This window comes from Streptomyces sp. NPDC004610, assembly GCF_040609715.1.
Classification (GTDB): Bacteria; Actinomycetota; Actinomycetes; order Streptomycetales; family Streptomycetaceae; genus Streptomyces.
Genome location: NZ_JBEXLA010000012.1, coordinates 121921 through 177443 on the forward strand (window position 1 = coordinate 121921; position 55523 = coordinate 177443).

A 55523-nucleotide genomic window follows, 5' to 3' on the forward strand; every position below is an offset into this window, starting at 1 on the left:
CACCTATCGGTCGTACCGGACTCATCGGTCGTACCGGACTCATCGGTCTGGCGGGAGACGGCGGTCTGGCGGGAGACGGCGGTCGGGCGGGAGATGGTCCCGGGCCCGAGCCCTTGTCCTGGAGTGCGCTCCAGCGCCTACCCTCCGCCCCATGACGACGAGCATGCGCTACCGCCCCCTGGGCCGTACCGGGATCGAGGTCAGTGCCTACTGCCTGGGGACCATGATGTTCGGGGCCGTGGGGAACCGGGACCATGAGGACTGTGTGCGGATCATCCACTCCGCGCTCGATCAGGGGATTAACTTCGTGGACACCGCGGACATGTACTCCGCGGGCGAGTCCGAGACGATCGTGGGGAAGGCGCTGCGCGGGGCGCGTCGGGACGATGTCGTGCTGGCCACCAAGGTGCACTTTCCGATGGGGGAGGGCCGCAACCGGGGCGGCAACTCGCGGCGATGGATCACGAAGGCCGTCGAGGAGAGCCTGACCCGGCTCGGCACCGACTGGATCGATCTGTATCAGGTGCACCGGCCCGACGAGAGCACCGACATCGAGGAGACGCTCGGGGTTCTCGGCGATCTCCAGCGGGCCGGCAAGATCCGCGCGTTCGGCTGCTCCAGCTTTCCGCCGGAACTGGTAGCCGAGGCACACCATGTCGCCGAGCGCCGGGCGCTGCCCCGGTTCCGGACCGAGCAGCCGCCGTACTCGCTGCTGGCGCGGGGCGTGGAACGGTCCGCGCTGCCGACCTGCGAGCGGTACGGGATGGGCGTGCTGACCTGGAGCCCCCTCGCCTTCGGGTTCCTGACCGGGAAGTACCGCAAGGGTGGCGTGATCGATCTCACCACCGGTCGGCCGGCGCTCAATCCCGGGCGGTTCGACCCCCGGCTCCCCGAGAACGTCCGCAAGCTGGAGGTGGTGGAGGAACTGGTGGAGGTCGCGGCGGGGCTCGGGCGGACGCTGCCGGAACTCGCCGTCGCCTTTCCGCTCGCCCATCCCGCCGTCACCTCCGTCATCATCGGCCCGCGCACCGGCGAACAGCTGGACGCCCTGCTCAAGGGCGCCGACCTCGTGCTGGACGACGCCACCCTCGACCGGCTGGACGCGATCGTCCCGCCCGGCACGGATCTGTATCAGGTCGACGGGGTCTGGCGGCCCGCGTCCCTGACCGACCCCCGGCTGCGGCGCCGACCCGTGGCGGAGCGTCCGGCGACCGATACCGGCCGCGGCTGATATCCCTCCGTTTCCGGGGGAGTTGAAAGGATGCCGACAGGTGTGGGCGTAACGGGCGGCGGGCAGGGAGACCCCGGACCGAGAGGGGAACCATGCCGTCACCCGAGCCGCCTTCATCCCGAATACGGCGACCGCCGTCGCAGCAGCAGTCGACGCATCGGTCGTCGTCTCCGCCGGTGCATTCGTCGTCGCGGTCGTCGTCACAGTCGTCGGCACGGTTGCCGTCGCGGTCGCCCGAACCCCAGGCGGTGGCGGGGCCGCCGACCTCCTCAGCCGTCTTCCTGGTGCTCACCCTCGAACCCGGCGGAGCCCCCGTCGCCCGGGAGGTGCTGGGCGCGGTCGAGGGGCTGACCCGGTCGTTCGGATTCGGCCACCCCGAGGGACGGCTCACCTGCGTCGCCGGGATCGGCGCCACCGCCTGGGACGCCCTCTACGGCAGCCCGCGCCCCGCCGACCTGCACCCCTTCCGGGAACTCGCGGGCCCCCGCCACCGCGCCCCCGCCACCCCCGGCGACCTGCTCTTCCATCTCCGCGCCGACCGCCCCGACCTCTGCTTCGCCCTCGCCGCCGAACTGGTCCGGCGCCTCGGCGACGCCGCCCGCGTCCAGGACGAGGTGCAGACCTTCGCGTACTACGACTCCCGCAATCTGCTGGGCTTCGTGGACGGCACCGAGAACCCGGTCGGCGACCTCGCCGCCGACACCGCCCTCGTCGGGGACGAGGACCCCGCCTTCGCGGGTGGCTCGTACGTCGTCGTACAGAAGTACCTCCACGATGTGGAGGCGTGGGGCAAGCTCACCGTGGAGGAGCAGGAACGGGTCATCGGGCGCACCAAGCAGACCAATCTGGAGCTGGACGACGCCCCCGGCTCCCATGTCGACGTCAACACCCTCACCGCGCCCGACGGCACCGAATTGCGCGTGCTGCGCGGCGCGATGCCCTTCGGGCGGCCCGGACACGGTGAGTTCGGCACGTACTTCGTGGTCTACGCCCGCGATCCCGAGGTGCCCGCGACCATGCTCCGCCGGATGTTCCTCGGCACGGACGGGGTCGCCGCGCCCGATCCGATCCTGGACTTCTCCCGGGCCGTGACCGGCACCGCCTTCTTCGCGCCGTCCGCCCGGTTCCTGAAGGAGGCGGCGGAGGAGGAGGGGGACTGAGGGTCTCTCCCCTTCCCCTGCTTCTCCTCCCTTCCCTTCCCCTTCCCTCGCTGCGTTCACTTGCTTGCTCAGCCGCCCAGGCAGATGACCAGTAGGCAGAGTTTGTCGTCGTTCGTTCGGTCGTCGGGGGGCTGTGGTTGCTGGGTGGGGGGTGGGGTGGTGGGTGTGGTGGGGGGTGGCGTGGTCTCCGGGGGTGCCGGGGCGGGGGTGGTGGCCGGGGGTGGGGGCGTCTTCGTGGTGGTCGACGGGGGTGGCGTGTTCTGCGTCTGCGGGCGCGGGTCGCTGCCCTCGGGGGGCGCGGTGCGTTGTGCCGGGGTGGTGGGGGTGCTGGGGGTGGTGGGGGTGTCGGGTTGAGTGGGTTCGGTGGTGCGGGGGGTGGTGGGGGGCTCGGTCAGTTCGACGTCGGTGCCGCCCATGCCCGTGGGGGTCTCGGGGGCGGTCGCCGCCTGGGCTCGGTCGCCGGAGCCGCCGCGGTCCATCGTGGACAGCGTCAGCCCGCCGCCCACCAGGGCTACAGCCGTGGCCAGCACCGCGCGCCGCTGGCTCTTCTTCAGCCGCGCCAACTGCCGCCGCCGCGCCGCCCGGCCGTGCGCCAGGGGCGGGGTGAGGGGGGTGGGCGATGTCGGTTCCTCGGGCGGTGGCGGGGTGTACGGGGCCGCCGCCCTCGTCGGCAACGGTGCCGGGGCGATGTCGGGCGCGTAGGCGCCGCAACCGGGGCACACCAGGGCGCCGTTGAGATGCCGGCGGCACGAAGAGCAGTAGTCCATCGCCGTCTTCCTGGGTTGACGCGCCGGCGGCCGGGGCCGCGGCCGGATCACGTTCGCACGTGGGATCGAGCGGCCAGCAACGCTAACGACGCTTCAGAGGCCCTGTGTGCAGCCTGTGTGACGCTCCTGCGCAGATTCGCCGTATGCGGCTGCGATGTGTGCGGTGGGCGAGCGGGCGGGGACGCTGAGTGGGGTGGGGGTGCGGGTACTGGTGGGTAGGGAGTACGGGGGGTGAGGGTGGGGGTGGGGTGGGGGTGGGGGGGTGGTTGCGGCGCCGGGGTCACCAGGTCGGGCGGGCGCTCACTCCGCCGTCCACGACCAGGTCCGTGCCGCTGATCCAGCTCGCCGCGTCCGAGCAGAGGAAGACACAGGCGTTTCCTATGTCCTCCGGGCGCCCCAGCCGGACCAGGGGCGCGGCCTCGGTCCAGCGGCGCACCCCCTCGGGCCAGTCGGCGGCCAGGCCGGGGCGGTCCACGAGACCGGGGGAGACGGTGTTCACCCGGATGCCGTCGGGTCCGTACTCCAGCGCTGCCGAGCGGGCGAACATCACCAGGGCGGCCTTGGCGGCGTTGTAGTGCGCGTGCCCGGCGGCGGGGCGGTGCGCCTCGACGGAGGCGATATGGACTATCGCGCCTCCCCCGCCCCGCTCCCGCATCACCCGCGCGGCGGCCTGCGTGCACAGGAACGCGCTGGTCACATGGGCGTCGTACATGCCCCGCCAGTCGGTGCGGGTGAGGTTGTCCAGGGGGGTGACGGGCTGGATCCCGGCGTTGTTGACCAGCGCGTCCAGCCGCCCGCCGCGCCAGGCGGCGCTCTCCTCGATCAGCCTCCGGCAGTCCTCCTCGCGGGTGAGGTCGGCGCCGATGGCCAGGGCTTGGGGGCCACGTCCGGGTTCGGGGCCGGTATCCGCTTCGGTGCCGGTGCCGGTGCCGGTGCCGGTGCCGGTTGCGGTTGCGTGTCCGTCCATCGCCGTGATCTCCGCGAGTTCGGCCACGAGCGCGGCGGCCCGCTCCCGGCCCCGGTGGTAGTGCACGATCACGTCGGCCCCGGCCCGCGCGAACTGCCGGGCGATTCCGCCGCCGACTCCGCCGCTGGCCCCGGTGACCAGCACGACCCGGCCGCGCAGATCGGGCAGCGGGGAGGGCGGGGGCAGTGCGGGCGGTGTGGGTGGTGCGGGCAGTGCGGGATCGCGGGGGGTGTCGGTCATGGCCGGGTCTCCGGGGGAGGGAGCGGGGGCGGGGTGCGGTCGGGGGCGGGCTTCCGGTCCGGCTGGGGGCGCGTCGAGGACCGTCCCCGGCGGCGAGGGGCTCAGCCGCCCGTCATCCGCCCGTGCCGTCGACGCCCGTCATCCGGCCAGGGGCGTCAGCGCGGTGCAGGGAGCGGATCAGGTCGGCATGGTGGGCGTGGCGGGACGCGAGGCGTTCCACCTCGTCCGGGTCGGGGCCGTCGTAGTCCTCCGGGAGGAAGCCCGGGGCCATCGTCGTGCCGAAGAGCGACCAGCGTCCGCCGGGTGCGACGCGGGCGCCCATCCAGGCTCCGGCGGGCACCACGGTCTGCACCTCGCCGCCGGGGCCACCGAGCCGGGTCAGCCGGTCCGTGCCGTCCGGGAACAGCGTCAGGAGGGTGAGGGGGTCGCCCTCGTAGAAGTGCCAGACCTCGTCGGTGGGGAGGCGGTGGAGCGCCGAGAAGTCCCCGGTGCCCCCCGCGTCCTCGGCGCCCGTCAGCAGGACGATGATCGCCGTGCCCGCCGGGCGGCCGTCGGGGCCGGGCGGGCCGGCCCAGGTCTGCCGGAACAGGCCGCCCTCGACCGGCAGGGGCCGCAGCCCGTGACGGGCGGCGACCTCCTCGGCCGGGACATCGGCGGTGGACACCGGACGCGTCAGAGCCCGAACTCCTGCGGGGCCAGGCCCAGCACCCCGCACGCCTCGCGCAGCACCTGCTCCTCCGCCGGGGCCACATAGCCGTCGGCGCCCGCGACCACGATGCCGGTCTGGATGACGGCCCGCGCCTCCGTGGGCTTCTTCCCGGCCTGGGCGATCACCTGGAGGACCTGGGTCTTGCCCTGCGGGAAGTCGAAAGCGAGCTGGTCGACATGCTTGTTGAACCGCTGGCGCAACTGCTCCGGCGGGAAGTTGGACAGCACGTCATTGCTGAGGATCAGCTGCTCCACATGCTGGCGCTCGGCCGGGTCGACATGGCCGTCGGCCGCCGCGACCAGGGCGCACATCGCCATGCTGGCATCCCGGTAGGCGCCGCTCTTCAGCTCCGCCTTCAGCGAGGTGAGCTGCGACTTGAGCGCGCTGACCAGCTGGGCCTTGGAGCCGCCGCTGCCCCCGGACGAGCCGCCGTGCCCGCTGCCGTGCCCGGACTGGCTCTGACCCCCGAACCCACCGAGGCCACCGCTCTGCCCCGGCTGTCCATGCCCACCCTGCCCGCCATGCCCGCCCTGCCCACCGGAGCCGCGCCCCTGTGCCTGCTGTTGCAGGCCCTTGGCCTGATCCTTGATCCGGTCCCACATCGCCATGCCAGCCACCTCGGCCTCTGCCGTCTACCGTCATCACACTTCTGTCGTCGTTCTGGCAACGTCTGCCCGCCCAGGGGAGTTCCCTCACCTCCCGTCCCCCGGCGAACCCCGATCAGCCGCCTGCATCCGGGCTACGCGGACCGTTCCCGTCCGCTTCCGCCGCATCGTCCGGATCGTTCGGATCGTCCGCCGGTGCGCCCGGCTGGGAGAAGGCCGACGGTCAGTCCGCGCGTTCCAGCCGCGCCAGCCGTTCGGTGAGACGGTCGGCGTCCGCCGGGTCCAGGCGCCGGAACAGGGCCTGCGCCGCCCGGTAGTGGGCCGCCGCCCCCGCGGTGTCGCCCCGGGAGTCCGCTGCCTGGCCGAGCCATTCCAGGCAGCGGGCCTCCCAGTGCTCGGAGCGGGTGTCACCGGACCGGAACCGCTCCAGGGCCTCGTCCAGGGCCCGCAGCCCCGCCTCCCGCTCCCCCGTCCGGTCCCGGACATGGCCCAGCAGGGCCAGCACCCGGGTCGCCTCGTAGGACTCGGAGAGGGTGAGGAGTTCCTCGTGGGCGGTGGTCAGCTGCCGGGCCGCCTCGGGCAGATCACCGGCCGCCACCGCCGTCTCGCCCAGGCGGCGGCGGGTGAGGGCGGCGCCCCGGCGGTAGCCGATCGACTCGCGCAGCCGCAGCGCCTCCTCGAAGTGGGCGCGGGCCCGCTCCGGGTCGCCGGTCAGCAGCCGGATGTGCCCCAGTCCGCTGATCGCCTGCGCCTGCTGGCGTACGTCGCCGTCCTCGGCCGCCCGCTCCAGCGCTTGCCCGTACCACTCGGCGGCCTCCGGGTAGCGGCCCGCGTTGCGCAGGCCGATGGCGCCCGAGGTCAGCATTCGGCTCTCCCCGGCCCGTGAGCCGTCGCGGCGGGCCGCGTCCAGGCCCAGCCGGTGCGCCTCGACCCACAGTTCGGAGGGGCGCAGCCGCAGGAACAGCGGCCAGGCCAGGTCCACCAGCCGCCAGCAGGATCTGTCCCGGCCGGTGGCGGCGCAGTACCGGATGGCGCCCATGATGCCGTTGCGGTGGGTGTCCAGCCAGGTCAGCGCGGCTTGGGCGTCGGGGAGCGGGGTCGGCTCCACCGGGATCGGCTCCGCCGGGGTCGGCTCCGCCGGGCTCCCCGGGGTCGTGGGAGGCTCGTGTCCGGCGGCGAGGCGGTGGCTCGGGGTGAGGATCCGCTCGGCCTCGGCGGCGGTGGCCAGACACCAGTCGACGAACCGCCCGAGCGTCCGCTCCCGCCCCTCCGCGCTCTCGAACTCCTCCCCGGCGCGGCGGGCGTGCGGGCGCACGATGTCGTGCAGCCGGTACGTCGCCGGACCGGTCTCCTCCAGCAGATGCGCCTCCACCAGCCCCTGCACGGCGTCATCGGTACGGTCCGCGGGGTCGCCGCCGTCCGGGTCCTCGTCGTCGCCCAGGACCGCCGTCATCAGATCCGGGTCCAGCCGGTCGGCGGGCAGCAGGCCCAGCCGCCGGTACAGCGCGGCCCCGGTCGGCGGCAGCAGCCCGTACGACAGATCCAGCGCCGTCGCGAACACCGCTTCCCCGTCGACCCGCAGCGCCCCCGAGGTCCCGGGGCCGAGGGACAGGCTCCGGGCCAGCGCGGACAGCGGCCGGTGCGGGCGTACGGCGAGCTGGGCGGAGGCCAGGGAGACGGCCAGCGGCAGCCGTCCGCAGAGCCGCACCACCTCCTGCGCGGCGGCCGGCTCATGGGTCACACGTCGGCCGCCGCCGTCGGCGAGGAGCTGGACCGCGGACTCGGTGGGCAGCCCGTCGAGGCGGTGCACGCGGGCGCCGTCCGCGCGCAGCCCGGTCAGGGCGTTGCGGCTGGTCACCACGGTCAGCCCGGTGGGCGAGCCGAGCAGCAGCGGGCGTACCTGGGCGGCGGTGAAGGCGTTGTCCAGCAGCACGGCGAGGCGCAGCCCCGAGGTGACGGACCGCCACAGGGCGCCGCGCTGCGCGGTCCCCGCCGGGACCGACGCCACCCCGAGCGCGATCAGGAACGCCTCCAGGACGGTGCCGGGCGGTACCGGGCCCTCGGTGGTGTGGCCGCCGAGGTCGGCGTAGAGATGGCCGTCGGGGAAGCTCCCGGTGTGCTCGTGCAGCCAGCGGGAGACCAGGGCGGTCTTGCCGACGCCCGCGAGGCCGGTGACGACGAGGAGCGGGGAGGCGTGCGGGTGGGGGCCGCTGCGGGCCTCGTCCAGGACCTGCCGGTCGGCCTCCCGGTCGAGGAACCGGGCGGTGACGGCGGGGAGCTGACGGGGGATGGGGGAGGGGGGTGCGGGGGTGGGGGCGGGTGCGGGTGCGGGTGGGGGTGGGGGTGCGGCGTGGAAGTGCAGGCCGCCGTGGATGTCCCGGGCCTGGACGGTGGGTCCGTGGAAGACGGGCTCGCCGCCGATGGTGTTGCCGACGGAATCGGGGCCAGGGGGTGGGGGTGGGGGTGTTGGGTGCAACCGGTCCGTGAGGGCGGAGGTGCCCGCATCCCCGTCCGAGCCTCCACCCGTACCCACCCCGACCCCCGTACCCGACCCCGTACCCGCACCCGACCCCGTACCCGCACCCGAGTCCCCACCCCCATCCCCATCCCCACCCGCGTCCCTACCCTGACCCCTCCGCCGGTCCTCCACGCGCGTAGCCCCCTTCTGTGCGCACGGCGGCCGACCGTCCCGGTGACCCGAGTCACCGCCCGCCGCCGGGTCGATGGCCGTTCCAAGAACTTCTCCCCGGACCCTCCCCCCTCCCGGCGGACGGTGAACGGAAGGCCGCTCGCAGGGGTGGGTTTTGGACGTAGTCCCGTCCTGAACCAGTCGGATATGGCGGCGATGGCAGGTTCATGGCACGCTCGAATGCCCGGCCAGCAGAGGGCCGGTCCTACCGGCGGGAGGCGCTGGTGGAGTTGGTGGAGTTCGAGATCCGTCTCTCCGGATCGGTCGAGGTACGGGCCGCCGGGCGCCGCAGTGGTCCGGGACCGACGAAAACCTGTCTGTGTCTCGCGGCACTCGCATGGGACGCCGGACGGATCGTCAGCGTAGACACCCTGATCCACCGCGTCTGGGACGACCATCCGCCGACCAAGGCGCGCGAGGCCCTGCACGTGCATGTGTCCCGGATCCGGCGCGTGCTCCGGATCGCCGGAGGGGCCGCGCCCGCGATCGAGAGCCGCACCAACTCCTATGTGCTGCGCGCCGAACAGGACCGGGTGGACCTGCGCCGCTACACCGCCTGGGTCAACCAGAGCCGGGCGCTGCGCGAGAGCGACACCGTGACCGCGCTCGATCTGCTGGACCGGGCGGACGACCTGTGGCAGGGCGAACCGCTCGCCGGGATCGCCGGGACCTGGCCGGAACCATCAACCTGTATGAACAACGGCCCGACAGTGCCCGCCAAGCAGCCCTCAAGGGCCTCGCCGAAGCCCCCGCAGACCATCCACTGACCGTGCGGCTGCATGCCCAGGCCGCTCGTGCTGCGGCGGCCGACGGCGACGTGGAGGGCTTCACCGCCGCCTTCCACGCCGCTGAGGACGCCCATCGGCTCCTACCGCCCCGCTCGCCCCGCCGGTTCGGCATGGACGTGCTGCCGCTGGCCGACTACGCGCTCACCTCGTATCCGGCGACCTCGTTCATCTGGCTCGGCCAGGCCGAACAGGCCCGCCGACATGCCGAACACGCGCTCATGACCTATGAGTCGGCGCCCGAGGCGTCCCGCTCACCGAGCCGGGAGGCAATCGCCCGTATCGACCTCGCCATCGCCCATGCCCAGCTCGGCGCCCCCGACGACGCCGTCGCCCTCGGCCATCAGGCCCTCGACTCCGCCCGCGTCGTCGGTTCCGTCCTGGGCCGGGCCGGTGACCTCACCACGTTCCTGACCCGCCACTATCCCCGCCGGACCGCCGTCGAGGGCCTGCGCGAACGGCTCACAGCCGCCGCTCGCCCGTCCCTGACCGCCACCTCGACCGGAGCGTGAAGGAGAACGACCCGTGACCACCGAGCCGCCCGCCCAGCACGCACTCACCATCCGCAAGCCCTACTTCGACCTGATCGCCGCCGGTTCCAAGACCATCGAAATCCGCGTCGGCTATCCCAAGATCCGCAGATTGGCCGTCGGCGACAGCTTGCGATTCACCTCCGGCGACGACACTCTGACCACCCGTATCACCGCCCTGAACGAGTACACGTCCTTCGAGGCGATGCTCGACGCAGAGGACAACGCCGCCGTCCCCCAGACCGGGGCCTGACGTTCTTCGCTCTTTCTTGGAACCCCTTCTTCGGCCACCGTGGTGACCGACGACGGCCGGGTCCTGCCGCAGTGCCGGATGGACACCGGCGGGTGGACTCCGCCCGGCGGTGAACGACCGGCGGCACGGAAGGGACCGGCCACTGAAGACCGTCCGACCCTCCCGCCCCGCCCCGCGTGCCGGACACCCCCTCACCCGCTCGGCCCCCACCCACTCGTGCCGCCCCCCGCCCCGGGCGACCGTGGCACTACCGGGCCGGACCTCCGTACCGGTGGCAGCACCGGCACCCGGAGGCACGCGCATGGCGGACGGCAACGGCGACGACGACCGGCCCGGTCCCGGTCCCGGTCCCGGTCCTGGTTCTGGTTCTGGCCTCGGCCCCGATTCCGGCCCCGATTCCGCGTCCGACTCCGCCCCGGGCCCTGGCCCCACCCCCGGCGCCACACCCACCCCAACCTCCGGCCCCACCCCCGCCCCCGCCCCGCAGGACATGGCCGACCTCCGTTCCCGTATCGCCGCCCTGGAGCGCACTCGGGGTGTGGAGGCGCCGTCCCGGCATCGGGCGCGGAGCGCGTTGGGTGCTGTGCTCATCGTGCTCGGGTGTCTGCTCGTGCCCCTCGCCATCGTCGCCACCTGGGCCGCCGACGAGGTCGGGGACACCGGGCGGTACGTCGACACGGTGGCGCCGCTGGCCGGGGAACCGGCCGTGCAGGACGCCGTGGCCAACCGGGTCACCGATGCCCTGATGGCCCATATCGACCTCGCCACCCTGCTCTCCGGCGTCCCCCGTACCGACCGGCCCCGGCTCGAACAGGCCCTGGGGAGGCTCGGGGACTCCCTGGAGGGCGCTCTGCGCAGCTTCGTGCACGACAAGGCGCGGGAGGTGGCCGCCTCCGATGCCTTCCAGACGCTGTGGACGGACGCCAACCGCCGCGCCCACGCCGCCCTCGACAAGGCCCTCACCGGCAAGGGCGGCGGCGCGGTCGAGCTGAACGGCAACACCGTCACCCTCGATCTCGGCCCCGTCGTCGCCCAGGTGAAACAGCGGCTCGTGGACGCCGGACTGAGCGTCGCCGGGCGCATCCCCACCGTCCACACCGACATCACCCTCGTCACCTCGGACGAGGTCGGCAAGGTGAGGACCTATGTACGGCTGCTGCAACTCGCCGGCAACTGGCTGGCGGTCGTGGCCGTGCTCCTGATCGCCGCCGGGGTGCTGGCCGCGGTACGGCGGCGCCGGGCGCTCGTCGCGGGCAGCCTCGGCGCGGCCTTCGCCGCGCTCGTGCTCGGCATCGGGCTCGACGCCTTCCGGGCCGTCTATCTCGACGCCCTCCCGGCCGGGGTCTCCCAGCCCGCCGCGGGCGCCGTCTACGACACCCTCACCCGCTTCCTGCACACCGGGGTGCGGGTGGTCGTGGTGCTCGGGGTCGTCATCGCCCTCGCCGCCTGGCTCTCCGGTCCCGGCCGCCGGGCCGGGCGGGTGCGGCGGCTGTGGCGCGACGGCATCGGCGCGCTGCGGGGCGTCGCGGACCGCGCCGGGCTGCGGACCGGGCCGGTGGGCCCGTTCGTCCGGCGCCGTCGCGTCTGGATCGTCTGGGCGCTGGTCGTGGTGGCGGTGGTGGTGTATCTGGTGTGGTCGTATCCGACCGGGTGGGTGGTCGTGGGGATCGCGCTCTGCTTCGTCCTGGCGCTCGCGGTGGTGGAGTTCCTCGCGGGGGAGGAACCGGAGGGGGCGGTGGAGTCCGCCGCCGGGTCCGCCTCCGGCGGCGGTCAGTAGCGCAGCGCCCGGCCCACCTCCGCCTTCACCGTCCCGGAGAGATCGTGCGTGCTGCGGGCCGTCGCCGTGGCCGACTTCCCGGCCGCCACATCGGCGACGGTCACCACGACCACGTCGAGCAGATTGCCGCCCGGGTCCTTGAAGTCCACCTCCACGGCGAACGACTTGGCCGCGTCGGTGGTGTTCCGGGCCGTCACCTCGACCGTCGTACGGCCGTCGCCCGCCGTGGCCGGGGCGGCCAGGGAGACCTCGCTCCCGGCGTCGACGCCGCCCTTGACCTCGTCCAGCTTGTTCCGGGCCTCGGCGCTCGCCGACGCCAGGGTGTCCGCACCCTGCGAGGCCAGGGACTCCGCCGCCGAGGCGGCGCTGCTCGCCGCGCCGGTCGCCCGGGAGCCGACGGACGAGGCCGCCGACGCCGCCTTGCTCGCCACCTCGGACGGGGAGGAGCCGTTGGAGCAGCCCGCCGCACCGCCCGCCGCGACCGCCGCCGTCAGCAGGGCGAGGGCCGCCCGCCGTACCCGATGACCTGCGTGTGTCCACTGCTGTGCCGCCACTGCGCCTACTCCCTGCTCGTCCCCGGCCGGTGCTGTCCCCACAGTGATGCGCCGCCGGACGGCCTCCGCACGCGCGGGCCGCGCCCCGTCACCCGAACGGCCGCCCGCGGCTGGCCGGACCACCCGTTCGGCCGCACCGTCGAAGGGTCGGAGACGGACCGGCCCAAAGCCCGAAGCCCGCCGCCCGGCGCCCACGAACGGAGCCCCACCATGACCGCACAGCCCCACCCCGGAGCACCCTCACCCACCGGCTCCCACGCGCCGAACAGCCCCTGGGCCGCCGGTGGTGTCACCTTCGCCGGGGTGCTGATGCTGCTCAACGGCCTGCTGGTGATCTTCCAGGGCATCTCCGCGATCGCCGCCGACGACATCTACACCCGGGTCGGCGACTACGTCTACAAGATCAACCTCACCGGCTGGGGCTGGATCCTGCTGGTCCTCGGGGTGATCTCGGTGATCGCGGGCTGGGGCATCCTCTCCGGCGCCGCCTGGGCCCGGGTGGTCGGTATCGCGCTGGCCTCGCTGAGTCTGGTCGCCCAGTTCCTGTTCCTGCCGTACCAGCCGCTGTGGTCGGTGTTCATGATGGCCATCGACGTCTTCGTGATCTGGGCCCTGGCGATGTACGACCCGCAGGCGCCGACGGCCCGCGCCGAGCAGCGCTGACACTCTCCGGCCGGAGGCCCCCGGCCGAGCAGCACTGACACTCCCCGGCCGGAGGCCCCCCCGGCCGAGCAAGTACTGACACCCCCGGCCGGACGCCCCGCCCCACCGGACGGTGAACCCGCACCCCCACCTGGCGCATTCGTTCGAGTCACGCCGCTCGATGGGGTGAAGTGCCGTCAATCCTGCGACGCGTGATCACCCCTCTGAAACGCGCCGCACTGCTGCTGACCACCACCCTGCTCGTCCTCACCGCCGCGTCCCCCGCCGGGGCCGAGCCGTACCGCCCTGCCGCGTCCGCCGCCGCGTACTCCGCCGGGGCGCAGCCGCGCACCCTGTCCCTCGCGGCGGCCGTCGCCGTGCTGCCGCCTGCCGCCGAGTCCCGCGCCGGGTACGAGCGCACCAGCTTCAAACACTGGAACGCGGGCCGGATCCCGTCCGACGGCTGCAACACCCGTGCCGAGGTGCTGCTCGCCGAGGCGGTCGAGGCGCCGGAGGTGGCGCCCGGCTGCAAGCTCTCCGGCGGGCGCTGGTGGTCGTACTACGACGCCCGGTGGATCACCTCCGCGTCCGCCCTGGACATCGACCACATGGTGCCGCTCGCCGAGGCATGGGACTCGGGCGCCTCCCAGTGGACCGCCGAACGCCGTGAGGCGTACGCGAACGACCAGGGCGCCGACACCTCCCTGGTCGCCGTCTCCGCCGCGTCCAACCGCAGCAAGTCCGACCAGGACCCGGCCGACTGGCTGCCCACCGCCGTCGAGTCCACCTGCCGCTACACCGCGGAATGGGTGGCCACGAAACTCCGCTGGGGCCTCACCGTCGACACCACCGAGGACGACGCCCTCGCCCGGATCGCGGAGGGCTGTCCGACGACGACGGTGACATACGACCCGGCGGCGTGACGCACGGCGGGCCTCAGCCCTGGAAGACCTGGTCCCGGTGCCAGTCGCGGTGTCCGGCCGCGACCGCCGGGGCTCCCGGCCGGGGCCCGGTGAGCGCCCGTCCGGCGAGGTCGAGCACCTGTCGGCGGGCGGCCTCGCCGCCGCCCGTGAACTCGGCCGAGACCAGCACCCGGTGCCCGGCCCCCGCCTCGCCGTCGCCGGGGACGGCGTCCGCCATCCCCAGTACCCCCTTGTCGAAGAGCTTGTGGTGCAGCGCGCACAGACACAGCGCGTTGTCCAGGGTGTCCGGTCCCTCGAACGCCCACCACCGCACATGCGCGGCCTCCAGCCCCACCGAACGCTTCCCGAGCCGGCCGTCGTAGCCGCAGAACGCGCACCGGTGGTCGTACGCCGACAGCACCAGGTCCCGGATCCGGGGGTCGCGCCGCTGCACCCGCCCGTACGCGTACCGCCGCTCGCCGGTCTCCACCGACTCCGGCAGCAGGCCCACCGCGTCGCACAGTTCCTCGTGCAGCGAGGGCGGGAAGTGCCGGTCCAGCAGCAGCCGCACCAGATCGCCGAGCAACCGGGGCTCCCGCTCCAGCGCCCCGCGCAACTCCGGTACGAGCCGCCCGGTGGCCCCCGACTCCCGCAACTCCCGCACCCCGGTGCCGGGGCTGCCCGGCCCGAGGTCGGTCCGCACCTCCCACACCCCGTCACCGATCAGATGGTGGAAGGGGTAGGCCGGTGTCGTGGGGTGCGGCGGACCGTACTCGGCGAGCAGCCGCCGCAGATCGTCCTCCACCGCGCTGTACCGCAGCCCGCCCCCGGCGTCCTCCTGGAACCGGGCGAGCGCGTAGAGCAGCAGCAACGGCTTGTGCGGGGCCCGCGCCCCGCCCCGGCTCCACTGCCGCAGCCGCGCGGCCCGCTCCAGCCATTCCATGGCCGACGATGCTAGGGCCTCACCGGCAACCCGCCGAGGTCGGGGGCCGTTGGGCCGTTGGGCCGTTACGCCGGTCCCGTGCCCGTCCGTCACGCCGTGCCGGTGCCTGTTCCGGTGCCCGTTCCGCTACGCCGATCCCGTCCCCCGGCGTCGCAGCCACCACGCGCCCGCGCCCAGGACCACCAGGACCGCCGCCGCGATGCCGATCACCGCGCCCGTCGACATGCCGTCGTCCCCGGCGTCCGTCTCCGCCGCCGCCTGTTCGGGGGAGGCCGTGACCGAGGGGGTGGGCTCCGCCGTGCCGGGGCTCGGGCTGGGGCTCGCGGGGGTCGGGGTCGCCGGGATCGGGGTCGCGCCCGCGGCGGCCGGGGCCAGCTTCAGGGTGGGGGCCGGGTGGCCGTGGCCGCCGTCCTCGCCGGTGTCCTCCAGCTCGATCCAGCGGTCGATCTGGCCGTCGGCGTACGACTGGAGCGTCTTGAAGACCAGTTCCTCCGCGTCCGGCAGCTGGCGGACCGTCACCGAGAACTCGGCGTCCGCGCCCACCGCCAGCTCCGGGCCCGACACGGTGTAACCCCGGCTGGTGGTGGCGTACTTCCAGTCCTCGGGGCCCTTGTCGAAGGTGATGTCGGCGGGGGTGAGGCCCTCGGGGAGGATCACCTCCAGCTCGGTGATGCCGGACGCGTCCGACTCGGACGCCGCGTGGAAGTCGAGGGTGACGTTCTCCGCGAGGGCGCGCGCGTTCTGCGCCTGGACCTCGGTGTGGGCGAACGCCGGGCCCGCGGCGACGGCCACCGCCGCCACCAGCGTCGCGCCGAGGGTCGTCAGCCGTCGGGCGGTGGTGCGGAGGGAGGGGGAGGTCGGGTCGGTGGGACGGGACACGGCGGGCTCCGGGGGTTGGTCGGTCAGCGGGGGGATGGTTGGGCGGGCGGATGGGCGGGCAGCTGGGGCGGCTGACCCGCCGGGGGGCGGGCGGTGGCGGCCCGCGGTGGGGCCGTCCTCCCAGGAGTCGGGTGGCGGGGGGTCCGAGTTCCCGGCACTTCGAGTGACCTGCGTCACTCGCTTGAGGGCGAGATCGCGTCGCCGGGCGGGGTGTCCGGGCCGGGGACAGGGGGACGCGTGGGACACGAGGGGCTGTGGGGGTCGAGGGGTGGTGAGTTCGGGGTGGGGGAATTCCCATTTTCTGAGGGCCGGGGGTTCTGCCGCGCTTTCATTCCGTCCGCCGCAATACCCCGAAGGTGGTGGACTTCTCGTCATCGACCGGCCGTAAATATGAACATACGTCCAGGGCCTTGGGGAATGAATGACACCCTGAATCCATGCCCGCGGTGACCAGAAATCGTGCTTTCGGTGCCGTCGAATACCGGGGAAACTCGAAGCAGCCCGATAGGTTGGAAAAGGGACGGAGAAAGGAGGTGAGGTGCCGGATGATTCCGCTGGATCGGTTTCTCGCCGACTGTCTGCACGAGGTGCGGGCGGCCCAGGAGGGCGCGGCCCAGGAAGGCGCCAGCGCAGGCGGTGCCGTCCCGGTGCCTCCCGGCGCGGACGGGCAGCGTGACGCCCGGCGCAGATTCCTCGCCGCCGGCCTGGCCGCCCTCCGCACGGACCACGCCGGAGCGGGCTGGACGCAGCTGAATCTCGCCCCGCCGGACCCGGCGGCGTACCCCGCGCTCTACGCACGGCTCGGTGAGATCGCCCGGGAGTCGCTGAGTTCCGGAGCCGCCGTCAATTTCTTCTTCATGCACAAGCCGCCGGGAATGCGGGTGCGTTTTCAGGCGCCCACCCCGGGCGCATCCGATGAACTCCACCGGCGCGTGATCCGGCGCATGGCCGAACACCCCGAAATCTTCGGCAATCCCCGGCGCGCGGTCTATGAACCCGAGTCCTATCTCTTCGGCGGCCCCGCCGCACTGCCCTGGGTGCACTCCCTCTTCACCGCCGATTCCCTGGCCTGGCTGGATCATCACGCCGCCCGCCCCCTGACCGCCCCGGCCGACTGGCGCCATTCGCTCACCCTGCTGCGCGAACTCCTCGACGGCCTCGGCATCGTCGGCTGGGAGCACCGGGGCGTCTGGGGGACCCTGCGCGAGGAGGCGGGCCGCGCCCTCGGCGGCGAGGCGGCCCGCGAGCGCGGGGTCGACCGGGCGATCGACGGCATCCAGCGCCTCTGGCGCCTGGACCGGGACCGGCTCACCGCCGGACTCCCCGAACCCCGGCGCACGGCCCTGGACGCCCACCGCGCCGCCGTCCACCGCGCCGCGCTGGACTGGCGCGAGGGGTACTTCGACGCGGGTGGCGGATCCGGAGAGGAGTCCGGCGACGCGTCCGGCGACGACTTCGACCTCGACCTCGGCGTCGACGCCGGTGCCGTCTCCACCGGCCCCCGCCGGGCCGCCGCCTACTGCGTCGTCTTCCACTGGAACCGGGCCCGCTTCTCCGCCGCCCTCCAGCGCCTGCTGACCGAGGCCCTCGCCACCGAGGGCACCCCCATCGAGCCGTCCCCCCGGGTGGACCGACCGGTGGTGGGGGTGAGCGGCCATGACCGATAGCCGTACGGGCGGGTGCACGACCGGTGGTTGTTGTCCCGACGGCTGCTCCTGCGCCCCGGAACCGGCATCGCCCCCGTCCTCACCCACCCACGGCACCGCCCTCCTCCGGGTCGCCGGGCTCCCCGCCGCCGTCTGGGCCGCCGCGGGCAACCCCGCGCTCTCCGCCCGCGCCGCCGCCCACCACCGCGCCCGGCACGACCTCGCCGACCGCGCCCGCGCCCTCGCCGACGACCTCGGCACCACCGTCGTCCCCCGCCTCCCCGCCGGCACCGCACCGCGCGGCGCGGTCCTGGCCCTGCGCCGCCGTCTGCACTCGGGCGCCGCCCCCGGCCCCGCCGACGACCGGCTGCTGACCGGTGTCGCCGAGGTCCCGCCCGCCCTCCGGCACCGCGCCCGGGAGCTGTACGAGGCGGACCGGGCGCTCGCCGAGGAGTACGAGGCGCTCGGCGCCGCCACCGCGAAGGAGTGGGAGCGGGTCGGCGCGCTGTGCTGGGACGCGGTCCGCACCCGGCCCGTGCTGCGGGTCTTCCTCGACTCCACCGCCCCCGAACTGACCGGCACGGCCGAGCGCCGGCTCGCCCGGGGGGAGCACTGGTCGAGCCCGCGACTGCGCAAGACCTGCACCTTCCTGTGGCGGGCGCTGGCCCGCGCGGCGGCGAAGACGACCCCGAGGGACTGGGTGGGCCAGCTCGCGGCCGTACCGGTCGTCCCCTCCCTGCCGGGTGCGCTGGACGCCGTCGGGCCGCCGCCCTCCCTGCCGGGTGCGCTGGACGCCGTCGGGCCGCCGCCCTCCCTGCCGGGTGCGCTGGACGCCGTCGGGCCGCCGCCCCCGTTCATCCCGGGTGCGCTGGACGCCGTCGGGCCGCCGCCCCCGTTCATCCCGGCCGCCCGGGACGCCACCGGCCCGCTCCCGCCCCTCCCCCTCATCCCCCCCGGCGCCCGCCTCACCGACCTCGCCGCCGAGGTCTCCCACAACGTCCACACCCTCCGCACCCGCCTGGGCGCCCTCGACCTCACCACCGCCGACCCGGCCACCCCGATCGTCGTCACCGCCCTGCACTTCACCACCCCCACCGCTACCCCCACCGCCAACCCCAGCGGCACCTCCGGTGCCACCCTCACCCCCGGCACCACCCCCACCGGCACCCCCGGTGCCATCCCCCCCGGCACCCCCGGTCCCACCCCCACCCACCTCACCTGCGGCGTCCTCGATCCCGACCGCCCCGGCACCCTCCGCCGTGTCCAGCTCGTGCGGACCCGGCCGCTGGACGCCGTCGTCGCGCGGCTCGCCGCCGGGCCCAGGGCCCTGGGGGAGATCGAGGCCGAACTGCTCGGCGGGGTGACGGGCGACCGGGCGGAGGCCGCGGGACGCGCGCTGCGGGACTTCCTCGCCCATCTGCACCGGCTCGGCGTCCTGGAGAGCTGCGCCGCGCCCCGCCGGGTGCACAGCGGCTGGACCGCGCCCGGTGCCGCCCTGCCCCACCCCACCCCCTGGCCCGGCGGCTCCGCGGCCGTCCCCGGCGACTGGTTCCTCGACTCCTACCGCCGTGCCGAGACCCCCGGTCGCCGCCCCCTCACCGTGCCCGCCGAGGCCGCCGACGCCGTCCACGCGGCGCTGCGCACGGTCGCCCGGATCGACGCCCTGCGCCGGGCGGACGGCGCGGAGCCGCCCGGCGACCGCCCGGCCCCGCTGCCCGGCCTCACCACCGGGCCCCGCCCCCTGAGTTCCTTCCTGACCGCCCTGGACGAACCCGGTCCCGGCGAGGCGCGGCCCACGGCGACCACCACGGTCGTCGCCTCCCTCTACTCCGGCTGGCCCCCCGCCCGCACCCCCGACTCCGGCTACGCCCAGCTCCTCGCCCATCTCGCCCGCCATCTGGACGCCGAGTCAGTCGACCTCGACGACGACCTCCTCGACCGGATGGGCGCTCCCAAGGCGCAGGAGTCGCTGCCGCCCTGGCCGCTGGACTGCCTCGTGCGGCCCCTCGCGGCGGGCGGCGGGTCCCTCGCCGTGCTGGAGTCGGCGTCCCCGGCCGGTGTCCTGGACGCCCGGTTCGCCGACACCCTCGACGCCCTCACCCCGGGCGGCTACGACAACACCGCCCGCTACCGGGCCTTCCTGGCCGCCGTGGAACGCGCCGCGCGAGTCCGGTTCGTGGAGGTCCTCGTGCCGCCGCTGGCCGAGCGCGCCGCCAACGCCGTACGCCGCCCCCGGCTCACCTCGCTGTGGACGGGCGACCCGGACCCGGCCCCGTACCACGGCACCCTCGCGCCGGACGGGGCCCGGCACCTTCCGCTCGACCGGATCACCCTGCGCCGCGAGGGCGACCGGGTGGTCGCCGAGGCGGACGGGGTGCGGATCGTCCCCCTGCACCACGCCACCCGGACGCCGATGCCGCCGTACGACCAGTTGCTGCGGGTGCTGCTGACGGCCCGGCACCCCGGTACCGCCGGGATCCTGCGGCTCGACGGGCTGGCGGCGGCCTTCCCGGCGGCGGACCGGGTGCCCCGGCTGACCGTGGGCGGCGGGCGGGTGGTCGTCGCCCCGGCCACCCACCGGGTGCCGGACGCGCTGCTGTGGGACCCCGAGGCCGACGACCGGGACAAGCTGATCCACCTCGCCGCGCTCCGCGCCCGCACCGGCATCCCCCGCCACGGCTTCGTCCGGCCGTCCCCCGCCCCGGACCGGCCGCCCGCCTCCCAGACCCCGATGGACTTCGACGCGCTGCCCGCCCTGCGCACCCTGGACCGGCTGCGCGCCCAGCACGACCGGGGCGGCCTGCTGATCGAGGAGGCGCTCCCGGCGCCCGGCGGTCATCCCCTCGCCGACCCGGCCCACCCCGGCGACGACGGCCGCGCGGCCGGCAGCGCCGCCCAACTGCTTCTGCGCTCCCCGTACCTCCCCGACGCCGTCGACGCCCTGGTCGACGCGGCATCGGCCGCACTGCGCGGCTGACCCAGAACGCCCCGGCAGCCGGCCGGGGTCGGCACCACCCCGAAAAAAAACCGCTCGAACCGAATGGAGAACGTCATGCCTTCCATCGACACGAACGACCTCGACAACCTCATCACCGATCTGGAGACCCGGATCACCGACACGGAGCTGGCCGAGGGTGCCGCCGCCAACACGGTGGGCATCTGCACCATCATCGTGTGTAGCGTCATCGCGGTCTGCTGAACCGGCTCACGCCCTCTCTGACTCGCGCCCTCAATGAGCCACGAACTCACTGACCGACGGACTCACTGAGCCGCTGAGCCGCGGGTGCGCCACCGACTTCAGCCGCTGGCGCACCCGCCCCGACATCCCCGACCCGACCTTCTGGGAGAAGCGCGCCCGATGCCCTCGCCCGTCACCACCGCACCCCAGGTCACCGCGCTCGCCGTCACCGTTCTGCGGGACTGGACGCGGGCCAGGGAGCACCCGGACGCCGAGCATCGGGGAGTCGCCGAGCACCCGGCCGCCGAGCACTCGGCCGCCGACTCCCCGCCGGACACCGCCGACCCGGGCGTCCCCGCCCTGGCCGCGCTCCTGGCCACCGCCCGCCCCGACGACCCGGAGACCATCGCCGTCGCCGCCGGAGCGGTCGCGAGCTGGGCCCGTACCGCCGGACGCGGCTCCGGTCATCCCGGGCTGTTCAGCGGCGGACTGGCCGGCACCCTGGCGGGCCTGCGTCTCGGCGCCCTGCTGCACCCGGCCCTGAACCGGGCGGCCGACCGCCTCCACACCCATCTGGCCGCCCCCCGCCCGTACCGCACCACCGACGTCACCATCACCGACTACGACTTCATCATGGGCCCGGCGGGCACCCTCCAGGCGCTGCTGCTCGACGGCGCGGCCCCGCCCCCCGCCCCGCTGGACCATCTCGCCCTGCTGTGCGCGGACCCGGACCTCGGGCGGCTGCGCGCCGGACGCGACGCCCGCTTCCCCGAACTGGAGTGGCTGGAAGGCCGGGTGAACACCGGTATGGGCCATGGCGCCGCGGGCCTGCTGACCGCCCTCACGGCCGCCGCCCGCCGCACCGGGGACCCGCCCCCCGCCCTCACCCGCGCGATCGGCCACCTCACCCGCTGGCTCACCGCCCAGTCCTTCCCCGACGCCCGCGCCATCCGCAGCTGGGACGGCGCCGGACTCGACGGCCCCCCGCCCCCGGGCGCCCGCGCCCGCCAGGCCTGGTGCTACGGCGCCCCCGGCATCTGCTGGGCCCTGTGGGACGCGGCGGACGCCACCGGCGACCGGGAGACCGCCGACTGGGCGGCGTCGGCCTTCACCACCCTGTGCGCCCACTACGACGAGTCGTTCCACCTCTACGGCGACCCGCCCACCGACCGCCTCGGCTGCTGCCACGGCGCCGCCGGGGTCCTCGCCGTCGCGGACGCCTTCCACCGCCACGCCCGCCACCGGGGCGCGGCGGCCCTGCGCACCCGCCTCACCGCCTATCTCACCGACCGGAGCGAGGAACTCCCCGCCCTGGCAGCGGCCGACATGGGCCTGCTCGGCGGCGCCCCGGGCGTGCTGTGCGCGCTGCTGACGGCGGCGGACCCGGCGGGCCGCTCCCGTACCTGGCTGCACTGCCTGGGCCTGCGCTGAGCAGGCCCGGCCCGTGTCCCGTCACACCCCCTGCGGCTGGAGGAACCGGGCCAGCAGATCGTCCAGCGACACCAGGCCGGTGAGCCGGCCGTCCGTGTCGCGGACGACACCCAGCGAGGCCCGCCGGGTGCGCAGCAGCTCGATGGCGTCGCCGACCGTGGTGGTCCCGGTCAGCTCCGGCACCGGACGGGCCAGGGCGCGGGCGTCGGCGGTGCGGCCCTGGGCGCGGGCGACCAGCGCGTCCCGGGCGTGGACCGAGCCGAGGACGGCCCCGGTGGCGTCCCGGACCAGCAGCCGGGTGCGGTCGGAGTCTGCCGCGACCCGCAGCACGGTCTCGATCCCGTCGCCCGCGTCCACCGAGGTGATCTGGGCGGCCGGCACGCTCAGCGCGCTCACCGGGGTGTCGGGTTCGGTGAGGGTCCGGGTGAGCAGCTCCGAATCGGTGCCGCTGATCAGACCGAGCCGCTCGGACTCGGTGACCAGATGCGTGAGCTGCTCGCGGTTGTGGACCGAGGTCAGCTCGTCGCGCGGGGTGACCCGGCACAGCCGGACCAGCGCGTTGCTGATCCGGTTGAGGATCCGGATCAGCGGCCGGACCAGTCGCACCACGCCCCGGAAGAGCGGGGAGAGCAGCATCGCGGAGCGCTCGGGGTGGGCGATCGCCCATGACTTGGGCGCCATTTCCCCGACGACCATATGCAGGAACACCACGACGATCATCGCGACGGCGAAGGCGATGGCGTAGCTGAGCGCGCTGGGCAGGCCCAGGCGGTGCAGCAGCGGGTCCAGTTCATGGGAGATCGCGGGCTTGGACACCGAGCCCAGACCCAGGGTGCACACGGTGATGCCGAGCTGGGCACCGGCCAGCATCAGCGACAGCTCGCGCATCCCGGCGAGCGCGGCCCTGGCACCGCGCTGCCCCTGCGCGACCGCCTTCTCGATCCGGTGCCGCCGGGCCGCGACCAGCGCGAACTCGGCGGCGACGAAGAAGCCGCTGCCGATGAGCAGCAGGACGGTGACGAAGAGGGCCATCGGGAAACTCATGACGGGTCCTCGGGGTCGTCGTCGTCCACGGTCGTTTCCGCGTCCACGGTCGCTTCCGGCTCCGGAAGGCGTTCGATCCGCACCCGTGCCGGGACGTGCCGGTCCAGGGTGCGGACCTCGATCCCGGCCCGGCCGCCGCCGGGCAGCTCCACGGTGAGCCGGTCGCCGATCGCCGGGAAGCGGCCGAGGCGGTCCACGATCAGTCCGGCGACGGTGTCGTAGTCGTCCTCCTCGGGGAGCTCGACGCCGGTGGCCTCCGCGATCTCGTCGAGGCGGCGGCGGGCGTCCACCAGCCAGCCGCCGGTGGGGTCGGGGACGGCGGGCGCGGTGACGGTGTCGGACTCGTCGGCGATGTCACCGATCAGTTCCTCGGCGATGTCCTCGTAGGTGACGATGCCGGCGACTCCGCCGTGCTCGTCGAGGACGACCGCGAACTCGTCGTCCAGCTCCCGCATCCGGGCCACCGCGTGCGGCAGCGGCAGGGTGTCGGGCAGCAGCAGCGGGCGCCGGGCCAGGGCGCGGGCGGTGGTGCCGGTGAGCCGCCCGGCGGGCAGCGCCATCAGCTCCCGTACGCCGACCACCCCGGAGATGTCGTCGGGGTGGTCGCCGAGGACCGGGTAGTTGGAGTGGCCGTGGCGGCCGATCAGGCCGATGGCGTCGGCGGCGGAGGCGTTCTCCCGGACGAAGACGGCGTCGGCGCGCGGCACCATCACCTCGTCGAGGGTCCGCTCCGAGAACTCCAGGGCGTGGTCCAGCAGGGCGGCGGTGTCCCGGGGCAGTTCGCCCTGCTCATGGGACTCGCCGATGAGATGCCCCAGCTCCTCCAGGGTGGCCCCGTGGTGCAGTTCCTCGACGGGCTCGATGCCGATCCGGCGCAGCAGCCGGTTGGCGGCCCCGTCGAAGATCCGGATCACCGGCCCGACCATCTTGAGATACGCGAGCGTGGACGCGGACAGGGACTTCGCCAGCCGGTCGGGTACGGCGATGGCGAGATTCTTCGGCGCCAGCTCGCCCAGCACCATCTGGACGACGGTCGCGCCGACGAAGGCCAGCACGACGGAGATCGTGCCGACGGCGCCCTCGGGCACCCCGATCCCGGTCAGCACCGGGCCGAGCAGGGCGGACACGGAGGGTTCGGCGATGAAGCCGACGATCAGTCCGGTGACGGTGATGCCGAGCTGGGCGCCCGACAGCATGAACGACAGCCGCCCGAGCACCTTCAGCGCGCGGGCCGCGGCACGGTCACCGCGCTCGGCCTGGCGGGCGAGGGCGAGCCGGTCGGCGGAGACATAGGCGAATTCCTGGGCCACGAAATAGCCCGTCCCGGCGGTGAGCACGAGAACGGCCAGCAGGCCCAGCCAGGCTTGGACGGCACTCATCGAACACCACCCCGCCGGGTGCCGCGGTCCGCGTCATGACTGCTGTGGCGGGATGGTCGGGGACTGTGCCCCGGGGGGTCCGTCGGTCTGGCGGACAAAGCGGCCACTCCTCAGTTTGCTGTGGAACCTTGCAAACGATTCTGGCCACTCTCGGGTTCCCTGGCCGTGCGGGACACCGCCACCCGGTCCGGTTCCTTGCGGAACGCCCAGTTCATCCCCGGCTCCACCACGCACCGGAACACCCGCCGCACGGGCGCGGCGCACAGCGCCGTACCGACCGCCGCGGCGACGACGGACACCGCCACCGCCCCGGCCGGGGTCCCCGCCCAGTCCTGCCGCGACCACTCCCAGTGGTTCCCGGCCTGGATGAGGAAACCGTGCAGCAGATAGGCGTAGAGGGTGCCCGCGCCCAGGGCCGTGAACCAGGTCCGCCGCCCCGGCACCCAGGCCAGGAAGCAGACGACCAGGACCAGCGAGCAGCCGAACAGGGCGAGGGTCATCAGCGGCCCGTACCAGGCGGGCACGGCGAACTCCACGGCCGCCGCGTTGTGGAAGAACCAGGCGTAGTCCATCCGGGGCACCGCCCAGTAGCCGAACACCAGCGCCCCGAGCAGCACGCCCGCCGCGACCGGGCGCACCCCCCGCCGCCGGACCAGCCGGAAGTGCTCCGGCCTCAGACACAGCCCGAGCACGAAGTAGGGCAGGAACTGGAGGGCGCGCTGGAGATCGAGGTCGTCGCCGATGGACGGCGAGAGCGTGGCCAGCGCCGCCACGGCCAGCGCGATGGGCAGCGGCCACCGCAGCCGCCGCCAGATCGGGGTGGTCAGCCGCCAGATGAACAGGGCCGCCAGGAACCAGGTCAGATACAGCGGGTCCAGCAGACTGACCGGCCGGTCCGGCTCCCCGTCGCTCCAGCGGGTGAAGAGCGTGTACGCCGTCTCGAAGACGACATAGGGCACGACGACCCCGGTGACCAGCCGCCCGATCTTCGCCGGGCTCGCGTCGAAGGTCCGGGAGAAGTACCCGGAGATCACGATGAACGCGGGCATGTGGAAGGCGTACACCAGGGTGTAGAGCGCGGTCACCGCCCGGCTGTCGGAGCGCAGCGGCTCCCAGGCGTGTCCCATCACCACCAGCACGATCGCCAGGTACTTGGCGTTGTCGAAGAACGGGTCGCGCTCCTGGGCGGGGGCGCGACCCGTGGGCGTTGCTTCGGTGACGTGAGTGACGTGGGTGACGTGAGTGAAGTGGGGGGAGTCGGGGGAGTGGGGGGAGGGCATCCTCCCCGCCTTGCCGCCGCCGCGGCCCCGCAAACGCCGTCCCGCGCACTTCACAGCCGACGGACAGCGAAGGCGTCCGGCGGTCGTCCGTCAGTCCTGCGTACCGCGTACCGCTACGCGGCGTCCCGCACCACGACTCCGGACCCGGAGGGCTGCCCGGCGGTCGCGGCGGCGGCCGAGGCGTAGTTCTGCTCGACCCGGGCGGCCTCGGCGGCGTTCGGGGTGACGCTGTTGCAGCTCACGCCGCCCGTCGAGCCGGACATCAGGGAGGAGCAGGGGCCGGGCTTGACGTCCGGCAGCCCCAGGCTGTGGCCCAGCTCATGGGTGACGATCCGGACGACGTTGTAGCCCGCGGTGACGCCCTCGCGGCCGACCCAGACGGTGACCGTGCCGGTGGTGCGGACCGGGCCGAGGTTGGCGCGGGGCCAGCCGTTGTCGGCGGTGACCCGTATGTTGACCCGCTGACCGGCGGTGGCCTTGACGAGCCGGACATTGCTCACCGAGCTGTTCCAGATGCCGACGGCCTGGGTGACCTGCGGTTTGAACTCGGCGGCGGTGCTGTCGTCATAGGTGAGCGTGGTCACCGCCGCGGCGGCGGTCGGCGCGGCGACGGCGGGCGCGGCACCGAACGCCACGACCGGAACGGCGAACACCGCGCCGACGGCGATACCGGTGAAGGTACGTCGAAGCATGATTCCGATTCCTCACTCTGCGGGCCCCTGTGGGGGGTGGGGGGTGGGCATGGAGCGGGGTGGAGAGGTGGTGGAACGGGGTGGAGCCGGTTGGAGCGGATGGGATGGCGACGTGCTGGCGACGTGTCCATGACATCACCGGGATGGATGATAGGGCGGGCGGGACGCGGGGGGAACCGGGCCCGGCCCGAAGGGAGTTGAACTCTCGCGGGAACTCGACCCCCCTCCCGTCCGACTCCTGAGGCACGCCCCTCGATCGCCCCCAGCCGAGCAGGAGACGTCACGATGCAGCCAGAGATATCGCGGGAGACCTCGGAGCCACCGGTGACGGAGTCGCGTCCCGCCGATCGCCGGGTGACCCTGCGCTCGGATCTGCGGGCGGCGATCCCCGACGCGAGCGCGGCGATCGGGGTGACGGCGGCGGTGTTCGCGTTCTTCTGGGCGCGGATGGAGTCGGGCGCCTCGGACACGGTCGCGGTGATGCCGTTCATGAGTGATCCGGCCGAGTACTGGATGTATCTGCTGAGCCAGGCGTTCGGCTGGTCGGGGCTGCTGTGGGCGTGGGGCACGGTGATGCTGGGCCTGGTCCTGTCCGGCCCCGGCGTCGGCCGCCGCCACCGCACCCTGGAGCGCTGGCACCGCACCACCAGCCTGACCACGATGGCCCTGATGGCCGCCCACGCCCTGATGTTCGCCGCCGAACTCGTCCGCTACGAGGAGAAACTCGGCTGGGCCGCCCGCCTGTGGACCGGCTTCGCCGACTCCTTCGTCCCCGGCTGGTACGACTCCGGCACCGGCCGCACCGCCATCCCCATCGGCCAGGGCGCCCTGTACCTCGCCATCCCCCTGGGCCTGCTCTTCTACGTCCGCCACCGCATCGGCACCACCACCTGGCGCCGACTGCACCGCTTCGTCATCGCCGTCTACATTCTCAGCGTCTGGCACACCCTCCTCTACGGCACCAACGTCTGGTACGGCTCCTGGCCCCGCACCACGCTCTGGCTCCTCCAACTCCCCATCGCCGCCCTGCTCCTGCTCCGCCTCCTGCGCCCCGCCCGCCCCTCCGAACGCCTCCCCGCGCCCGGCAAGAACGTCCGTCTCCCCGCCTGGACCCTCCGGGCGGCGGGCCGCCTCACCGCAGCCGCCGTCGTCATCGCTCTGGCCGCCGTGGTCATCACCGGCAAGGACGGCGGCCGGGACCGCCCGACCGAGCCTCCGACGACCGGACCGCACGTCCACGAGACGGAGTAGCGGAGCAGACGCGCACCGGGCCCGCCGGTCAGCCGAAGGGAACCGCGTCCGCCGGGTCCGTGTGCCAGTTGGTGACGATCGGCTCGTCGATCAGGACCGGGTCCACCGACAGGGACACCGGCTCCGGGTCGTCCGCGCCGATGGCGACGATGACGCTGTCCAGCCTGATCGTCGGCGCCGACCTCAAGCCCGGCGCGGTGGTGATCGACGCCGGGTACAACCCGGGCAACATCGGCGACGTCGACTTCGACACCGCCCGCACCCGGGCCGGGCTGATCACCCCGGTCCCCGGCGGCGTCGGCCCGATGACCATCGCCGTGCTGCTGGCCCAGACGGTCCGGGCGGCAGCCGCGCAGCTGGGCATGGCGTCGGGGTGAGGGGGGCGGAGGCCGGGCCGGGGTCGTGGTGGTCGGTCACCGCTGCCGCTACGGCTCGTCGTCGGGGCAGGGCGTGGCGGCGGGCGGGGTGGTCTGGCAGAGGGAGAAGTCGCCCTGCAAGGTGAAGATCCGGCGGTACTCGGGCTTCAGATAGTCCGCGTCGCCGCTGAAGGCGGTGAGTTCGAAGGGGCGGCCCTTGTCGTCCACGGTCACCGTCCTGCGGTCGTCACCCAGCAGGTAGGTGACGCGCAGCCGGAAGGAGACGTAGTGGCGCAGGGTCCGGGCCCGCACCAGGACGACCTGTTGTTTGCCGTCCCGCAGGGTGATGGTCCGCTGGGCGAAGAACGGCTTGCCCGGCTCCATCTTCCCGGTGGAGTTGTCGAACACCGCGTCCCGGGCCTGGGGGCGGGGGCGGTCCATGTCGAGCATCAGATTCATGGTCGGGGCACCGGCCTGCGACGGGGCGCTGAACAACGACCCCGACCAGGGCGCCGTACGCTCCAGGATCTCCGGCTGGATGTCGACGATGTTGATCTGCTGGCTGCGGCGGCTGGTGAAGACGGTCCGGATCGTCAGGGTCTCCAGATTGACCCCGCCCACCGCGCGCAGCGCCTCGTCGAACGCGGGTGCTGTCACCGCGTTGGGCCGGGCCATGAGCGCCGCGAGCCGGGCGTCGGGCCGGTGATCCTCGCGGGTGACCTTGCTCAGACCCTCGTCGTCCAACTGCACCTTCTCCACCGAGACCGACAGTTCCGGCCCGGGGCGCAGCCCGTCCTGCACCTCCGGTACGTCGAACAGCACCCCGGGCGTCGCGATGATCCAGTTGCCGAGCATCGCCGCGAGCGCTGCCGCGATGACCGTGGCGAACCAGATGCGTAAGCCGGATATCCGCCCGCTCAGCCCGTCGGGCCGGGCTCCGGCGGCTCCGCCTCCCTGCCCCCGTCGCTCGCGCTGCTGCCAGGCCCGGGTCGTCGTCCGTCCCCGCCGCCGCCTCGACCAGGCCCTGCGCCAGCCGGAATCAGAGCGTGGTGTCACGGTGTCTCCCCCTGTTGTCGCCCGCCGCGCCCGCCTCGCGGGCCGGAAGTGCGCCGCAGTCTAGGGGCGGGACGGGGGTGGCGGATATGTCGAGGGGCGGGGGCGTCGACGGGGATGGCTTACGGCGTTAGCTTGCAGCTAAGCTAACGGCATTAGCCGATCAGTCGATCCCTCCTCCCCCTCGGAGATCACCATGGACCAGCCCGCGCCCGCTTCCCCCTCCCCCTCCCCCTCCGGGACCCGGTATCTCGAAGTCGACGGAGGCACCCTCGCCTACGACGTGGCGGGATCCGGACCGCTGATCGTGCTCGCGCACGGCATGGGGGACAGCCGGGACGCCTACCGTGCCGTCGCTCCGGCGCTGGTGGCGGCCGGGTACCGGGTCGCGGGCGTCGATCTGCGGGGCTGCGGCGAGTCCAGCACCCAGTGGCCGGAATGGAGCCGTACCGCCATCGCCGGGGATCTGATCGCCCTGATCCGGCATCTGGGCGGCGGCCCTGCCGTGCTCGTCGGGCACTCGATCTCCGGCGGTGCCGCCACCATCGCCGCGGCCCGCGAACCCGCGCTGGTCTCCGCGGTCGTGGAACTGGCGCCGTTCACCCGCAAGCAGTCCGTCCGCGCCGGTGATCTGCGGGTGAGGCGGTTTCGGCGGGGCATGCTGCGGCTGCTCGGGGCCGGGTTGTTCGGGAGCGTGCGGCTGTGGCGGTCGTATCTCGACGTGGCCTATCCCGGGGTGCGCCCGGCCGATTGGGGGCGGCGGCTGGACCGGATCGACGCGCTGTTGCGCGAACCGGGGCGGATGAAGGCGTTGCGGGGGATGGGGCGCGGGAACCCGGCCGACGCCGGTGCGCAGTTGGGCGCCGTACGGTCACCGGTGCTCGTGGTGATGGGGACCGGCGATCCCGACTGGGCCGATCCGCGCGCCGAGGGGGCGGCGATCGTCGGGGCGCTGCCCGCCGGGCTGGGGCGGCTGGAGCTGATCGAGGGGGCGGGGCACTATCCGCACGATCAGTGTCCGGAGCGGGTGGTGTCGCTCGTCCTGGCGTTCATGGCGGACGTCGGCCCGCACGGTGCCCCGCGCTGACCGGCGCCGGGTGACCTGGACACTCACCCCTCACTCACCCCTCACTCCCCTCACCCCCTCCCCAACTGTCAATATCTTGTGACCCCTTGTCGAGAAATTGCATGCACTCTTCTTGTCTGTGCACGAACAAGTCCATAGCTTGATGCTCGCCCGTACCTCGAATCCCCCATGGTCATGCGAGGACTCCGTGAGCATCTCCAGACGAACCGTCATCAAGTCGGCTGTCATCGGTACCGCCGCCGTCGCCACCGCAGGGACCCTCACCTCCGCCCCCGCCGTCGCCGCCTCACCCCCGGGCGATGTCGTCGGCAAGATCACCGTCGGCTATCAGGGCTGGTTCGCCTGTATCGGCGACGGCGCCCCCATCAACAGCTGGTGGCACTGGAGCCAGAACGCCTCCCAGCCCCCGTCCCCCTCCAACACCACGCTGGTCTCCTGGCCCGACCTGCGGGAGCTGACCCGGACGTACCCGACCGCCTACGCCAACCTCGGCAACGGGCAGACGGCCAGTCTCTTCTCGTCCTGGGACCAGGGGACCGTCGACACCCACTTCCAGTGGATGCGCGACCACGGCTGTGACACGGCCGCCCTCCAGCGCTTCAACCCCTTCGGTGCGGAGGGGCCCACCCGCGACGGCATGGCGCAGAAGGTGCGGCAGTCGGCGGAGGCGTACGGCCGGAAGTTCTACATCATGTACGACGTCACCGACTGGACGGCGATGCAGAGCCAGATCAAGGAGGACTGGACGAACAAGATGCGGGCGCACACCGCGTCGTCCGCCTACGCCCGCCAGAACGGCAAACCCGTCGTCTGCATCTGGGGCTTCGGCTTCAGCGACCCGGGCCGCCCCTTCGCCCCCGCCCCCTGCAAGGACGTCGTCGACTGGTTCAAGGCGCAGGGCTGCTACGTCATCGGAGGCGTCCCCACGCACTGGCGCAACGGCGTCGAGGACTCCCGCCCCGGGTTCCAGGAGGTGTACCGCTCCTTCGACATGATCTCGCCCTGGATGGTGGGCCGGATCTCCGATGTCGCCGGCGCGGACCGCTTCCTGCGCGACCTCAACACCCCCGACCTCGCCGACTGCGCCGCGCGGGGCGTCGACTACCAGCCCTGTGTCATCCCCGGCGACCTCCAGTCCGGCCACCGCCGCCACGGGGATCTGATGTGGCGGCAGTTCTACAACCTGACCGGGCTCGGGGTGCAGGGCTTCTACATCTCCATGTTCGACGAGTTCAACGAGGGCAACCAGATCGCCAAGACCGCCGAGACCCAGGCCCAGATCCCCACCGGCTCGGGCATCCGAGCCCTGGACGAGGACGGCACGGCCTGCTCCTCCGACTACTATCTCCGCCTCACCGCCGACGGCGGCCGGATGCTCAAGGGCCAGCTCGCGCTGACCGCCGTCCGCCCCACCGTCCCCTACCCGGGCGGCGGCCCCCAGCCCCCCACCGGCGATCTCGCCCTGCGCCGGACCGTCACCGCCAGCGGCCACACCCAGGTCTACGTCCCCGGCAACGCGGTCGACGGCGACGCGGCCACGTACTGGGAGAGCGTCAACAACGCGTTCCCCCAGTGGATCCAGGTCGACCTGGGCGCGGACCGGAGCGTCGGCCGCCTCGTCCTGACCCTGCCGCCCAACCCGGCCTGGGCCACCCGCACCCAGACCCTCGCCGTCCTCGGCTCCACCAACGGCACGACCTTCACCACCCTGTCCGCCGCGACGGGCCGCACGTTCAACCCGGCCACGGGCAACACGGTCACCATCACGCTGCCCGCCGCCGCGACGGCCCGGTACGTCCGCGTCCAGATCACCGCGAACACGGGGTGGCCGGCGGGGCAGTTGTCGGGGTTGGGGGTGTTCAGCGTCTGAGCGTGTGGGGTGGGCAACCCCGGGGCTGCCGACCGGGGTTGCCTGTGGCGCGATGCCCGGACCCGTTTTGACTGCCGTCAACGCCTGCTTGAGCATGCCTGCTGGACCAGTCCCTCAGTTCATCAGTCCACCAGTTGACGGGAAGTCGGTCATGGCACTGCCGAAGTATGACCAGATCGCATCCGATGTGCGGGGGCGCATCGTCCGGGGCGAGATGCGGCCGGGTGACTCGCTGCCGTCCGAACGTGAGCTGACGGAGCGCTGGAAGGTGTCGCGGGCGACCGTCGTACGCGCGCTGGAGGTGCTCCGGAACGAGGGTCTCATCGAGACGCGCCAGGGGAACGGGAAGCAGCGTGCGGGAGCGGACACCCCGCGCTCGAACAGCGGGTGAGCGCTACCGAACCGCTGTGGCCACCGGCCACCTCCATACGGACGGTGAGCGCACCGACATCCTCGGGGCGGACATGGTGCCTGCCCCGGACGATGCGGCGACGGCGCTCGGTGTCACCCCGGGCGACCAGGTCGCGCGCAGGGAGCGGGTGACGTTCGAGGGTGAACAACCGACCTCCGTGAGCTGTTCGTGGTTCACGTCAGCCGTCGCCGAGGTCGCACCACGATTGCTTCAGCGTGAGCGGGTGCGCGAGGGGACAACCCGCTACGTCGAGATGCAGACGGGCCGTCGCCCGCACACCGGTCGCGACTGGTGGACCTCCCGACTCGCGACGGACCGGGAGTGCGAATTGCTGACGCTCCAGGCACCGGCGGCCGTGGCCGAAGTGCGGCATGTCTCCTATGACGCGGACGGCCAGCCGCTGGCGTACGAGGTGGCCATTACTCCGGCGGGTCGATGGGCACGGACGGAGGAGTATGCGATGGCTGACTGAACGTCGGATTACGAAGTCGGCATGCGTGCCAACGCTGTTGGCGCGACAACGACGTACCTTGGTAGAGGCCGCTGCGCGGCGTGCAGAGTCGGGCGCAGACATGTCGGAAGTGCCGCCTTCCGCTCAAGCGCCTGACTCCGTTGCTGCCGGAATCAGAACGCGTAAGGGTCCTCGTTGAGCGCGTCGACGATGTGATGGAGGACGTCCCGCACCCCCATCGGAGCGCCGGGCAATTCGTCCCCTCTGCGGGCGATGGCTGACAGCAGGTTCAGGCTGACTACGGATGACATCTCGTTGATGGCGTGGGTGAGCTTCATTCCCTCATCCTCGGCCGCTTGCCATGACTTTTCCTTGAGCAGGCAAGCCAGCAGGCGCACAGCGGCGACATTTCGGTACCCAACCTGAGCATTGCAGGTAGGGGCCAATGCTCGCTCTAGAATGGGAATCGCTTGGCGTGAGTTCCCGGATTCATGCAACGCTCGACCCTGCTGTCGGTCGATTTCTTGCTCCGTGATCCACCATGCCCAGTGCGGCCCGTCCTCCGGCGCGCCTTCCTGGAGGAGAGAGCGTGCCCGCCCAAAGGTTCTCTGAGCCTCCGAGTCAAGCCCCGAGCCGGCAAGGCCCTGTGCCTCCCTGGCCCGGAAAATGGCCTCAACGCCAGGTGCAAGCGGCCCCCTGTCGAGGACGGACCTGGCAATGGCCAGCTCCTCGCGCGACCGCCCGACCCAGCCTGACAGCATTGCCTGATTCTGTAGGGAAATCAGCTCGATCGAGCGATCTCCGCATAGGTTCGAGAGGAATAGAGCCTCCTGATTGAACCGCCTTGCTGCACCGAATTCTCCTGCGTTGAAAAGAGCCCACCCGGCAATCTCGGCCAACTCTGCCGCAGCCGACTGTATGTCCCGTTCCTCTTTCTGCGTGTACGTGCCCTCGCCGATGCGGCGATGCACCGACTTGTAGGAGCGGGCTGCCGTTTCGGCGATGGGCAGGCCGTTCACCTCATTGTCCAGAGCGATAAGATGCTGAGACAGCCCGCGAATGGTGCCAGCGAAATCCTCTCCGCGCTCTTGATATGAGGCCGATTGGCGTTCGCTCGACGGTGATTTCGCGGCCCGCCTCTCTCGCGCAGCCGCATCTGTTAACTCGCCATGTGTGCCGAGTAGTTTGTCGAGCCCTCTTGTCAATTGCAGAGACGGCCGCTGCTTGCCATTGAGAACTCGACTCAGATACGACACGTCGTAGTTCAGCATTCTGGCAGCGCCCCGCAGGCTCACACCCTGAGCGGCCAAGGCCGCGCGCGCCCGTGTTGGAAAGTCGTCCATGGCCACTCCGGAAGGTGTTGACCGTTGACTGCCGAGTCTAGTCAACGCTGGTCAACTCCCGCAGTTCTGCGACGGTTCGACAGCGTGAGGAGAGCAAGAACCCCCGCGACGCGGCAAACGTCCGGGGGCATGGTCAACCTGACGGAAGCAGGTCAACATGGTGAAGCCTATCCGCATGCTCCTGGCCGGGGTGCTGGGCGTCTTACTGCCGGGCAAGGGGAGGCGTCGGGCGGGTGCGCGTCCGGGTTCTGTGGCTACCGCGAGGTGCCCGTACGCGTCTCGTTCCGGCCGTGCGCCCCGGTCGCCCCACGGGCTGTGCGGCTTGCTGGACGGGGCCGGTACGGCGCTGATCCGCCCCTATGTGCTCGCCGCCGAGGGCGGGGAGGGGGCCCGGTGAACGTCGGTACCCGGCCCGCGTCGGGTGAGTCGCGCATGACCATCGAGATCTACCGGGTGGGCCCGGACGGTAAGCGGATCGGTCCCGTCGTGCGTCGCGTGTTCCGGGGTGTTCCCGGGCCGTTGATGCTGGTGTCGGACCGCTGGCCGCCGTGCCGCTGCCCGCGCTGCCTCGGCGTCCGGCCGGACGTTCCCGGGTTCGCCGGACGGGAGGCGTGACGCGATGTCCCCGCACGATGAACCGAAGCGTCGGCGCTGCGGCGCACCGGGCCGGATGCCGGTCGACCTGGTCGCGTTGATGCTCGCGCACATCCCCGACACCAGTGACCCCCGGGTGTCGGTGAGCGTCGACCTGTGCTGCCAGCTGGAGGAACACGACACCGGCCCGCATCTCGATCTGACCTGGGAGCTGGACGACGCCGGCTATGGCGAGGTGTGGGCCCAGTGGCCGGAGGGCGGTCCGGCCGAGCAGGTGCTCGTGCTGCCGGACTGCGATGCCGTCAGCGGACCCACCCCGAAGGACGTGGCCTGCATGCTCTACGAGGATCACCAGGGCTGCCACACCTTCGAATACTCCGGCACCGACCGGGCGGCGGCGGACGGGTCCGAGGCCGCCGCGGAGAGCGACCCGCACGGTACGCCGTAGTACACACCCCGTCCGCCCGGGGCACGGCAGGGCCCCGGGCGCCGGTCGCCGTCCACCCCAAAAAACGCCGTGCGGCCGAGCGTCGCGCGGCGGCACTCTGAACGCATGCCTCGCTGGAAGCTCTACGACAACTGGTACGCGGATCTGCCCGGTCTCAGCGTCGGGCAGTTGCGCGAGCGACGGGACTTTGCCGCCGGGCGGGCCGAGCAGGCCGTGGCGCGGGGCATGGGGCGTAGCCCCAAGAGTGGGCGGGAGTGGCGGCGGAAGCTTCGGGCCGTCGAGGAGGAGCTGGTGCGGCGGGGTGTGGGGGAGGAGTAGCCGGGCTACGGCGTGAGGCGTTGTTCGCTGGGCGCGGGCGGCTGGGCCGTCGTCGTCCTCAATGTCTCGAACGCCGTCGCCGTCGCGCTCGCCGGTTCGGCCTGGTAGACGATCAGTTGCTGGTGCGGGGCCCCGTTGACCGTGAACGCCGCGAAGGCGATGTGGAGGTCGCCGACCCGGGGGTGCTTGAGGTGCTTGCCCTCCTGGGACTTGCTCTTGACGTCGTGGCGGGGCCACAGGTCGGCGAACTCCTCGCTCGCTTCCGACAGGGTCGCCACGACCTCGGCGATCCGCTCGGAGGCGGGATCATGGCCGTAGGCGGCCCGCAGCTCGGCGACACAGGAGTGCGCCGCGCGCTCCCACTCCTGGTAGAAGTCCTGTCCGGCGGGGTCGGCGAACACCATCCGGGCGAGGTTGTCGAACCGGGCGAACCCGCTGTGCAGGGCCACCGCGAGGGAGTTGGCCGCCATGATGTCGAGCGCCGGGCCGATCACGAACGCGGGGGTGTGCTCCCAGCCGTCCATCAGTTGGAGGAGCTGCGGGCTGACGGATGAATCGCCCCGGTCGCGAGGGCGTTGCGAGGGGGCCAGGCAGAGGCGGTTGAGGTGGTCCGTCGCCTCCGCGTCGAGCTTCAGCGCCTGCGCCACGGCGTCCAGGACCTGCGGCGACGGGCTGCTCTCCCGGCCCTGCTCCAGCCGTATGTAGTAGTCGGAGCTGACCCCGGCGAGCAGCGCGACTTCCTCTCTGCGCAATCCCGGTACCCGGCGCCGCCCGTGCTCGGGCAGACCGACGTCATGCGGTTTCAGGGCTTCTCGGCGACCTCTGAGGAAATCACCCAAGGGCGTGCCAGTGCTCATACGGCAAGAGTAGGTGCCTTTCCGGCCCCGAGAACCGTCATCGCCCGAATTCGCGGCCAGCGACGCCTTATCTACGAAGAGTGATGAGGGGGAGATGTTTGTGGTGAATGCGGGGTGTGCCGGGCGCCGCGTTCCTGGGTGTGACGCACCCACCGTCGGGCGTCCTTCGCCCCTTCTGTTCCCCCTAGCCTTGACAGTATGGAAAAAGATATGCACGCCGACCCGGTAGGAGGGCTGGGCCGGTTCTTGCGCTCCCGCAGAGAGCGGCTCAGCCCCTCGGCGGCCGGGCTGTCCGGCGGAGGGCGGCGCCGGGTGCCCGGTCTGCGCCGCGACGAGGTCGCGGTGCTCGCCGGGGTCAGCGCGAGCTACTACGGCCGGCTGGAGCAGGGCCGTGAACGCAGCCCCTCACCCCGGGTACTGGAGGCCCTCGCCCGCGCCCTGCGGCTCGGCGACGACGACCGGGCGGAACTCCTCCGGCTGGCCCGGCCCGCCGCCCGCCGTACCAAACCCCCCGCTCGCGTCGAGCGGGTCCGGCCGCATCTGCGGTGGCTGATCGAGAGCTGGACCGCCGCCCCGGCCTTCGTCATCGGCCACGCCCAGGACCTGCTCGCCACCAACGCCCTGGCCGACGCCCTCCACCGGGACTTCGCCCGGCACGACAACATCCTGTCCATGCTCTTCCTGGACCCCGCCGCGAAGACCTTCCACCGCGACGCCCGCCGGGCCGGGGAACGGGCCGTCGCCGACCTCCAGCAGGCCGCCGCACACGCCCCGCAGGACCCCCGCGTCATGGAACTCGTCGGCGAACTCGCCGTCCGTAGCGTCGAGTTCCGCTCGCTCTGGGCCCGCGAGCACCCCAGGATCCCGCCCCACGACCTCCTCCGGGTCCGCCACTCCCTCGTGGGCGACCTGGAACTGCGGCACGAGTCCCTCGACATCCGCAGCGCGCCGGGCCAGCGACTCGTCATCCTCCAGGCCGAGCCGGGCTCCCCCTCCGCCGACGGGCTGGCCCTGCTGGGTTCGTTCAGCGCGCCCGGATCCGCGGGGCCCTGAGGCGGTTGTCCGGGCCTCGGCCCCGAGCCTGGGTGCGGCACACCCAGGAAAAGCACGGCCTTCATCCCGTCCTCCTCCCCGGGCAGACTCGAAAACGTCAGCAGGAAATCCCCGAAAGGGAACCTGGAAGGGAGCCTGGAAGGGACCCCCGAAAGGGAGTCCTGAAAGGGGCCCTGGAAAGGGTTCCCGAAGCGGGCTCCCCATCGGAGTCCCGAAAAGGGGCCCGTCGGAAAGGGATTTCCGGTCCGGTAAGGGAAGAGACGGAAGAAGGTTCACCCCATGGCTACTTGGTTCGTCACCGGCGCCTCGCGTGGAATCGGCGCGGAAATCGCTCGGGCCGCCCTGGCCGAGGGAAACAATGTCGTGGTCGCCGTACGGAATCCGGAGCGGGTGCCGGACGATCTGAAGGACTCGGAGCGCGTCTTCGCGGTCGCCCTGGACGTCACCGACCACGACAGCATCCCGGCGGCGGTCGATGCCGCCGTGACGCGGTTCGGCGGCATCGATGTCCTGGTCAACAACGCCGGGCGGGGGCTGCTCGGCGCGCTTGAGGAGATCACCGACGCGGAGGCCCGGTCGCTGTTCGACCTCAATGTGTTCGGGCTGATCAATGTCACCCGTGCCGTGCTGCCGGTCATGCGCAAGCAGGGCTCGGGCCGACTGGTGCACATCGGCTCCCGTTCCGGTTTCGAGGGCGAGCCCGGCGTCAGCCTCTACTGCGCCTCGAAATTCGCCGTCGCCGGGATCAGTGAGGCACTCTCCGTCGAGATGGCGCCGTTCGGGATCCAGTCGATGGTGGTCGAACCCGGCGTCTTCCGCACCGACTTCCTCGACTCCAGCTCCCTCTCCGTCGCCCGGAACCGTATCTCCGACTACGACGACACCCCCGCCCATGTGACGCTCGACTGGATCGACCGGGCGAACCACGCCCAGCTCGGCGACCCCGTCAAGGGCGCCGCGCTCATCGTCGAGGTCGGCTCCGCCGAGTCGCTGCCCACCCACCTCTATCTCGGGCGGGACACCCTGGAGCGGCTGGACGTCAAGTACCAGCAGGTGCAGGCCGACCTCGCCCCCTGGCGCGAGAAGTCCGCCGCGACCGGGCACGACGACGCCGCCGCCTGATCCATCACGGATCAGTCCCTCTCGGGCCACGGCCCTCCCCCCCCACACGCCCATCAGCACCATCACCACTCAGAACGAGGTCCCCTCATGTCTTCTTCGTCTTCTTCTTCGTCCTCCTCCGCGCTGCTCACCGGTACCCCCCTGGCCGGGCGGGTCGCCGTCGTCTCCGGTGCGTCCAGCGGCATGGGTGCCGTCACCGCCGAACGGCTCGCCGCGCTCGGTGCCACCGTCGTCGTCCTCGCCCGGCGCAAGGAGCGGCTGGACGACGTGGTCAAGAACATCGAGGCCGCCGGGGGCACCGCGCTCGCGCTGGCCGTCGATGTCACCGACCGGGCCGCCGTCCAGTCCGCCGCCGACCAGGTCGCCGACCGCTTCGGCAGGGCCGACCTGGTGTTCAACAACGCCGGTGTCCAGCTCGTCTCCGGTATCGAGGAACTCAAGGTCGACGAGTGGCAGCGCCAGATCGACCTCAACATCGGCGGCCTGATGAACGTCATCGCCGCGTTCGTCCCGCAGCTGACCGAGGTCGCCGCGCAGGGCAGGCCCGCCGATCTGATCAACACCTCCTCCATCGCGGCCACCCGCATCCTGGAGAAGTTCTCCGTCTACTCCGGCACCAAGGCGTACATCAGCCACCTCACCCGCCTGCTCCGCGTCGAACTCGGCCGCAAGATGGTCCGTGTCGCCACCATCGAGCCCGGCATGGTCGACACCGAACTCCCCGACCATGTCACCGACCCCGACGCCTCCAAGCTGATGGCCGACCTGATCCACGACATCGAGGTCCTCCAGTCCGCCGACATCGCCGAGACCGTCGCCTTCATGGCCGCCGTCCCGCGCCATGTCAACCTCACCGAGATCACCATCCTGCCCACCGCCCAGGCCATCTGAGCGGAGACAGTCCCGCACATCAGGGCGGGGGAGGGACAGCCGGACGCTGTCCCTCCCCCGCCCTGACGTGTGGTCCCGGCCGCGCCCCGCCCTTGACCCTCCCCGTGCGTCAGGGCGCAGAGTCGGTGGCATGGACGAGCAACTGACCGTGGGACGCGTGGCCGCGCTGGCCGGCGTCAGTGTCCGCACCCTGCACCACTACGACCGGATCGGCCTCGTCCGGCCCTCCGCGCGGACCCCGGCCGGATACCGGGCCTACTCCGCGGGTGATGTGGAGCGGCTGCGGGAGGTGCTCGCCTACCGTCGGCTCGGCTTCGGGCTCCGTGAGATCACGGACCTCGTCGACGACCCGGCCACCGACACCGTCGCCCAGCTGCGCCGGCTGCGCGGGCTGCTGCTGGACCGGCGCGACCGCGCCGCCGCCATGGCGGCGGCCATCGACCGAGAACTGGAGGCACGTGCCATGGGGATCAGTACCCCGCCGGAGGAGCAACTGAAAATGGTCGGCCCGCGGTTGTACGAGGCCATCGGCGCCGCCTACCCGGCCACCCGGCGCACCGAGCCGCGGATCGCCGCCCAGGTCTGGGAGGCGCTCGGGGACGCCCGTACGGTGCTGAACGTGGGCGCGGGCACCGGGTCCTACGAACCCCCGGACCGTGAGGTGACCGCGGTGGAACCCTCGGCGGTGATGCGCGCCCGGCGTCCCGGGGGCGCGGCGCCGTGCGTGGCGGCCACGGCGGAGCGGCTGCCGTTCCGGGACGGGGCCTTCGACGCGGCGATGGCCTTCAGCACCGTCCATCACTGGCAGGACCCGGTCGCCGGGCTGCGCGAGATGCGGCGGGTGGCCCGGCGCGTCGTGGTGTTCACCCACGACGCCGGTGACACCGCCTGGCGGCAGCGGTTCTGGCTCACCCGCGACTATCTGCCCGAGGTGTCCGGCCTGGTCGACGGACGGCCCCCGGTGGAGCGGCTGGCCGCGGCGATCGGTGCCCGGATGGAGCCGGTCCTCATCCCCTGGGACTGCGCCGACGGCTTCTTCGAGGCCCACTGGCGGCGCCCCGAGTCCTATCTGGACGAGCGGGTGCGGCGCGCGGTGTCGGTGTGGACCAGGGTGGGGCCACGGGCCGAGGCGCGTGCGGTGAGCGGGCTCCGGGACGACCTCGCCACGGGCCGCTGGGCGGAACGCAACCGGGAACTCGTCGCCCTGGACGCGGCGGAACTGGGCCTGCGTCTCCTCGTGGCCTGAACGGAAACGCCGATCGCGCCCACCGCATCCTTCATGCGGTGGGCGCGATCGGCGATCAGGGGGGGGGGCTCAGGCGGCCGGGGTGTTCAGTACGTACTCCCGCGAGGCGCGCACCTCCTCGCGCAGGGCGGTGACGTCGACGTCCAGGACCTGGCCGTCCCACTTGCGGGGCTCTCCGTCGATGAGGACGGCGCTGATGTTGCGGGCGTCGGAGCCGAGCACGATGGTGCCGATGGGGTCGTTGAGGGGCATGTTGTTGAGGTCCTCGGCGCGGATGACCAGGAGGTCGGCCTTCTTGCCGGGGGTGAGGGAGCCGGTGACGGAGGCCAGGCCGTTGGTGCGGGCGCCCTGGAGGGTGGCGAAGTCCAGGACGTCATGGGTGGTGATCCGGGAGGGCTGCCGGTCGGTGCCGTAGGCGGCGTTGACCGCGCGCATCCGCTGGATGGCGTGCAGGGCCCGCATCTGGGCGAACATATCGCTGGCCAGGGCGACTTCGACGTCGATGCTCAGCCCCGGGCGGATCCCGGCGGCCAGTGCCTCGTCCACGGCCGGGATCGCCGTCTCCAGACCGATCTGCGCGTCGGAGGTCGGCGCGAGGGCGACGGTGGTGCCGGTCCCGCCCATCGCCCGCCATGCCTCGGGGGTCAGCCCGGTGGAGTGGATGAGGGTGACATCGGGGCCGAGGATGCCGTCCTTGGCCCAGCGCAGGACCGCGTCGGAGGAGGCCGTGCCGAAGACGGCGTCCACGCTCACCCCGATGCCCAAGTCGGCTGCAGTGCGGGCGAGTTCGGGGCCGTAGGCGAGTGCCGGGCCGGAGATCTCGTCGGTCGCCAGGGCCGCCAGGCGCAGGGTGAGCAACTGGTCGTCGCTGCTGAAGTACCGGCCCTTGAGGCGGGCCAGATCGCCGGGCCACTGCCGGTCCCAGTCGCCGAAGTGCGGGCCCATGGAGGCGTGCACGCCCCGGATGCCGGTACCGAGGAGGGCCTCGATCGCGGCCTCGGAGTGCTCGCGGGTACGGGAGTTGTGGGAGAAGTCGAGCATCGTGGTGATGCCGCTGTCGATCGCGGTGAGGGCGGCGAGCCTGGTGCCGACGAACATGTCCTGGGGCCGGTAGACGGTGGCGTACCCGGCGAGGGTGGCCATGACATAGCCGCCGAGGTCGTCCACGTCCGGCATGATCCGGCGCAGCTGGGCCTCCCAGGCGTGCCGATGGGTGTCGATGAAACCGGGGGCGAGGATCGTGCCGGTGGCGTCCACGACGACGGCGTCCCCCGCGTCGAGGGCGGGGCCGACGGCGGTGATCGTGTTCCCCTCGACCAGGAGGTCGGCGCCGTCGAGGACACCGAGGGCGGGGTCCATGGTGACGACGGTCGCGCCGGTGAACAGGATGCGCCGCCGGTCGGCGGGCCGCCGCCGGATCTCTTCGAGGAGGGCGGGGCCGGTGGTGGTGTCCTTGGGGGCGTTCATGAGGTCTGCCTTCTGGGAGAGGGGAGAGGGGAGAGGGGAGAGGGGAGAGGGGAGAGGGGAGAGGGGGCCGGGGGGAAGGGGGGGAAGGGGGGAGGGGGATCGGCGAGGGGGCTCAGCCGAGCTTCATGACGTAGCCCGCGTGGTGGAGTTCGTCGTCGCGGAACTCGCCGTAGGCCCAGAAGCCGAGGTCGTCCAGGTAGTCGATGCGGTCGCCGTCGATCCAGTAGCGGCCCTGGTAGGCGTGCGGGCGTCCGCCCCGGGTCTCGTCGTAGCGGCCGTCGGCGGTGAGTTCCTGGTGCAGGAAGTCGTTGCGGTCGATCCAGACGCCGACGCGGGGGTCGCCGGTCAGGTCCTGGGGGGCCGGGGTGCCGGTGCCGGGCGTGGTGGCGGCCGGGGCCGGGAGGTCGGCGCCCGCCCACCGCACCGGGCGCCCGGCGGCGACGAGGGCGCGGACCCGCTCCGGGTGGGTCATCAGCGTGGCCACCGCGCTCGGTACGTCGGCGGCGAACTCGTCCGGCAGCACCAGGAAGTCGGAGGTGTTGCCCGGCGTCAGGGCCGCCACGTACGCGGAGCGCCGGTCGCGGCCTCCTGCCAGGGCCACGGTGTCCACGACGGCGGGGGTGATGGTCAGCCCGGCGCAGTCCACGACGATGGCGTTGTCGTCCCCGGCGGCGGTGATGATGCCGGGGCCGACCCCCACCAGCAGCGCGCCGACGAAGAGCAGATCGGCGCCGGTCAGGGTGCCGATCAGCGGGTCCATCGTCAGGACACGGGCGTTGGTGAACAGGACGGGGCGGCCTTCGTCGTTGGAGAGGATCTCCTCCAGGGCCGCGGGGTTCCAGCTCGCGGTGGTGCTGGTGCTGGTGCTGGTGCCGATGGCGCTGTCGCTGATGGTCATGGCGTGCTCCTCGATGGGTCGCCTCGTCGCCGCGCCGGCTGCGGGAGCGAGCGTCGGCGGGGGTGGGAGGCGGGTGGGTTGGTGTGCGGCGGCTGGGGCAGCGGCCTGACCATCAGGTTCGTCGCGCGGCGGGGAGGTAACCAGGCCGCTGTGTCCCTAGGTGTCCGGCACCCAGGAAGCCCCCTCCCGGGGGAGCGGCGGCCTGGTTGCCGTCGGCGGCCGGGCGGATCGTGGCGGCATGACCAGCAACGACACACCCAGCCCACCGCACGCTCACCCCAACCCCCACCCCCACCCGTTCGTGGGGATGTGGGTGACCGCCGATGGCTTCATCCGGCAGGAGCTACGTGCGGACGGCCGCTACGACGAGGCCCGCGGCGCCCGCCGGAGCGCCTACACCGGCAGCTACACCGTCACCGGCGCCCATATCGACTACGTGGACGACACCGGCTTCACCGCGACCGGGGACGTCCGGGACGGGGTTCTCCACCATGAGCATCTGATCCTCTACCGCGAGGGCGGGGCGGGGGCGTGACGGGGGGCCGGAGGGACTGCCCCGCGTAGTTCCGTTGGCCTACGCTTCGGCTCATGGGGGCGACGGCGACGAACTGGAACGGCGTCCGGGAGCGGGTGCAGGCCCTGGCCCGTGCTGATGAGGCGCGGAAGGTCTTCGGGGCGTGGGGCACGTACGGGGGAACGGGTCATCGCTTCAGGCTCGCCGACCCGCTGCCGGAGGCGGGTGTCGCCGAGGCGGAGGCCCAGTGGGGGGTCTCGCTGCCCGCGGACTACCGGGCCTTCCTCCTCGAAGTCGGTGCCGGTGGTGCCGGACCGTTCTACGGGCTCGCGACCCTGTCCCGCACACGAAGGACCGGCTGGCTGTGGAGCGACCCCGGCGGCGGTACCGCCCATGAGCGGCTGCGCCTCCCCTTCCCGGACGAGGAGGAGAGCGCGCGTGCCCAGGCGGACCACGAGCGCGACGAACCCCTCCCCTCCCGCTTCGAGGACGAGACGGCCTTCGACGCGGCGTACCGTGCCTGGCTGGTCGAGGACGAGAAGCTGTCCGAGCGGCTGCTCTCCGGCGCCCTGTGCCTGAGCCACGAAGGGTGCGGCTCCTTCCACTGGCTCGTCGTGTCCGGGGCGCGGCGCGGGCAGGTGTGGCTCGACGAGCGGGCCGGGGACGGACGCCTCGGTCGGCTCGGGCAGACCGGATTCGCCGACTGGTATCTCGGCTGGGTCGAGAGGACCGAAGCCCAAGTGGCGCGGGGCCGCGGTGAGGGCGGAAACCGCCCCGACGCCAGTACTGCCGCTAAGGGCTGAACCTCTACCCGTACGTGCCGACTCCCGTCCCGCCCCGCGCCCCCACCCGCACCCCCGGGCAAGCTGCTGCACCGCCACCCGCCACCGATACCCACCCCCCCGCCACAGCCTCCCTCCCCCCCGGCCACAGCCACTAACACCCACCACCCACCACCCACCACCACCCACCCCGCCCCGGAAGGCAGCCAGTGATGCGTATCCAGGCAGCGGTCCTGAGGGGGCCCGCCGAACCCTTGGCCGTCGAGGACATCGAGTTGGAGGAACCCGGGCCCGGCGAGTTACTGGTCCGGGTCGTCGGGGCCGGGCTCTGTCATACCGACATCGGGCAGCGCAGGCACCCGGCGCTGCCGCGTCCGCTGGTGCTCGGGCACGAGGGCGCCGGGGTGGTCGAGGCGGTGGGGCCCGGGGTGACCCGGATCCGGACCGGCGATCACGTGGTGATGAGCTTCGACTCGTGCGGCGGCGGCTGCGGCCCCTGCCTGGAGGGCTCCCCCTCCTACTGCGACGAGTTCATGGTCCGCAATCTGTCCGGCGCCCGCCCGGACGGTACGACCGGTGCCACCGACGCGAAGGGGGCGCCGGTCGGGGCCCGCTGGTTCGGGCAGTCGTCCTTCGCCACCCACGCGCTGGCCACCGAACGCAATCTGGTCGTGGTGGACCCCGCCCTGCCTCTCGAACTGCTCGGCCCCCTGGGCTGCGGCCTCCAGACCGGCGCCGGAGCGGTCCTCAACTGCCTTCCGGTGCGGCCGGGTGAGGCGTTCGCCGTGTTCGGGGCGGGAGCCGTCGGGCTCGCGGCGGTGATGGCCGCGAAGGTCGCCGGTGCCTCCGACATCGTCGCCGTCGATCTGCACCCCGGCCGTCGCGCCCTGGCCGCCGAACTGGGGGCCACCCGCGTGCTGGACGGCGCCGATCCCGAACTGGCCGCCGCCCTCGGGAAGGTCCACCACTGCCTCGACACCACCGGCGTCACCTCGGTGATGGCCACCGCGGTGGCGGCGCTGCACACCGGCGGCAGCTGCGGTCTGGTCGCCGCGGGCGGCGGCGAACTCGTGCTGCGGCCCGAGGCGCTGGTCGGCCGCAGCGTCCGCTTCATCCTCGAAGGCGACGCCATTCCCCGGCGGTTCATCCCCCAGCTGATCGCGCTCTGGCAGCAGGACCGTTTCCCCTTCGACCGGCTGATCCGCACCTACCCGCTCACCGACATCGACACGGCCGAACGCGCCGCCGCCGACGGCTCCACCGTCAAGCCCGTCCTGATCCCCTAGGAGGAACGATGCACCAGACGCTCCGTACGTCCCGGATGACCGTCGGCGGCTCGGCGCTCGCGGGGACCGGCACCTTCGAGGTGATCGACCCCGCCACCGGCGAGCCCTTCGCCCAGGCCCCCGACTGCACCCCCGACCAGCTCGACCTGGCGATGCGGGCCGCCGCCGACGCGTTCCGCACCTGGCGACGCGACGACGACGCCCGGCGCGAGTGTCTGAGACAGGCGGCCGATGTGATGGAGGCCGCCACCGACACCCTCGCCCCGCTCCTCACCGCCGAGCAGGGCAAGCCGCTCGCCGATGCCCGGCGCGAGGTCGCCAATTCCGCCGTCTGGCTGCGCTACTACGCCGATCTCGAACTGCCCCGCGAGATCGTCCAGGACGACGCCGGGGGCTACGCCGAGATACTCCACCGCCCGCTGGGCGTGGTCGCCGCCATCACCCCGTGGAACTTCCCCCTCATCCTGGCCACCTGGAAGATCGCCCCGGCGCTGCGGGCGGGCAACACCATGGTGGTCAAGCCCTCCCCCCACACCCCGCTCGCCACCCTCGCCATGGGCGAAGTGCTCCAGGAGGCGCTGCCCCCGGGCGTCCTGAACGTCGTCTCCGGCCGCGACCCGCTCGGCGCCCTGATGACCGCCCACCCCGTGCCCCGCAAGGTCAGCTTCACCGGCTCCACGGCCACCGGCAGACGCGTCGCCGCGACCGCCGCCGACGATCTCAAGCGCCTCACCCTCGAACTCGGCGGCAACGACCCCGCCCTGATCCTCGACGACGCCGACCCCCAGGAGATAGCCGACAGCCTCTTCTGGGCCGCGTTCGCCAACAACGGCCAGTTCTGCCTGGCCGTCAAACGCGTCTACGCCCCCGAGAGCCTCTACGACGACCTGGTCGAGGCCCTCGCCGACCGCGCCCGCAGTGTCCGCGTCGACACCGGCACCGCCGAGGGCGTCCAGCTCGGGCCGCTCAACAACCGCGCCCAGTACGACCGGGTGTCCGAGCTGGTCGCCGACGCGCTGCACCACGGCGCCACCGCCGCCGCGGGCGGCGCCCCGCTGGACCGGCCCGGCTACTTCTACGCCCCCACCATCCTCTCCGGCCTCTCCGACGGCACCCGCGTCGTCGACGAGGAACAGTTCGGCCCCGCCCTGCCCGTCATCGCCTACCGAGACCTGGACGACGCCATCGAGCGCGCCAACACCGGCGACTACGGTCTGACCGCCTCGGTCTGGTCCCCCGACCTGGACCGCGCCGCGAAGGTCGCCACCGAGCTGGACGCCGGTCAGGTCGCCGTCAACATCCACGGCCTCGGCGTCCGCCCCGACCTCCCCTTCGGCGGCCACAAGCAGAGCGGCCTGGGGGTGGAGAACGGTCACTGGGGGCTGCACGGCTACACCGACATCCAGGTCCTCACCCGGCCCGCGAAGCCGGAGGCGGCGGCCGAATGACGACGGGCGCCGTGGCAACGGGGTGGGGTGCCCGCTCTTGACAGGCCGACGCCATGGCTGGATTACTGGGGACCATATCTTTCACCGAACGTTCGGTCGGTGCACCGGTAGGCAGGCAGGTAGGCAGGTAGACCGATCGACGGGTGGGCACACCTTCCGGTGACGGCGAAGGAGGCGGTCATGGACGACGCCGACCGTTCCGAACGGTTCGAGCAGCTCGCCTCCGAAGCCTTCGCGCCCCTGCGCATCCGTCCCGCCGGGCGCCTCCCCGCCCCGCCCGGGGCCTGCGGCACCCTGCGCAGCGCCCGCCCCGGCAAGGTGCTCGTCACCCGGATCACCGGGGGGCCGTGCACCGTCCGGCGCCCGCCGTCCCTGATCGGCTCCGGCGATCCCGAACTGGTGAAGGTGGCGCTGTACGGCACCGGGCGGGCGGGGGTCGAGCAGGACGGCCGCCAGTGCCTGACCTCCCCCGGCGACCTGGTCGTCTACGAGACCGTACGGCCCTATGAGCTGCGCTTCTGGGACCCGTTCGATCTCGTCGTGCTCGCCATCCCGCGCTCCCTGCTCGGGCCGCACACCGATCCGCTGCCCTCCCGTACCGCCTCCGCCGTGCCCACCGACGGCGGGGGGCGGCGGCTGGCCGCCGCGCTGCTGCGGGACACCGCGAGCGACCTGGACGCCTGCGCGGGCAGCGGCGGCCCGCATCTCGCCGACGCCCTGGTGTCCGTCGTCCTCTCCGCCCTGGCCGAGCAGCGGCCCGCCGCCCGCCCGGCGGAGGATCTCGCGGACCGGATCCTCACCCACTGCCTGGGCCGGCTCTCCGACCCGGGGCTGTCACCGGAGTCCGTGGCCCGCGCGCACCACATCTCGGTGCGCTATCTGCACAAGCTGCTCCAGCGGCGCGGGATCTCCTTCGCCGCCTGGGTCAGGAGCCGCAGACTGGAACGCATCCGCCGGGACCTGGCGGACCCCGCCCTCGCGGACCGGGGGGTGTCGGTGATCGCCGCCGGGTGGGGCATCCTCGACGCCACCCACCTCAGCCGCGCCCTGCGCGCCGCGTACGGGCAGAGCGCGGCCGAGATCCGGCGCGAGGGCCCGCGGTCCTGAGGGGCGGGGAGGGCCTGTGGTTCTGGGAGGAGGAGGCCCTGCGGCCCTGAGATGACGGGTCAGGCCGTCGGGTCCCCGGTGTGCGTGGCGTCCGGGTCGTAGGCCGGGTCGGCCAGCATGGTGTGCAGCTGGCGGCGGCGGACGCCCATGTTCCCCCCGTCGAAGAGCGGATAGGCCAGGGTGTCCTGGAGGATGCCGGCGAGCGGGTTCTCATGGGTGTAGCTCTCCATGCCGACCACCCGCATCAGATCGGTGACCACCCGCACCGCGGTCTCCGAGCCGAACACCTTGGCGTGCAGGGCGAGTTCGGTGGCGGCGGGGCTGCCGGTGTCCAGGGCGTGGCAGGCCCGCCAGGACAGCCAGCGCACGGCCTCCATCGCCGACTTGGCGTCCGCCAGCGCGTACCCGACGGCCTGATGGTCGATGATCGGCACCGCCCCGGCCCGCCGCTCCCGCCGGGCGAAGGCGAGGGCGTAGGCGAAGGCCGCGCGCATCCTGGCCAGCGCGAACACCCCGACCAGCGCGGCCGTGGGCACGAAGCTGCCCGCCACGATCGCCCGTCCCGCACCCGGGGCGCCCAGCAGGTGCCGCTCGGGCACCCGGACGTCCCGCAGGGTGATCTCCGGGGTCTGATGGGCGCGATGGCCGAGGAGGTCGAGACTGTCGTCCAGGGTGAGGCCGGGGACCGGGCCGGGGACCAGGATGACGGAGAGCGCCTCGCCGGGCGGCGCCGCCGGATCCGTACGGCAGACCACGGCGAGCAGGTCGGGGCCCTCGCCGTCCCAGCCGCCGGCGCTGGACACCCACCTCTTGCGGCCGTTGATGACCCACTCGCCGCGCGCCTCGTCCAGGACGGCGGTGGTGCGGACGCCGTCGGCGGGCGCGGGGGCGTCGTAGTTGGCGCTGCCGCCGGGCTCGCTGAAGGCGAACGCGGCGAGCGGGGCGCCGGAGGGCTCCAGGAAGCGGCCGAAGTGCTCCCCGGTCTGCTCCGGCGTTCCGGCGGCCATCAGCGGGGTCAGCCCGAGGGTGACCGCGAAGAGGGTCAGGGACACATTGGCGTCGACGGCGATGAACTCCTCCGCGACCAGGGCGAGATCGACCATGCCGCGCCCCTCGCCGCCCAGCGGTTCGGGCAGGATCCGGCGCAGCCAGCCCTCGGCGACGGCCTGTTCGTAGATCGGCCGGGTGGCCCGCCAGCGCTCCTCGGGGTCGCCGAGGGCGTGGGTGGCGGGGCCGACGCCGGTCAGCGCCCGCTGGGCGAAGTCCCTTGCCTGCGCGCGGAGGTGCTGCTGTTCGGGGGTGAGGGTGAAGTCGATGGCCATGGGACGCTCCCTTGCTGGTGCTGCTGCCGGGCTCAGTGGTGGCTGGTCCAGATGCTCTTGACCTCGGTGTACGCCTCGATCGCCTCCCATCCCATCTCCCGGCCGATACCGGAGGACTTGGTGCCGCCCCAGGCCGCCGCCGCGTCGAGTCCCTGCATCATGTTGATCCAGACCGTGCCCGCCTTGACCTGCCGGGCCAGCCGGTTGGCGGTGCCTATGTCACGGGACCAGACGGCGGCGGCGAGCCCGTACTCGGAGTCGTTCGCGAGCCCGGCCAGCTCCTCCGGGTCGTCGTACGGCATCACGGCGAGCACCGGGCCGAAGATCTCCTCGCGGGCGATCCGCATGTCCTGCCCGACGCCCGCGAAGACGGTCGGCTCGTAGAAGAAGCCGCCGGGGGGTGTGGTGGCGGGGCGGTGCCCGCCGGTGAGGAGCGCGGCGCCCTCGTCCCGCCCGGCGGCGACATAGCGGGCGGTCTGCTCGACCTGCTCCGCCGAGACCAGCGGGCCGAGCTGGGTCGCCGGGTCCAGCCCGTCGCCGAGCCGCAGCGACGCCGCCGCCCCGGCCAGCTTCTCCGCGAACTCGTCGTGCCGCGCGCTGTCCACATAGAAGCGGGTGTACGCGGCGCAGACCTGCCCGGAGTTGAGGAGCCCGCCGAGCAGATTGCCCTGGACGGCCGCGTCGAGGTCGGCGTCGGCGGCGATCACGCTCGGCGCCTTGCCGCCCAGCTCCAGCGAGACCTTCTTCAGCGCCCGGCCGCACTCGGCGCCGATCTCCCGCCCGACGGCGGTGGACCCGGTGAAGGAGATCTTCTTCACGAGCGGGTGCCGGACCAGGGCCTTTCCCGTCTCCGGCCCTCCGGTCACCACGTTCACCACCCCCGCCGGGACCCCGGCCCGCTCGATCAGCTCGGCGAGGCGCAGGGTGGACAGCGGGGTCTGCTCGGCCGGTTTGATGACCACGGTGTTGCCGGTGGCGAGCGCGGGCGCCAGCTTCCACACCAGGATCATCAGCGGGAAGTTCCACGGCGTGATCAGCCCGCACACCCCGAGCGGCTCGCGGACGGTGCGGTGATCGGCGTCGGGGATGGACAGCGGGGAGGACACTCCCGTGATCTTGGTGACCCACCCGGCGTAGTACCGGAAGTGCTCGATCGCGTTCGGCACCGAGAACCCGGCGCTGACGCCGAGCGGCTGCCCCTGGTCGAGGGTCTCCAGCCGGGCCAGTTCCTCGGCGTGCTCCTCCAGCAGATCGGCCACCTTCAGCAGCAGCCGCGCCCTGGCCGCGGGCAGCAGCCCGGCCCACCCGGGTGAGGCGAACGCCGCCGCGGCGGCCCGCACCGCGCTGTCCACGTCCGCCGCGGTCGCGTCCGGGAGGTCGGCGATGACCTCGCCGGTCGCGGGGTTGAGGGTGGGGAAGGTGGCGGTCGTGGTGCCGGTGGTCCAGTCGCCGCCGATGAGCATTTCGGCGCGGATGCCGGTGGGGACACCGGTGGGGGTGCCCGTGGGGGTGCTCAAGGGAGTGGGAGTGCGCATCGCTGGGGTCCCTCCGAGGGGGTGGGGTGGGCGGGAGTGGTGGCGGAAATCTAGGCGGGGGGTGGGCGGGGGCGGTCACCACCGGGCGCACGGGAAGTCGCCATCGCGCGCACGCCCCGCATCGCGTGCCTGCCTCGTATCGCGCGCCCGCCCCTGCGGTGAGTCCCCGCGGTCAGTCCTCGGTGGTGAGCGCCGGATAGTCGGTGTAGCCCTCGGGGCCGCCGCCGTAGAACCCGGCCGGGCGGATCTCGTTGAGCGGTGCCCCGGCGCGGCAGCGGGTGACCAGGTCGGGGTTGGCGAGGAAGTCCCGGCCGAAGGAGACCAGGTCGGCGCCGTGCGCGAGGGCGTGCGCGGCGGCCTCCGGCTTGGCGGGCTCGGACGGCGGCGGGGTGACCATGAGGGCCGACGGCCACAACTCCCGCAGCGCGCCGTCCAGTTCCGTACCCGTCGCCCCGAGGTGGAGGTACGCGATCCCCAGCGGCGCGAGCGCGCGGACCAGGGTCGTGTAGGTGCCGTACGGATCGCTCTCGCTGAGGCCGCCGAAGGGGTGCGACGGCGAGATCCGCACCCCCACCCGGTGCGGGCCGACCGCTTCGGCGACGGCCCGGGTGATCTCGACGGTGAGCCGGACGCGGCCCTCGGCGTCCCCGCCCCAGCGGTCGGTGCGGAGATTGGCGTTCTCGGCGAGGAACTGGTGCAGCAGATAGCCGTTGGCGGCGTGGATCTCGACCCCGTCCGTCCCGGCGGCCACCGCACGCTCCGCCGCCCGCGCGAAGCCGTCGATCAGGGCGGCGAGGGCCCGCTCGGTGAGCGCGGCCGGGGTGACGGCCGGTACCCGCCCGTCGGAGGTGTGGACGAGGGTGTGGGCGGCGGCGACGGCCGAGGGGGCGACGGGGTGGGTGCCCTCGGGGAGGAAGGCGGGGTGCGCCAGTCGGCCCGCGTGCATGAGCTGGAGGAAGACCCGTCCGCCCGCCGTGTGCACGGCGTCCGCGATCCGCGCCCATCCGGCCTGGTGGGCGTCGGTGAACAGACCGGGCGCGGCGGGACCGATGGCACCGCCGGGGACGGGGTGGGTGCCCTCGGCCACGATCAGTCCGGCCGTGGCGCGCTGGGCGTAGTGGACGGCCATCAGCGCGCTCGGGGTGCCGTCGGGGTGCGCGCGGGCCCTGCTCATGGGGGCCATGACCATACGGTTGGGCAGGGTGAGCGCACCGAGCCGGACGGGCTCGAAGAGGGCGGCGGGCGCGGGCACGGGGGTCACTCCCTCTCGGCGGACGGATCTCTTCGGCGGACGGGCCTCGGCGGTGGACGGACTTCGGGGGTTCCGGGCCTCGGCGGTTCCAGTACCTCGGCGGCGGACGGGCCTCAGCGGTTTCCGGACCTCAGCGGTTCCGTACCTCGAAGGTGGACGGGCCTCAGAGGCCCCAGACCTCCGCGAGCAGCGCGTACGAGCGCAGCCGGGCGTCGAAGTCCCAGGCCTCGCTGAGGATCATCAGCTCGTCGGCGCCGGTGCGGGCGGCCAGCTCCGCCAGCCCGCGGCGGACGGTGTCCGGCGTCCCGACATAGGACTCGGCGAGCATGGCGCCGACCATCCCCGCCTCCTGCGGTGTCCACAGGCTGTGGATGTCGTCGACCGGCGGCCGGAACTCCATCCCGCCCCTGAAGTGGGTGAGGAACTTCTGCTGGAGCGAGGAGAAGATCCGCACCGCCTCGCGCTCGCTCTCCGCGACGACCGCGTTGGCCGCGACCATCGCGTACGGCTCCGCCAGCGCGGCCGACGGCCGGAACGCGGACCGGTACAGCTCCAGGGCCGTGCCGAGCTGGTCGGGCGCGAAGTGGGAGGCGAAGACGAACGGCAGCCCCTCCCGGGCGGCGAGCGCCGCGCCGAAGGTGCTGGAGCCGAGGACGTACACGGGTACGCCCGACCCCTCCCCGGGAATCGCCCGCACCCGGCGGTCGGGGGAGCCGGGCGCGAGATGGCCGCGCAACTCCGCGACCTGCCCGGGGAAGTCGCCGCCCCCGCCCGCCTCGCGGCGCAGCGCCCGCGCGGTCCAGGGGTCGGCGCCGGGGGCGCGGCCGAGGCCGAGGTCGATCCGGCCGGGGTGGTAGGCGGCCAGCGTCCCGAACTGCTCGGCGACGACATAGGGGGCGTGGTTGGGCAGCATGATGCCGCCCGCGCCGACCGTGATCCGCTCGGTGGCGGCGGCGACCTGCCCGATGATGACCGAGGTCGCGGAGCTGGCCATGGCGGGGGTGTTGTGGTGCTCGGAGATCCAGAAGCGCCGGTAGCCGTGCGATTCGGCGGCGCGGGCCAGCGCGACGGTGTTCTCCAGCGCCTCCACGGGGGAGTGACCGACGCGGACGGGGGCGAGGTCGAGCACGGAGAGGGGGATGCGGGGTGGGGCGTCGGGGGTGCGGGTCGTGGGGTCGGGGGTGCGGTTCATGTCGGTTCTTCTCCACTGGACGGGGCCCCTCGGCGTCCGCTCCGGGGCCCGGTTGTCGCTGGTCAGCTCACATCGAGCACGGCCTTGCCGCCGAGGCGGCTGTCGCGGACGGCGGTGAGGATGTCCTCGGTGGTCCCCGGGTCGTTCCAGTCGCCGCGTGCGGCGAGGTGCGGGCGCAGCCGTCCGGCGGCCACCTCGGACGCCAGCCAGGTGAGGTCCCGGTCGATGCCGTCGCCGGACAGCTCGAAGAAGGTGACGATCGAACGGTCGCGGCGGACGGGGTCGGCGAGCAGGGCGCCGGGCGCGAAGAGGGTCGGGGCGCCGGAGGCGGCGCCGGTCAGGACGAGGGTGCCGCCGTCGCCCAGCGCGTCGAAGGACGCGGCGAGGCCGGGGCCGCCGACCTGGTCGAGCACACCGTCGACCGGGGCGGTGACGCCCTCGGGTCCGGTGACGACCTCGTCGGCGCCGAGGGCCCGCAGCGCGTCGGCCGACCCGGGGTTGCGGGCCGCCGCGATGACCTGCGCGCCCGCGCGGGCGGCGAGCTGGACGGCGTACCGCCCGACCGCGCCCGTCGCCCCGGTGACCAGCACCCGGCGTCCGAGGACCGGCCCGAGTCCGCGCAGGGCGCGCAGGGCGGTCCCGGCGGAGACGGGCAGGGTGCTCATCGCGCCGAGGTCGGCGCCCTCGGGGACGGTGCCGATCAGCGCGGTGTCGACGGCCCGCAGCTCGGCCCAGCCCTCGGCGAGACCGAGGGTGGTGACGGGGGTGCCGGGCGGTGGCCCGGAGCCGTCGGCGGCGGCCCGCTCGACGATCCCGGCGGCGTCCCAGCCGATCACCGCCCCGTCCGGGGCGCCGGGCAGGACGTAGCGGAACTCGGCCGGGTTGGGCGAGACGGCGGTGACCCGGACGAGGGCCTGGTTCGGAGCGGGCACGGGGTCGGGGGCGGTGGCGAGGCGCAGGGGGAGGGGGCGGGAGTGATCGACGACGAGGGCGCGCATGGGGGGTCTCCTTGCTCTCTGGGGTCCGCCGGGCGGCCGTGCCGTTCACGGCCGGCCGCCCGGCAGGCCCGTGGGGAGGGGCGGTGTCAGATCTGCGGAGCGGGGTGCGGCGGGGACACGTCGAAGGACGAGTGCGCGCCGCCGAGGGCCCGGGACTCGGGCAGCCAGGAGGAGATGATCAGGCTGGTGCGGTCCATCAGCTGCTCGGTGTCCAGCGCGCCGGGCAGCAGACGGCCGAAGGGGGCGAGCCGCTCCAGGCGCTCCAGGCCCTGGGAGACGGCGGTGGCCGGGTCGGTGTCGGCGGACTTCTCGGCGACGGTGAGGATGCCGATCTGCCGCTCGCTCGGCTGGAACATCAGCCAGACGCTCGACAGCCCCTGCCGCTCCGCCTCGTCGCGGATCGCGGGCCACGCCTGGGCGAGCAGGGCCTCGACGTCATCGCCGCCGAAGGAGTAGCGCTCGAAGCGGTTGATGTGGTGGGCGGTGGCCATCGGCTTGAAGTCATGGGCGCCGGTGACCTTCCAGTAGTGCTTGTCCACACCCGGGAAGCGGGACCAGAACTTCACACCGGGCTCGGGGAACAGCTCCTCGTTGGTGAAGTGGTCGTAGTCGAGGACGTTCTCCCAGGTGTCGAAGAGATAGCGCCCGCCGATGTACTTGACGCCGGTGGCCGGGTCGAAGCGCAGCGGCGTGTACTTGTGCCGCATGCCGGGGCGGATGTCCATGTTCGGACGCTCCCGCTCCAGCATGTCGACGATCGTCTGCGTGGAGTAGCGGTCGTCCAGGGGGAAGTCGGAGGTGAAGGCGGCCTCCGCCTTGATCGGTCCGGTCTCGTAGCCACGGATGTCCATGCCATGTCCTTTCGTACGGGTGCTGCACAGGCGGCCCGCTAAACGGACCGCTCGGTCATGTTCTAGAACGTAACACACAACATGACCGTGCGGTCCGCTTAGGTAGAGTGGGGGCATGACCAGAGCCGACGCCGTGCGCAACCGACGCCTTCTGATGGACGCCGCGACCGCGGAATTCGCCGAGAACGGCATGGACGCGTCGATCACACGCATCGCGGCCCGCGCCGGGGTCGCCA

Annotated in this window: 53 protein-coding genes and 1 pseudogene (1 of these 54 running past the window's edge); 31 read left to right on the forward strand and 23 right to left on the reverse strand. The window is 73.1% G+C overall.

The window, feature by feature from the left end:
- Window positions 1–163: 163 nt before the first annotated feature.
- Complete coding sequence (locus tag ABZX40_RS15910; RefSeq protein WP_355742366.1) at window positions 164–1231, forward strand: aldo/keto reductase; 1068 nt, start codon at window positions 164–166, stop codon at window positions 1229–1231.
- Between the two features lie 248 nt (window positions 1232–1479).
- Complete coding sequence (locus ABZX40_RS15915) at window positions 1480–2391, forward strand: Dyp-type peroxidase (RefSeq protein ID WP_355742078.1); 912 nt, start codon at window positions 1480–1482, stop codon at window positions 2389–2391.
- A 68-nt stretch (window positions 2392–2459) separates the two neighbouring features.
- Here ABZX40_RS15915 and ABZX40_RS15920 read toward each other — a convergent pair whose 3' ends face one another.
- From ABZX40_RS15920 to ABZX40_RS15940, 5 genes are all read right to left on the reverse strand, one after another.
- A complete protein-coding gene (locus ABZX40_RS15920; protein WP_355742081.1) occupies window positions 2460–3158 on the reverse strand; it encodes a hypothetical protein in 699 nt (232 codons plus the stop codon).
- 280 nt (window positions 3159–3438) lie between these two features.
- Entirely contained in the window at window positions 3439–4365 is a 927-nt protein-coding gene (locus tag ABZX40_RS15925; protein WP_355742084.1) for an SDR family oxidoreductase, read from the reverse strand.
- 112 nt (window positions 4366–4477) lie between these two features.
- On the reverse strand, window positions 4478–5029 hold the full coding sequence (locus tag ABZX40_RS15930; protein ID WP_355742087.1) for a cupin domain-containing protein: 552 nt from the start codon (window positions 5027–5029) through the stop codon (window positions 4478–4480).
- A gap of 8 nt (window positions 5030–5037) precedes the next feature.
- Window positions 5038–5682, reverse strand: a complete 645-nt coding sequence (locus tag ABZX40_RS15935; RefSeq protein WP_355742090.1) for a tellurite resistance TerB family protein — start codon at window positions 5680–5682, stop codon at window positions 5038–5040.
- Window positions 5683–5902: 220 nt separating this feature from the next.
- The gene (locus tag ABZX40_RS15940) at window positions 5903–8212 is read right to left on the reverse strand and encodes a tetratricopeptide repeat protein (protein ID WP_355742092.1); all 2310 of its coding nucleotides are present in this window, start codon (window positions 8210–8212) and stop codon (window positions 5903–5905) included.
- A gap of 323 nt (window positions 8213–8535) precedes the next feature.
- Here ABZX40_RS15940 and ABZX40_RS15945 point away from each other — a divergent pair, with 323 nt between their 5' ends.
- The 4 genes from ABZX40_RS15945 (at window position 8536) to ABZX40_RS15960 (ending at window position 11713) form a co-directional block, all read left to right on the forward strand.
- Window positions 8536–9135 carry a helix-turn-helix domain-containing protein gene (locus ABZX40_RS15945; RefSeq protein WP_355742095.1) on the forward strand — a complete coding sequence of 200 codons (600 nt, stop codon included), beginning with the start codon at window positions 8536–8538 and terminating at the stop codon, window positions 9133–9135.
- Between the two features lie 2 nt (window positions 9136–9137).
- Entirely contained in the window at window positions 9138–9665 is a 528-nt protein-coding gene (locus ABZX40_RS15950) for a hypothetical protein (protein WP_355742097.1), read from the forward strand.
- Window positions 9666–9678: 13 nt separating this feature from the next.
- Window positions 9679–9936 (forward strand): ASCH domain-containing protein, encoded by a 258-nt coding sequence (locus ABZX40_RS15955; protein WP_355742100.1) that lies wholly within the window; start codon window positions 9679–9681, stop codon window positions 9934–9936.
- Between the two features lie 490 nt (window positions 9937–10426).
- Entirely contained in the window at window positions 10427–11713 is a 1287-nt protein-coding gene (locus tag ABZX40_RS15960) for a hypothetical protein (RefSeq protein ID WP_355742369.1), read from the forward strand.
- Here ABZX40_RS15960 and ABZX40_RS15965 read toward each other — a convergent pair.
- On the reverse strand, window positions 11707–12210 hold the full coding sequence (locus ABZX40_RS15965) for a hypothetical protein (protein WP_355742371.1): 504 nt from the start codon (window positions 12208–12210) through the stop codon (window positions 11707–11709). The two genes, ABZX40_RS15960 and ABZX40_RS15965, sit on opposite strands and share 7 nt — an antisense overlap.
- Before the next feature lie 267 nt (window positions 12211–12477).
- Between ABZX40_RS15965 and ABZX40_RS15970 the strand changes: the two genes are divergently transcribed.
- A complete protein-coding gene (locus tag ABZX40_RS15970) occupies window positions 12478–12930 on the forward strand; it encodes a hypothetical protein (protein WP_355742103.1) in 453 nt (150 codons plus the stop codon).
- A 191-nt stretch (window positions 12931–13121) separates the two neighbouring features.
- Window positions 13122–13832: an HNH endonuclease family protein gene (locus ABZX40_RS15975; RefSeq protein ID WP_355742105.1), complete on the forward strand. Its 711-nt coding sequence runs from the start codon at window positions 13122–13124 to the stop codon at window positions 13830–13832.
- Window positions 13833–13845: 13 nt separating this feature from the next.
- On the opposite strand, the gene ABZX40_RS15980 is transcribed toward ABZX40_RS15975, so the two are convergent.
- Both ABZX40_RS15980 and ABZX40_RS15985 read right to left on the reverse strand, forming a co-directional pair.
- Entirely contained in the window at window positions 13846–14754 is a 909-nt protein-coding gene (locus tag ABZX40_RS15980) for a phosphorothioated DNA-binding restriction endonuclease (protein WP_355742108.1), read from the reverse strand.
- Window positions 14755–14880: 126 nt separating this feature from the next.
- Window positions 14881–15633 (reverse strand): DUF1775 domain-containing protein, encoded by a 753-nt coding sequence (locus tag ABZX40_RS15985; RefSeq protein ID WP_355742111.1) that lies wholly within the window; start codon window positions 15631–15633, stop codon window positions 14881–14883.
- 545 nt (window positions 15634–16178) lie between these two features.
- Here ABZX40_RS15985 and ABZX40_RS15990 point away from each other — a divergent pair.
- From ABZX40_RS15990 to ABZX40_RS16005, 4 genes are all read left to right on the forward strand, one after another.
- On the forward strand, window positions 16179–17300 hold the full coding sequence (locus tag ABZX40_RS15990) for a thiopeptide-type bacteriocin biosynthesis protein (RefSeq protein WP_355742114.1): 1122 nt from the start codon (window positions 16179–16181) through the stop codon (window positions 17298–17300).
- Window positions 17290–20256, forward strand: a complete 2967-nt coding sequence (locus ABZX40_RS15995; protein WP_355742117.1) for a lantibiotic dehydratase — start codon at window positions 17290–17292, stop codon at window positions 20254–20256. The genes ABZX40_RS15990 and ABZX40_RS15995 overlap by 11 nt, the downstream gene beginning before the upstream one ends.
- Before the next feature lie 75 nt (window positions 20257–20331).
- Window positions 20332–20478: a hypothetical protein gene (locus tag ABZX40_RS16000; RefSeq protein ID WP_355742120.1), complete on the forward strand. Its 147-nt coding sequence runs from the start codon at window positions 20332–20334 to the stop codon at window positions 20476–20478.
- A 159-nt stretch (window positions 20479–20637) separates the two neighbouring features.
- Entirely contained in the window at window positions 20638–21888 is a 1251-nt protein-coding gene (locus ABZX40_RS16005; RefSeq protein ID WP_355742123.1) for a lanthionine synthetase LanC family protein, read from the forward strand.
- A gap of 21 nt (window positions 21889–21909) precedes the next feature.
- Here the strand turns inward: ABZX40_RS16005 and ABZX40_RS16010 are convergent, their stop codons facing one another.
- The 4 genes from ABZX40_RS16010 to ABZX40_RS16025 all read right to left on the reverse strand — a co-directional run bounded on the left by ABZX40_RS16010 (window position 21910) and on the right by ABZX40_RS16025 (window position 26283).
- The gene (locus ABZX40_RS16010; RefSeq protein ID WP_355742125.1) at window positions 21910–22932 is read right to left on the reverse strand and encodes a hemolysin family protein; all 1023 of its coding nucleotides are present in this window, start codon (window positions 22930–22932) and stop codon (window positions 21910–21912) included.
- A complete protein-coding gene (locus tag ABZX40_RS16015; RefSeq protein ID WP_355742128.1) occupies window positions 22929–24311 on the reverse strand; it encodes a hemolysin family protein in 1383 nt (460 codons plus the stop codon). Before ABZX40_RS16015 ends, ABZX40_RS16010 begins: the two co-directional genes overlap by 4 nt.
- A gap of 110 nt (window positions 24312–24421) precedes the next feature.
- Complete coding sequence (locus ABZX40_RS16020; RefSeq protein WP_355742130.1) at window positions 24422–25591, reverse strand: acyltransferase family protein; 1170 nt, start codon at window positions 25589–25591, stop codon at window positions 24422–24424.
- Window positions 25592–25704: 113 nt separating this feature from the next.
- Window positions 25705–26283: a snapalysin family zinc-dependent metalloprotease gene (locus tag ABZX40_RS16025; RefSeq protein ID WP_355742133.1), complete on the reverse strand. Its 579-nt coding sequence runs from the start codon at window positions 26281–26283 to the stop codon at window positions 25705–25707.
- A gap of 285 nt (window positions 26284–26568) precedes the next feature.
- Here ABZX40_RS16025 and ABZX40_RS16030 point away from each other — a divergent pair, with 285 nt between their 5' ends.
- Window positions 26569–27534, forward strand: coding sequence for a ferric reductase-like transmembrane domain-containing protein (locus ABZX40_RS16030; RefSeq protein ID WP_355742135.1), 966 nt, complete (start codon window positions 26569–26571; stop codon window positions 27532–27534).
- Window positions 27535–27707: 173 nt separating this feature from the next.
- Window positions 27708–27911, forward strand: a pseudogene (locus ABZX40_RS16035) (bifunctional 5,10-methylene-tetrahydrofolate dehydrogenase/5,10-methylene-tetrahydrofolate cyclohydrolase); the annotation flags it as partial.
- A 48-nt stretch (window positions 27912–27959) separates the two neighbouring features.
- On the opposite strand, the gene ABZX40_RS16040 reads toward ABZX40_RS16035, so the two are convergent.
- Complete coding sequence (locus ABZX40_RS16040; RefSeq protein WP_355742137.1) at window positions 27960–28946, reverse strand: hypothetical protein; 987 nt, start codon at window positions 28944–28946, stop codon at window positions 27960–27962.
- Between the two features lie 193 nt (window positions 28947–29139).
- On the opposite strand from ABZX40_RS16040, the gene ABZX40_RS16045 reads away from it, so the two are divergent.
- The 4 genes from ABZX40_RS16045 to ABZX40_RS16060 all read left to right on the forward strand — a co-directional run bounded on the left by ABZX40_RS16045 (window position 29140) and on the right by ABZX40_RS16060 (window position 32784).
- Window positions 29140–30030 carry an alpha/beta hydrolase gene (locus ABZX40_RS16045; protein ID WP_355742139.1) on the forward strand — a complete coding sequence of 297 codons (891 nt, stop codon included), beginning with the start codon at window positions 29140–29142 and terminating at the stop codon, window positions 30028–30030.
- A gap of 187 nt (window positions 30031–30217) precedes the next feature.
- Window positions 30218–31900, forward strand: coding sequence for a discoidin domain-containing protein (locus ABZX40_RS16050; RefSeq protein WP_355742142.1), 1683 nt, complete (start codon window positions 30218–30220; stop codon window positions 31898–31900).
- A gap of 151 nt (window positions 31901–32051) precedes the next feature.
- On the forward strand, window positions 32052–32291 hold the full coding sequence (locus ABZX40_RS16055) for a GntR family transcriptional regulator (protein ID WP_355742145.1): 240 nt from the start codon (window positions 32052–32054) through the stop codon (window positions 32289–32291).
- 16 nt (window positions 32292–32307) lie between these two features.
- Window positions 32308–32784, forward strand: a complete 477-nt coding sequence (locus tag ABZX40_RS16060; protein ID WP_355742148.1) for a UTRA domain-containing protein — start codon at window positions 32308–32310, stop codon at window positions 32782–32784.
- Window positions 32785–32936: 152 nt separating this feature from the next.
- On the opposite strand, the gene ABZX40_RS16065 is transcribed toward ABZX40_RS16060, so the two are convergent.
- Window positions 32937–34106, reverse strand: a complete 1170-nt coding sequence (locus ABZX40_RS16065) for a helix-turn-helix transcriptional regulator (protein WP_355742151.1) — start codon at window positions 34104–34106, stop codon at window positions 32937–32939.
- 432 nt (window positions 34107–34538) lie between these two features.
- On the opposite strand from ABZX40_RS16065, the gene ABZX40_RS16070 reads away from it, so the two are divergent.
- The 3 genes from ABZX40_RS16070 to ABZX40_RS16080 all read left to right on the forward strand — a co-directional run bounded on the left by ABZX40_RS16070 (window position 34539) and on the right by ABZX40_RS16080 (window position 35466).
- Window positions 34539–34721 carry a hypothetical protein gene (locus tag ABZX40_RS16070; protein ID WP_355742154.1) on the forward strand — a complete coding sequence of 61 codons (183 nt, stop codon included), beginning with the start codon at window positions 34539–34541 and terminating at the stop codon, window positions 34719–34721.
- 4 nt (window positions 34722–34725) lie between these two features.
- Complete coding sequence (locus ABZX40_RS16075) at window positions 34726–35148, forward strand: hypothetical protein (protein WP_355742157.1); 423 nt, start codon at window positions 34726–34728, stop codon at window positions 35146–35148.
- Window positions 35149–35253: 105 nt separating this feature from the next.
- Window positions 35254–35466: a hypothetical protein gene (locus ABZX40_RS16080; protein ID WP_355742160.1), complete on the forward strand. Its 213-nt coding sequence runs from the start codon at window positions 35254–35256 to the stop codon at window positions 35464–35466.
- A gap of 5 nt (window positions 35467–35471) precedes the next feature.
- On the opposite strand, the gene ABZX40_RS16085 is transcribed toward ABZX40_RS16080, so the two are convergent.
- Complete coding sequence (locus tag ABZX40_RS16085) at window positions 35472–36323, reverse strand: helix-turn-helix transcriptional regulator (RefSeq protein WP_355742163.1); 852 nt, start codon at window positions 36321–36323, stop codon at window positions 35472–35474.
- A gap of 198 nt (window positions 36324–36521) precedes the next feature.
- Here ABZX40_RS16085 and ABZX40_RS16090 point away from each other — a divergent pair, with 198 nt between their 5' ends.
- The 4 genes from ABZX40_RS16090 (at window position 36522) to ABZX40_RS16105 (ending at window position 40635) form a co-directional block, all read left to right on the forward strand.
- Window positions 36522–37376, forward strand: a complete 855-nt coding sequence (locus ABZX40_RS16090) for a helix-turn-helix transcriptional regulator (protein ID WP_355742166.1) — start codon at window positions 36522–36524, stop codon at window positions 37374–37376.
- Window positions 37377–37655: 279 nt separating this feature from the next.
- Window positions 37656–38498 carry an SDR family NAD(P)-dependent oxidoreductase gene (locus tag ABZX40_RS16095; RefSeq protein WP_355742169.1) on the forward strand — a complete coding sequence of 281 codons (843 nt, stop codon included), beginning with the start codon at window positions 37656–37658 and terminating at the stop codon, window positions 38496–38498.
- Between the two features lie 87 nt (window positions 38499–38585).
- Entirely contained in the window at window positions 38586–39389 is an 804-nt protein-coding gene (locus tag ABZX40_RS16100; protein ID WP_355742172.1) for an SDR family oxidoreductase, read from the forward strand.
- 130 nt (window positions 39390–39519) lie between these two features.
- The gene (locus ABZX40_RS16105; RefSeq protein WP_355742175.1) at window positions 39520–40635 is read left to right on the forward strand and encodes a MerR family transcriptional regulator; all 1116 of its coding nucleotides are present in this window, start codon (window positions 39520–39522) and stop codon (window positions 40633–40635) included.
- Window positions 40636–40704: 69 nt separating this feature from the next.
- Here ABZX40_RS16105 and ABZX40_RS16110 read toward each other — a convergent pair whose 3' ends face one another.
- Window positions 40705–42102 carry an amidohydrolase family protein gene (locus ABZX40_RS16110; protein WP_355742178.1) on the reverse strand — a complete coding sequence of 466 codons (1398 nt, stop codon included), beginning with the start codon at window positions 42100–42102 and terminating at the stop codon, window positions 40705–40707.
- Window positions 42103–42214: 112 nt separating this feature from the next.
- The gene (locus ABZX40_RS16115; RefSeq protein ID WP_355742181.1) at window positions 42215–43000 is read right to left on the reverse strand and encodes an Atu4866 domain-containing protein; all 786 of its coding nucleotides are present in this window, start codon (window positions 42998–43000) and stop codon (window positions 42215–42217) included.
- A gap of 238 nt (window positions 43001–43238) precedes the next feature.
- Between ABZX40_RS16115 and ABZX40_RS16120 the strand changes: the two genes are divergently transcribed.
- The 5 genes from ABZX40_RS16120 to ABZX40_RS16140 all read left to right on the forward strand — a co-directional run bounded on the left by ABZX40_RS16120 (window position 43239) and on the right by ABZX40_RS16140 (window position 48137).
- The gene (locus ABZX40_RS16120; RefSeq protein WP_355742187.1) at window positions 43239–43535 is read left to right on the forward strand and encodes an Atu4866 domain-containing protein; all 297 of its coding nucleotides are present in this window, start codon (window positions 43239–43241) and stop codon (window positions 43533–43535) included.
- A gap of 53 nt (window positions 43536–43588) precedes the next feature.
- Window positions 43589–44317: an SMI1/KNR4 family protein gene (locus ABZX40_RS16125; RefSeq protein WP_355742190.1), complete on the forward strand. Its 729-nt coding sequence runs from the start codon at window positions 43589–43591 to the stop codon at window positions 44315–44317.
- 191 nt (window positions 44318–44508) lie between these two features.
- A complete protein-coding gene (locus ABZX40_RS16130; protein WP_355742193.1) occupies window positions 44509–45582 on the forward strand; it encodes an NAD(P)-dependent alcohol dehydrogenase in 1074 nt (357 codons plus the stop codon).
- 8 nt (window positions 45583–45590) lie between these two features.
- On the forward strand, window positions 45591–47030 hold the full coding sequence (locus tag ABZX40_RS16135) for an aldehyde dehydrogenase family protein (RefSeq protein WP_355742196.1): 1440 nt from the start codon (window positions 45591–45593) through the stop codon (window positions 47028–47030).
- Window positions 47031–47210: 180 nt separating this feature from the next.
- Window positions 47211–48137, forward strand: coding sequence for a helix-turn-helix domain-containing protein (locus tag ABZX40_RS16140; protein WP_355742199.1), 927 nt, complete (start codon window positions 47211–47213; stop codon window positions 48135–48137).
- A 59-nt stretch (window positions 48138–48196) separates the two neighbouring features.
- On the opposite strand, the gene ABZX40_RS16145 is transcribed toward ABZX40_RS16140, so the two are convergent.
- From ABZX40_RS16145 to ABZX40_RS16170, 6 genes are all read right to left on the reverse strand, one after another.
- Window positions 48197–49459, reverse strand: coding sequence for an acyl-CoA dehydrogenase family protein (locus tag ABZX40_RS16145; RefSeq protein ID WP_355742202.1), 1263 nt, complete (start codon window positions 49457–49459; stop codon window positions 48197–48199).
- Between the two features lie 32 nt (window positions 49460–49491).
- Window positions 49492–50976, reverse strand: coding sequence for an aldehyde dehydrogenase family protein (locus tag ABZX40_RS16150; protein ID WP_355742205.1), 1485 nt, complete (start codon window positions 50974–50976; stop codon window positions 49492–49494).
- Between the two features lie 190 nt (window positions 50977–51166).
- Window positions 51167–52246 carry an alkene reductase gene (locus tag ABZX40_RS16155; RefSeq protein ID WP_355742208.1) on the reverse strand — a complete coding sequence of 360 codons (1080 nt, stop codon included), beginning with the start codon at window positions 52244–52246 and terminating at the stop codon, window positions 51167–51169.
- 163 nt (window positions 52247–52409) lie between these two features.
- Window positions 52410–53438, reverse strand: coding sequence for an LLM class flavin-dependent oxidoreductase (locus ABZX40_RS16160; protein WP_355742211.1), 1029 nt, complete (start codon window positions 53436–53438; stop codon window positions 52410–52412).
- Window positions 53439–53500: 62 nt separating this feature from the next.
- Window positions 53501–54436 (reverse strand): zinc-binding dehydrogenase, encoded by a 936-nt coding sequence (locus ABZX40_RS16165; protein WP_355742214.1) that lies wholly within the window; start codon window positions 54434–54436, stop codon window positions 53501–53503.
- A gap of 86 nt (window positions 54437–54522) precedes the next feature.
- Window positions 54523–55287: a hypothetical protein gene (locus ABZX40_RS16170; RefSeq protein WP_355742217.1), complete on the reverse strand. Its 765-nt coding sequence runs from the start codon at window positions 55285–55287 to the stop codon at window positions 54523–54525.
- A 115-nt stretch (window positions 55288–55402) separates the two neighbouring features.
- Between ABZX40_RS16170 and ABZX40_RS16175 the strand changes: the two genes are divergently transcribed.
- A protein-coding gene (locus tag ABZX40_RS16175; RefSeq protein WP_355742219.1) for a TetR family transcriptional regulator crosses the window boundary here: on the forward strand, window positions 55403–55523 show its start. 482 nt of this gene lie beyond the right edge of the window; 121 of the gene's 603 nt are visible here — the first part of the coding sequence; its start codon is at window positions 55403–55405; the stop codon falls past the right edge of the window.

What these genes read in the sequence shown, in the direction of transcription:
- ABZX40_RS16105 (WP_355742175.1), top strand. Translation starts at nt 39,520, where the DNA reads ATGGACGAGCAACTGACCGTGGGACGCGTGGCCGCGCTGGCCGGCGTC.
- ABZX40_RS16065 (WP_355742151.1), bottom strand. Translation starts at nt 34,106, where the DNA reads ATGGACGACTTTCCAACACGGGCGCGCGCGGCCTTGGCCGCTCAGGGT.
- ABZX40_RS15925 (WP_355742084.1), bottom strand. Translation starts at nt 4,365, where the DNA reads ATGACCGACACCCCCCGCGATCCCGCACTGCCCGCACCACCCACACCG.
- ABZX40_RS16090 (WP_355742166.1), top strand. Translation starts at nt 36,522, where the DNA reads ATGGAAAAAGATATGCACGCCGACCCGGTAGGAGGGCTGGGCCGGTTC.
- ABZX40_RS16145 (WP_355742202.1), bottom strand. Translation starts at nt 49,459, where the DNA reads ATGGCCATCGACTTCACCCTCACCCCCGAACAGCAGCACCTCCGCGCG.
- ABZX40_RS16135 (WP_355742196.1), top strand. Translation starts at nt 45,591, where the DNA reads ATGCACCAGACGCTCCGTACGTCCCGGATGACCGTCGGCGGCTCGGCG.
- ABZX40_RS16005 (WP_355742123.1), top strand. Translation starts at nt 20,638, where the DNA reads ATGCCCTCGCCCGTCACCACCGCACCCCAGGTCACCGCGCTCGCCGTC.
- ABZX40_RS16055 (WP_355742145.1), top strand. Translation starts at nt 32,052, where the DNA reads ATGGCACTGCCGAAGTATGACCAGATCGCATCCGATGTGCGGGGGCGC.
- ABZX40_RS15990 (WP_355742114.1), top strand. Translation starts at nt 16,179, where the DNA reads ATGATTCCGCTGGATCGGTTTCTCGCCGACTGTCTGCACGAGGTGCGG.
- ABZX40_RS15995 (WP_355742117.1), top strand. Translation starts at nt 17,290, where the DNA reads ATGACCGATAGCCGTACGGGCGGGTGCACGACCGGTGGTTGTTGTCCC.
- ABZX40_RS16075 (WP_355742157.1), top strand. Translation starts at nt 34,726, where the DNA reads ATGTCCCCGCACGATGAACCGAAGCGTCGGCGCTGCGGCGCACCGGGC.
- ABZX40_RS15970 (WP_355742103.1), top strand. Translation starts at nt 12,478, where the DNA reads ATGACCGCACAGCCCCACCCCGGAGCACCCTCACCCACCGGCTCCCAC.
- ABZX40_RS16080 (WP_355742160.1), top strand. Translation starts at nt 35,254, where the DNA reads ATGCCTCGCTGGAAGCTCTACGACAACTGGTACGCGGATCTGCCCGGT.
- ABZX40_RS16130 (WP_355742193.1), top strand. Translation starts at nt 44,509, where the DNA reads ATGCGTATCCAGGCAGCGGTCCTGAGGGGGCCCGCCGAACCCTTGGCC.
- ABZX40_RS16110 (WP_355742178.1), bottom strand. Translation starts at nt 42,102, where the DNA reads ATGAACGCCCCCAAGGACACCACCACCGGCCCCGCCCTCCTCGAAGAG.
- ABZX40_RS16085 (WP_355742163.1), bottom strand. Translation starts at nt 36,323, where the DNA reads ATGAGCACTGGCACGCCCTTGGGTGATTTCCTCAGAGGTCGCCGAGAA.
- ABZX40_RS16045 (WP_355742139.1), top strand. Translation starts at nt 29,140, where the DNA reads ATGGACCAGCCCGCGCCCGCTTCCCCCTCCCCCTCCCCCTCCGGGACC.
- ABZX40_RS16025 (WP_355742133.1), bottom strand. Translation starts at nt 26,283, where the DNA reads ATGCTTCGACGTACCTTCACCGGTATCGCCGTCGGCGCGGTGTTCGCC.
- ABZX40_RS16140 (WP_355742199.1), top strand. Translation starts at nt 47,211, where the DNA reads ATGGACGACGCCGACCGTTCCGAACGGTTCGAGCAGCTCGCCTCCGAA.
- ABZX40_RS16015 (WP_355742128.1), bottom strand. Translation starts at nt 24,311, where the DNA reads ATGAGTGCCGTCCAAGCCTGGCTGGGCCTGCTGGCCGTTCTCGTGCTC.
- ABZX40_RS15935 (WP_355742090.1), bottom strand. Translation starts at nt 5,682, where the DNA reads ATGGCGATGTGGGACCGGATCAAGGATCAGGCCAAGGGCCTGCAACAG.
- ABZX40_RS15945 (WP_355742095.1), top strand. Translation starts at nt 8,536, where the DNA reads ATGGCACGCTCGAATGCCCGGCCAGCAGAGGGCCGGTCCTACCGGCGG.
- ABZX40_RS15960 (WP_355742369.1), top strand. Translation starts at nt 10,427, where the DNA reads ATGGCCGACCTCCGTTCCCGTATCGCCGCCCTGGAGCGCACTCGGGGT.
- ABZX40_RS15920 (WP_355742081.1), bottom strand. Translation starts at nt 3,158, where the DNA reads ATGGACTACTGCTCTTCGTGCCGCCGGCATCTCAACGGCGCCCTGGTG.
- ABZX40_RS16070 (WP_355742154.1), top strand. Translation starts at nt 34,539, where the DNA reads ATGACCATCGAGATCTACCGGGTGGGCCCGGACGGTAAGCGGATCGGT.
- ABZX40_RS16030 (WP_355742135.1), top strand. Translation starts at nt 26,569, where the DNA reads ATGCAGCCAGAGATATCGCGGGAGACCTCGGAGCCACCGGTGACGGAG.
- ABZX40_RS16100 (WP_355742172.1), top strand. Translation starts at nt 38,586, where the DNA reads ATGTCTTCTTCGTCTTCTTCTTCGTCCTCCTCCGCGCTGCTCACCGGT.
- ABZX40_RS16165 (WP_355742214.1), bottom strand. Translation starts at nt 54,436, where the DNA reads ATGCGCGCCCTCGTCGTCGATCACTCCCGCCCCCTCCCCCTGCGCCTC.
- ABZX40_RS16170 (WP_355742217.1), bottom strand. Translation starts at nt 55,287, where the DNA reads ATGGACATCCGTGGCTACGAGACCGGACCGATCAAGGCGGAGGCCGCC.
- ABZX40_RS16010 (WP_355742125.1), bottom strand. Translation starts at nt 22,932, where the DNA reads ATGAGTTTCCCGATGGCCCTCTTCGTCACCGTCCTGCTGCTCATCGGC.
- ABZX40_RS15980 (WP_355742108.1), bottom strand. Translation starts at nt 14,754, where the DNA reads ATGGAATGGCTGGAGCGGGCCGCGCGGCTGCGGCAGTGGAGCCGGGGC.
- ABZX40_RS15910 (WP_355742366.1), top strand. Translation starts at nt 164, where the DNA reads ATGCGCTACCGCCCCCTGGGCCGTACCGGGATCGAGGTCAGTGCCTAC.
- ABZX40_RS16000 (WP_355742120.1), top strand. Translation starts at nt 20,332, where the DNA reads ATGCCTTCCATCGACACGAACGACCTCGACAACCTCATCACCGATCTG.
- ABZX40_RS16120 (WP_355742187.1), top strand. Translation starts at nt 43,239, where the DNA reads ATGACCAGCAACGACACACCCAGCCCACCGCACGCTCACCCCAACCCC.
- ABZX40_RS16115 (WP_355742181.1), bottom strand. Translation starts at nt 43,000, where the DNA reads ATGACCATCAGCGACAGCGCCATCGGCACCAGCACCAGCACCAGCACC.
- ABZX40_RS16125 (WP_355742190.1), top strand. Translation starts at nt 43,589, where the DNA reads ATGGGGGCGACGGCGACGAACTGGAACGGCGTCCGGGAGCGGGTGCAG.
- ABZX40_RS16160 (WP_355742211.1), bottom strand. Translation starts at nt 53,438, where the DNA reads ATGAACCGCACCCCCGACCCCACGACCCGCACCCCCGACGCCCCACCC.
- ABZX40_RS16095 (WP_355742169.1), top strand. Translation starts at nt 37,656, where the DNA reads ATGGCTACTTGGTTCGTCACCGGCGCCTCGCGTGGAATCGGCGCGGAA.
- ABZX40_RS16020 (WP_355742130.1), bottom strand. Translation starts at nt 25,591, where the DNA reads ATGCCCTCCCCCCACTCCCCCGACTCCCCCCACTTCACTCACGTCACC.